The sequence below is a fragment of the Cytobacillus firmus DS1 genome, assembly GCF_000565285.1.
Classification (GTDB): domain Bacteria; phylum Bacillota; class Bacilli; order Bacillales; family Cytobacillaceae; genus Cytobacillus; species Cytobacillus firmus_A.
In genome coordinates, this window is record NZ_APVL01000008.1 from 115344 (window position 1) to 172778 (window position 57435).

A 57435-nucleotide genomic window follows, 5' to 3' on the forward strand; every position below is an offset into this window, starting at 1 on the left:
CGCGGCTCAAGAGATGGCTATGTAGAGAATATTATAGTAAACACAGCCCTGACCCGCAGAAGGATTAGAGATGAACGGCTGCGCTTTGAAATTATGCGTGTTGGTGAAAGATCCAAAACAGATGTCGCCATTGGGTTCATTAAAGATGTGGCTAATAAGGATTTAGTTGATTTAATTAGAAAAGAAATAAAAGCGATCGAAATCGATGGCATTACAATGGCTGATAAAACAGTCGAGGAATTTCTTTTAAAGCAGGGATACAATCCCTTCCCGCTGGTTCGGTATACGGAAAGAGCAGATGTGGCAGCAGCCCATTTGCTTGAAGGGCATGTCATTATATTCGTTGATACTTCACCAAGTGTCATTATTACACCTACAACATATTTTCATCATTTGCAGCATGCAGAAGAATACAGGCAATCGCCAGCAGTCGGCACATTTGTCCGCTGGATACGTTTCTTAGGCCTATTGGCATCGATTGTGCTGCTGCCGCTTTGGTTTTTATTCGTTTTGGAGCCTTCACTGCTGCCTGAAAGAATTGCGTTTGTCGGTCCCAATGAAGAAACGAATGTTCCTGTCATTGTCCAGCTGTTTCTTGCCGATGTCGGAATTGAATTTCTAAGGATTGCTGCCATTCATACGCCAACTCCGCTTTCAACCGCAATGGGTTTGATAGCAGCAGTTCTTATTGGGCAAATTGCTATTGATGTTGGTTTATTTGTACCAGAGGTCATCTTGTATGTAGCGCTTGCAGCAATCGGAACATTTGCAACGCCAAGCTATGAATTGAGTATTGCCAATAAGATTGTAAGACTTGGCCTGCTTGTTGCTGTCGCGATTTTCCATACACCAGGCTTGGTAGCAGGGCTTACACTGACCATTCTTCTGCTTGCAAGCATCAAATCATTGAACACACCATATCTTTGGCCGTTTATTCCATTCAGCCCGGTAGCTTTAACCCAAATCCTGATTCGCCGTTCGATGCCTGGCTCTAAAATACGTCCAAGCATTGTCCAGACTAAAAATCGTTACAAGCAGCCTCCAAAATAAGAAATATGCGTAATGCCGATTGCTAAGATACACGAAATATGGTAAAGTTTTTTTAATTAAATAAAGGATTAAAGGAAACAGAATAGACAGTCTCTTGTAGTGCTGTCTATTTCTTTCATAAATTGACTCAGTCTCGGGGGCAAAGACATCTGGCTAAATGCTCTCCTGAGGAAAAGGAAGAGGGGGAACCATGTTTTTTCACGGCACCATGAAGGTAAATGACAAAGGGCATCTTGAAATTGGCGGTATGGATACAATCGAACTCGCCAATCAATTTGGAACACCTTTATATGTATATGATGTGGCATTAATAAGAGAAAGAGCAAGGGGCTTTAAGAAAACTTTCGAGAAGCTTGGAATAGAAGCCCAAGTTGCATATGCGAGCAAAGCTTTTTCAACAGTGGCAATGGTGCAGCTTGTAGATGAAGAAGGTCTTTCATTGGATGTAGTATCAGGCGGAGAGTTATACACTGCTCTTGCTGCAGATTTTCCATCTGAAAGAATCCACTTTCACGGGAACAATAAGAGCAGAGAAGAATTGGAAATGGCTTTAAAGAATCATGTCGGCTGTATTGTTGTTGATAATTTTTATGAACTGGAATTATTAGAGGAGATTTGTGAATCTCTTGCAGCGAAAACAAAAATTTTACTGAGGGTCACGCCTGGAATTGAAGCTCATACCCATGACTATATCTTAACCGGCCAGGAAGATTCAAAGTTTGGATTTGACCTGCAGAATGGCCAGGCTGAAAAGGCTCTGCAAATAGCTTTGAATTCAAGCTGGATTGAAACGCTTGGACTGCACTGTCATATCGGGTCTCAGATTTTCGATACAACTGGCTTCATTTTGGCTGCCAGGAAGATCTTTGAGAAGATGGCAGAGTGGAAAGAAAAACATGCATATGAACCTAAAGTGCTTAACTTAGGCGGAGGTTTTGGAATCCGCTATACAGAAGAAGATGATCCGATTCATGCATCTCAATATGTTGAAGAAATTATCGGGGAAGTTAAAAAACAGGCTAAACACTTTTCCATGAAAATGCCGGAAATTTGGATTGAGCCGGGGCGTTCCCTTGTGGGAGATGCCGGAACAACTTTATACCAGACAGGGTCGCGCAAAGAGGTTCCGAATGTAAGAAATTACCTGGCTGTGGATGGCGGCATGAGTGACAATATCAGGCCGGCCCTTTATCAGGCTAAGTATGAAGCGGTATTTGCAAACCGGGTATTGGATAAGCCTGAAGAGACAGTATCAATTGCCGGAAAATGCTGTGAATCAGGCGATATGCTTATTTGGGATTTGCCTCTTCCAAAAGCAGGGGATCAAGACCTCCTGGCCGTTTTCTGTACCGGCGCATACGGTTATTCCATGGCAAACAACTATAACCGGATCCCAAGGCCGCCTGTGGTTTTTATTGAAAATGGAGAGGCTAAGCTGGTTGTTAAAAGGGAAACATACGAGGATCTATTACGATTGGACCTGCCGATTAATGAAAAAATAAAAAATTAAGCTGCCCGCTAAGGCAGCTTAATTTTTTAAGAGAAGAAGGCTTTAACCGCGTCTATCACACTAGTGAAAAAGCGCTTTAGGCTTTCTAAAAAACCCTGGCCTTCTTCACTTTCAAGGTATTTGGAAATTTTGTCTTTTGCCTGGTTAAGCTGCTCGCCGACCTGATTCCAATCGATATCAAGCTCTTTCAGCTTGTTGAATAAATCTATTAAGCTTAGAATCTCCTGTTCAGTCAGAGTGATGCCAAGCTCTTTTGCTGCATTTTCAATAATTGTTCTGAGTTCTGCATCGGTTTCAGGTGAATTTTTGGCAATTTCCTCTTTAATTTTGGCAATTAATGCAGCTGCGTTCTCGTTTCCAACCGAATCGCCAAGCTTGGCTGTTTCCACCATTTCTTCATTGGCAGCCTGTTTTACATCTTCAGGGATCGTTTTTTCTGCTGAAATTTCATATGCCTTGATAATGCCTGTTAAAGCAGCTGTTCCAGAGACATTTGCAGGTGCTGTTATATAAATCTTTGCATCTTTTACACCTGCAGTAATCAAAGCATTAATGTACATTTCATCAGTGACCCAGTTAATATTCTTAGTCTCGACTTCAAGGCCGGAGCCTTGTTTTGCTACTGTGACTGCCGAAGAAGATATCGCTCTTGTTCCTATTAGAGCTTTAGAGATATAATTTCCAAGATATTGATGTTCTTCCTCATTTGAAACAGTAATGATGGTCGCATCTTTTGGAGCTTTCATTTCAGCCAGAAGCATATTTTTTTGTTCTTCTGTTAGATTCTCTCCTAATGTGACAATTACATCACCTTCCGCCATATCGGCAAATGCCTGTATCGGCAAAATAAATAATAGCGACATTATTAATAGAACTAGCGGTTTATTCCATTTCATGCGGTTTCCTCCCGGAGCAAAAATAGGGAAGCCATTTATGACAATTCTGAGGCTCGCTTAATGGCTTCCTGTAAATAGACGAATATTTACGCGGAAAAGTTTCAATTCTCCTCTAACAGAAACCTTAGCTCAAAATGCCTATTTCAGCAAGCAGAATGGAATTATGAGAAAGAATAGTGTAAAATGAATGATAGTTTGTAAGTCATAGGATTTATATATAAATGGGGGCAGTAAGGAAATATGAAAAAAAGCAATTGGCTTCTTTTTATAATATTGCTTGTGTTAAGCATCGGATGGGGACTTGTATACTGGTTCTTTATTGTATAGGCTTTGTCGAAGGCGTCAAGGCAATGAATTAGCCGATTTTATTCGAAAATAGCAACATTCAGCATGAATACATATACTGTTATGAAAAGTTTACAAATATTAAAATTTGGGAAAAATAGTTTATGATGTTTTTATTCAAATAATGAGGGATTAATATGCTAATTCGATATAAAAAGTCATTTGAAAAAATTGCAATGGGTCTTTTATCTTTCATGCCTAATGAAAAAGACTTGAAAAGGCTGCAGCAGACGATGAAGCAATATGAATCAGAAGAAAATCGGCAGCTGTTTTTGTGGAAGGAAGGCGAAGATATCATTGGGCTGGTCGGTGTTACATCAAGTGATCAGACAATGGAGATTCAGCATATCTCTGTTAACCCGTCACACCGGCATCAAGGCATTGGCAAAACAATGATAAAAGCATTGGATGAACTATATCCTGGGAAAACTTTAACTGCAACGGATGAAACCGAATCTTTTCTAAGCAAATGTGATGTTAACTAACAAAAGAGGAAGTACCTGGAACAAACCCGGCATCTGCACAGCTGGATCGCTATCGGGGTTCTGCAATATACTTTGTTCCATGGAAAAAGGCAGCGAATAATCATTATTCCTGCCTTTTTTTCTGATTCAGGGCATCAAGTCTTTCTTTAATAACCATGGTTCTATCTCTTCTTTTATGGCGGTGCACAATATCTTTGTCTGGAAAATTGCTGTCAGAACACCAGGGGAATCCCCTGGATGCACAGGCCTGTATGCATTTTTCTGTGAGCAAGGGATCAATAATAGGCAAGTTAACGCTGGAGTACTTTTCGCCTTTTTGAATCAGCATAAGCCTGTCTTTAAGATCCTTTATCAATTGATCTGTATCCAGACCCAATGCTTGTATTTCTCCCGCCCTGCACTCCAAAATGCCGATTCCTTTGCGGAGGGTCCGTTCTGCACCATTAAAATTCTCTCTGCGATGATGATAAAAAGAAACTGCCATTAGAATTAATCCGACCCATGCAGCCTTTTTATTGTTTGGATCCGTATTCTTCCAATACTCTTCCAATATTTCGTGACATTCAAAATAATCACGGTCACCATGAAAATGGACCAGGAACTCGATATATTTATCAGGATACATAATTTCACTCCTTGACAATGCTTAGTTTATTTTACCACAGCACAATCGATTATCAGAAAAATAAAAGCCCGGCGCTTAACCGGGCTCTACAGCTGATAAATCTGAACACATATATGTTGGCGCTCTTGGGTTTCTAATTGGACAGCCTCTTTCGGCAAATGTGCAGAATTTGCTGTGATAAACACAGCGATTTAGCAGAAGCAGGCAGCTCCGACTATAATTAATAGGATGAACAATACGACAATTAAAGCAAACCCGGTTCCGTAATCTCCTAATCCAGCATTAGACATATAAAATACCTCCTGTATCTTTATTTCCATACATCGTATGTAGGCAATTGCCTGATTGATTGGGCGCATGAAAAAATTCTGGTATGAAGCAGGGGCATTGCGGGCATCAGGGTTATTTTTCTATTGGATAACATCCATGAATAATCTATACTAGATATAGCCTTTTGGCATTTAAGGGAATTTATAATAGGAAAATTTGGTGGGTATTTTATGCAATATGATCATTATAACGTCAAAATAGATGCTTTTGAGGGGCCTCTGGATCTTCTTCTTCATCTTATTAACAGGCTTGAAATTGATATCTATGACATTCCTGTATCAGAAATCACCGAGCAATACCTCATTTATATACATACAATGAAGGAGCTTCAGCTTGACGTAGCGAGCGAATATCTTGTAATGGCCGCTACGCTTCTGGCTATTAAAAGTAAAATGCTGCTTCCAAAGCATGAAGAGGAAGAGCTTAAAGATGAATTTGGGTTGGAAATGGAAGAAGACCCCAGAGATGAACTTGTAGAACGGCTGATTGAATACCGTAAATATAAGGAAGCTGCAGAAGAACTTAAGGAGAGGGAACAGGATAGAAGTTTAATGTATACAAAGCCGCCTTCAGACCTTTCGGAATATGTGAATGAATCACAGCAGGATAAAACGGATTTGAATGTAAGTCTTTATGATATGCTTGGCGCTTTGCAAAAGTTATTAAGAAGGAAGAAACTGCAAAGGCCGCTTTCTGCAAAAGTTGCACGACAGGAGATTCCCATTGAAAAGCGGATGTCTGAAATTGTAGAACAGTTAAGGAATATAAAAGGCAGAAAAAAATTCACCGATCTTTTTCCGGTATCGGACAGAGAGCATATAGTAGTAACTTTCCTGGCGGTACTGGAGTTAATCAAGCGAAAAGAAATACAGGTCGAGCAGGACGAAAATTTTTCGGATATTTATGTAGCTTCCATGGAAGGAGGAAAATAGTGTGGACATCGTTAATTGGAAGGGGATAGCTGAAAGCCTCCTGTTTGCAGCTGGTGATGAAGGCTTGTCTCTTAAGCAAATTGCCCATGTTCTGGAGGTGGATGAGAATCAGGCCCGTGAAATCATGGACAGTCTTATGAAAGACTACAATACTGGCAGCCGTGGAATTATGGCTGTTGAATTGGCGGGGACTTTTCAGCTGGTAACGAAAAAAGAGTTTTCCCCATACCTGAAGAAGCTGGTGGAATCTCCTTCTGCCGCCTCCCTTTCTCAGGCGGCGCTCGAGACACTCGCAATTATTGCTTACAGACAGCCCATTACAAGGACAGAGATTGAGGAGATTAGGGGAGTCAAGACAGAGAGACCTCTTCATACATTGTCAGCAAAAGCCCTTATTAAAGAAGTTGGACGGGCAGATGGAACAGGGCGTGCCTACCTGTATGGAACCACTAAAGAATTCCTTGATTATTTTGGCCTTAAAAGCATAGAAGAGCTTCCGCCTCTCCCGGATAAGATTAGTGAAGAAGAGGATTCATTACAGGAAGAGGCTGATTTATTCTTTGAAAAGTTCCAGGAGCTCGATTCTTGAGTTTTCTGACACATTACATAGGAAGTGTGGTAAAATAGATTTAAATTTTTCCCTTTCCTTTTAATACATATTAATCTTGTAAACCATCGGGAAATAGGAGGGTTTTGCTTGCTGATTAAACATTGCAGGGGATATGAGCTTGAAAAAGAAAAGCCAAACACCTCGGAAGATTTTTTTAACAGAAGTGAAATTGTGTTCGAAGAAGATGGACAGGAGAAAACTTTTCATGTTTTATACGTCCGTTTCTTTGATGAATCCATGAATGAGTTCACGCCATATGACCAGGATCCAGTCTTTCAGGCTGCTTCTAGAGAAGTCCGGTTCAAGGATCTTGTTGCTCTTTCATGTTTATTGAAGAACCCGGGTTTTAGGCACCGCAAACGAATTTATCTTAATTCAAAGGCTGATTTTGCATCCTATTTTCAGGATCTGGACTTTTCCAGGCTTCCCTCTATTTTTGAAGCGCTGGAGAAGAATAAATCCTATAACCTGCGATCACCTTTAGATTTCATTGTTCAACCGCAACAATAGCCAGTGTATAATTATGGGGGTGTAATGGATGGGAAATTCAATTGTTAAATCACAAATGGAAGATGTGAAAAATTTCCTCGGTAATAGCGTTTCCGCATTTGAAGATTTCTTAAATAATACAACAATTAAAGATCTTGAAGCAGAAAAACAAGGGAATGCGAATTATTATAAAAGCATCCTCTCACATGTCAGAAAGCTGCTCGTATATTGTGAAGAAGGACTTGATACCAGCACGATCATATTAAAAAGTGACCCTTTTCAAAAAGGTGCTGCCGAAAAAACATTATACCGGATTTACCATCAATGCATTGAAGAGTTTTTCTCTCCGAAAAATGATGCCTGGTTTGAGAATAGCCGTTCAGCATATACAGGAAAAAACTCAATCCAGTTTCATGATGAAGTTCCGGACAGCCTGAAAACAATGTTCAGGCAGCTGGAAGCAGAGTTCCAGCGGATTCGTGAGGAACTTGAATATTACGAAACCGATTACCGGACAAAAATGATTCAATCCAAATAGAAATGGAAGTTGAAGAACAGCAGGCAGCTGTTCTTTTTTTGATGGCGCGTTATATGCAGATTTCCTTTTTCAGTGGAAAACGGACAAACTTTCACTCATACAAATAAAAAGTGAGCCATTATAGGAAGCGAGTGAGGGATTGTATGAGTAAAATGGAAGATTACATTAAGGACGTTACAAAATGGAACAAAGAGCTAAGAGATTTTTTAGACTCGGAGGATGTTGAACAAAACAATGAACTGTGGCAGAGGCTTGATCATTTTACTGAAATTATGGATGGAATAAACGGCCCCCTGGATATAGAAGGTTTGGAAAAGCTGCAGGAACAAGTGGACTCTCTTCATTCCGATATGGAGAATTATTTTTCCAATAGACAGCAGCTTGGAAATATCTATATGAATGAACCGTACATTTCTGCGGGAAAGCATATTTTACCCCCGCTCCCTTATGATTACAGTGCACTTGAACCGCACATCTCGGCGGAAATTATGAGGCTGCATCATGATAAGCATCATCAATCATATGTGGATGGATTGAACAAAGCGGAGGTAATGCTTCAAAATGCCAGAAATAATAATGATTACAGCCTCGTAAAACACTGGTCCCGCGAGCTCGCCTTTCATGGCTCCGGACATTATTTGCATACGATTTTCTGGAATAATATGAGTCCTGAAGGCGGAGGAAGCCCGTCCGGGGCCCTCCTGAAGGAAATAAACAAATACTTTGGGAGCTTTGAGAAATTCAAAAGCCATTTCACTGAAGCAGCCAAGCAGGCAGAAGGAGTGGGCTGGGCAATCCTGGTGTGGTCTCCAAGAGCGCGCAGGCTCGAAATACTTCAATCGGAAAGACATATGCTTTTAACCCAGTGGGATACAATCCCTCTGCTGGCTTTGGATGTATGGGAACATGCTTATTATCTGCAATATAAAAATAACCGCGGAGATTATATTAAAAATTGGTGGAATATTGTCAACTGGAAGGATGTGGAATACAGGTATTTAAAAGCATCTGAATTAAAATGGAAGCCATTCTAAATAGGAGCAGGAAGAAGTAAGAGGGGATTACAAAAGAGTATTCCCCTCATTTTTGATGTACAAGCTATTCCAAACTCTCATTACAAGTCAAACATTATAGTCATATCACTACTTGTCCTGCATAAACTTGTACAAATAAATGAAAAACATGCGGCTCCTCCCTTGTGGGGAGATCATGTATTTCGCTCTATCTGACATCCACAAAGGAGACGGGGTTTTGTGCAATGAAAATGTTTAGCAGGCTGATGGCCATAGCTTTGGTCACCGCGTTGATGATGAATTTTCCTCAGAAGACAGAGGCTTCTGTTTCAGTAAGTGCCCGGAGCGCAATATTAATGGAACAGGATTCTGGCCGTATCCTTTACCAGAAAGAAGCTAATGAAGTGAGGAGAATAGCAAGCATTACAAAAATCATGACAGCAATTCTGGCCATAGAATCCGGAAAAATGGACGATATGGTTAAAGTAAGTGATCGTGCTGTCAGAGCGGAAGGGTCATCGATATACCTAAAAGCAGGAGAAAAAATAAAGCTCGAAGATCTGGTTTACGGGCTTATGCTTCGTTCAGGCAATGACTCTGCAGTCGCAATCGCAGAGCATGTCGGCGGAAGCCTTGAAGGATTTGGCTTTTTAATGAATAAGAAAGCTGAAGAAATCGGTATGAAGAATACCCATTTTGCAAACCCGCATGGACTGGATGATCATGAAGACCATTATTCGACTGCATATGATATGGCTTTGCTGACCAGGTATGCAATGAATAATGATACTTACCAAAAAATTGCAGGAACAAAGGTGCACCGTGCACCAAATCCGAATGAAAGCTGGGACAGGGTGTGGAAAAATAAAAATAGGCTCCTGACTGAATTATATGAGTATTGCACAGGGGGGAAAACAGGATATACAAAAAGGGCAAAGAGAACTCTTGTAACAACAGCATCGAAAGGCAATCTAAATCTGATTGCAGTAACCTTAAACGGGCCGGATGACTGGAATGACCATATTAATATGTATGAAACAGCTTTTAGAGCCTATGATTCTGTGGAAGTCCTTCCTGAGGGAATTATATCGGATATTGATGATGAATTTTATAAAGGCAGGGTTTATATAAAGCATTCATACAACTATCCTGTTACAAAAGAAGAGAAAAACCAATTTAAAATTGATATCAAGCTGCTAAAGCCTGAATCAGAATGGGAAGACGGCAGGACAACACCTGAAGTGGTCGGTCAGGCAACCCTGTATTTTGAAGATCAGCCAATTAAAAAGCTCCCAATCTATTATAAGCATGATGAGGTAAAAGAGGATAAGTCGCTATTAGACTATTTTAAGGGTCTTTTTACCTCAATTGCAGGAGTGAAGACAAATGGTTAATATTATTTGGGTGATGCTTACCGCTATAGGCTTAGTTTTTGCTATGATAAACGGCACCATAAATGAAGTGAACGAAGCTATTTTCAATGGTGCGAAAGAAGCGGTCACGTTATGTATCGGCCTAATTAGCATTCTTGTTTTTTGGCTTGGCATGATGAAAATTGCAGAGGACGCAGGATTGCTGAATAAACTTGCTTCCTTATTCAGACCAATTGTGAAAAAGCTTTTTCCAGAAGTGCCCGGTGATCACCCGGCAATGGGATATATGCTTTCGAACATGATGGCCAATATGTTCGGCCTGGGAAACGCAGCTACCCCTCTCGGCATTAAAGCTATGGAAGAGCTGAAAAGATTGAATGGGGGGAAAAATGAAGCGAGCCGTTCTATGATAACCTTTTTGGCCATCAACACTTCAAGTCTGACTTTAATTCCTACAACCGTGATTGCCATACGGATGAATTATAATTCTGCCTCGCCCACCGATATCGTAGGTCCTACTTTAGTGGCTACTTTCTGCTCTACATTGGCCGCAATAATGATTGACCGTTATTTCTATTACCGAAGAACGCGAAAAGGATGAGGTAAGAATGGAGATTGTGTCAGCTGTTTCCCTTTGGTTAATACCTATTTTAATAGGCTTTATATTAATATATGGAACATTTAAGAAAGTTCCTACCTATGAAAGCTTTACTGAAGGCGGAAAAGAAGGTATAAAAATTGCTGTATCCATTATTCCTTTTCTTGTTGGGATGCTTGTAGCCATATCGGTTTTCAGGGCTTCCGGCGCCCTGGAGTATTTTATGAATCTGATCAGGCCCGGACTTGAAGCGTTTGGAGTGCCTCCTGATATTGTACCCCTGGCTATCATTCGTCCGATCTCTGGGACTGCAGCACTTGGAATGACCAGTGACTTAATTGCTGTCCATGGTCCCGACTCCTTCATAGGCAGGCTTGCCTCAGTACTGCAGGGCAGTACAGATACAACTTTTTATGTCCTGACAGTCTACTTTGGAGCAGTAGGAATCAAAAAAATGGGAGATGCCCTTAAAGTCGGGCTGCTGGCCGATTTGGCAGGCATCATAGCATCCATTGTGGTCGTAACACTTGTTTTTGGCAGTATGTAACCATTAAAGAAATGATCCAGCACAAAAGATGCCCGAGTGAGGGTATCTTTTTTATTTTACTTTCAAATTCCAACTTTCAGTAATTACTGTTTATTTCTTACCTAAGCTGTTTTGATAATGGTTTGCTTTGAAAACTTGACGAATTATGTCATAATTCATTAGGAGTGAAAAAGTATGAAGTATTGTTAATAAAACTTTGAGGTGACATAAATGGAAAGATTGCAGAAAGTTATTGCCCATGCGGGGGTTGCTTCGCGAAGAAAAGCTGAAGAGCTTATGGCTGAAGGACGTGTAAGGGTTAACGGAAAAACAGTAAAGGAACTGGGTGTTAAGGTCTCTCCATCTGACCGTATTGAAGTGGATGGAATACCGTTGGAAAGAGAGGAGCCTGTTTATTTTCTTCTCTATAAACCAAGAGGCGTAATTTCAGCCGTTTCCGATGATAAGGGCAGAAAAGTCGTTACAGATTTCTTTGAGGGAATCAAACAAAGAATATACCCTGTTGGAAGGCTGGATTACGATACATCCGGAATTCTCATTCTTACCAATGACGGGGAGTTTGCAAATCTTTTAATGCACCCCAGCAATGAGATCGAAAAAGTCTATGTTGCCAAGTTGAAAGGCATCCCTTCAAAAGAAAAAATGAAAAGCCTTCAAAGAGGTATCGTGCTTGAAGATGGAAAAACAGCACCTGCCAAAACCAAGCTGTTATCGATGGATAAGAAAAAACAGACAGCTATTGTGGAAATCAGCATTCATGAAGGACGCAACCGCCAGGTCAGGAGGATGTTTGAAGCCATTGGCCATCCTGTTCTGAAACTGAAGAGGGAGAGATATGGGTTCCTTACCCTGCAGGGTTTATCAGCGGGGGATGCAAGAGAACTTACTGCCCATGAAGTTAAGCAGCTCCGGACACTTGCGATGAAGAAGAAATAGTCAGATATTAGAAAAATTCATAGAAGTGTCACAGTTACGCTAATTTGTAAACAATATAGGTATGATGAAAAATGCTATAATAGTAAACAGCTATGAGGCAAAATTATTTTCTATATGTTACATATTAATTTGTTAAGGTACGGTCTTTTAGCCTGAATAGGATGCCTTAGGAGGGGAAGTTTTTTATGAAAAAGCAGCGTCTGGTAATGAGAACAGTCATATTGCTTGTCCTTGGTGCTGCAGTGGCATATACGCTATACGCTAATTTTACGAAAGATAAAATTCAAAAGGTTGCCGTCGGAGAAAAGGCACCTGATTTTGTTCTGACAGACATGGAAGGAAATAAACACAGATTATCCGATTATGAAGGCCAGGGTGTTTTCCTGAATTTCTGGGGTACATGGTGCAAACCTTGTGAGAAAGAGATGCCATATATGAACAACCAATATAAGCAATTTAAAGATGAGGGTGTTCAGGTTTTGGCAGTTAATGTCGGAGAGACAGATTTAGCAGTAAATAAATTTTCTGAGCGTTACGATCTGGCTTTCCCGATTGTGATTGATAAGGATAGCCAAGTCCAATCGGCTTACGGAATTAATCCTCTTCCTGCCACTTTCCTTATTGATAAAGATGGAAAGGTTGTCAAGTATATTACAGGAGAGATGACGGAAGAAACGATCAAGAACTATATGGAACAGATTAAACCATAAGTTACGGGGAGTTTTATATATGAAAGAAGTAAAATGCGACTGCGGCCACGTTAATCCCATAGGTACGATACTATGTGAGTCGTGCGGCAAGGTATTGGAAGAAAAGGAAAAAGACAAGAAACTTCTCGATATGCGGTATGAAGGCAGTGCACGCCGCTCGCAAACCTATAATAAAACGTTAATTGATAAAATTTGGAATTTCTTCTCATCTGTTAAGGTTGGAGTCTGGCTGATCGTAATAACGCTGATAGCATCAGCCGTTGGAACAATACTGCCTCAGGAGATGTATATTCCGCCAATCATGCCAGCTGAAGAATATTACGAAGATCAATATGGCTGGATAGGTAAATTATATTACGATTTAGGATTTCATAACCTTTATAGCTCATGGTGGTATTTGATTTTGATTGCCTCAATTGGCATTTCGCTTGTAATATGCAGTCTTGATAGAGTTGTCCCTTTGTATAGAGCTTTAAAAAAGCAGAAGGTAAGCCGGCATGAAAGCTATTTGCAGCGCCAGAGGGTTTTTGGTGCGTCACAGACCGAAGACACTGATAAGGCATTCACAATGGCAAAAGAAAAATTAAAATCCAAGAAATACAGCATCAGAGAAGAGAATGGAAACATCCTTGCCGAAAAGGGACGCTTCTCAAGATGGGGGCCATACGTTAACCATGTGGGCCTTATCATATTCTTAATCGGCGGAATGCTCCGTTTTGTACCGGGCATGTATGTTGACAAAATTCTTTGGATCCGCGAAGGCGAGACCAAGGTCATTCCGGAAACCAATGGTGAATATTACCTTAAAAATGATGGCTTCATCCTTGAAATGTACGATAAAGAGAAAGATAAAGAAGTGTTTGGAGAAGCGATTGATAAAGCAGGAATGGTAGCTAAAAATTATCAGTCCAATGTCACTCTTTATAAAAAACAGGGCGATACTGTTGCAGGAGAAGAGGCAGATCTCAAGAAAGTTAAGGACTATGAAATTAAGGTAAATAAACCTCTTAAGTTTGAGAACTTTGCATTATACCAAGTAGATTATAAACTTAATGAGCTTAACAAAATGTCATTTGCCCTTACAAATAAAAAAACGGGTGATGAATATGGGGATTTAACAGTCGACCTGAATCATCCTCAGGATGAATATGATCTTGGAAATGGCTATAAAGCGGAAGTTGTCAGCTATTTTCCCGATTTTGAATTTGATGAAAATGGGGAACCGGTTACAAAGTCCAGAATCCCTAATAATCCTGCCTTTGTTTTTAAAATGTTTACACCGGATAAGCCTGATGGAGAAATTAGTTTTGTTGCGATCAGACAGACTATTGAACCGTTTGGCGATAATGAATACAAGATGGCCTTTAAAGGCATAGATACTAAAAATGTATCGGCTTTGACCGTCCGAAAAGATTTAACATTATGGATTATCGCATTGGGCGGCGTGATTTTCATGATAGGTGTTGCACAGGGGTCTTATTGGAACCATCGGAGAGTTTGGCTGCGCCGTGTTAATGGAGAAGTGTGGGTAGCAGGACACACTAACAAAAACTGGCATGGACTTAAAAGGGAAATTGAAGCAGCATTGGATGGAACCGGTATTAAGATGCCGGAAGATCAGCTGCAAAATCAAAGTGAAAAGAAAGGCTAAGGAGGAATCTGAGTGGTTACAATAAGCAGCAATTTACTATACACAGCTTTTATCCTCTATTTAATTGCTACTGTCTTTTTTGCCGGCTCTATAAAGGATAAGAACAGAACGAAAAAAGGGCCAAACAGATGGGCAGCAATTGGATTATGGATCTCGATTTTCGGGTTTGCTGCACAGCTTGGCTACTTTATTACAAGGTGGATTGCAGCCGGGCATGCGCCTGTCAGCAACCTTTTTGAATTTACAACATTCTTTGGAATGTCGCTTGTTGGTGCTTTTATAGTGATTTACTTAATTTATAAAACACCTATTTTAGGAGTTTTTACGCTCCCGGTTGCGGTACTGATGATTGCTTATGCAAGTATGTTTCCGCGGGAAGTTTCACCGCTGATTCCAGCTCTGCAGAGTGATTGGCTTCACATTCATGTTACTACAGCTGCAGTTGGTCAGGCTATTTTGGCTGTAAGCTTCGCTGCTGGATTAATTTATTTAGTAAAATCAGTAGATCAAACTAAGCAAAGCAAACAGAGATTCTGGCTGGAAGCTGTTATGTTTGGCTTGGTTTGTACACTTGGGTTTATTATTATAAGCTCAAGCTTCTCAGCTTCAGGCTACAAAGCTGAATTTAACTGGATTGATAAGAACGGTCAGGAAGATGTCCTGGAATATCATATGCCTGCTTTAACAGGTCCTCACGAGGGAAAGCTGATTACGGAAGGTAAATTTGAACCGCTGGCGGAAATGCCTGCAATTATTAATGCAAAAAAATTAAATACCGTTATATGGTCTTTAGCTTCAGGTGTCATTCTGTATCTTGCTTTAAGGCTGATTCTCCGCAAAAGGATTGGAGCTGCACTTCAGCCGCTAGCCAAAAATATTAATCTTGACTTGGTTGACGAGATCGCTTACCGTTCAGTATTAATCGGATTTCCGGTCTTTACACTCGGAGCTTTGATTTTTGCCATGATATGGGCTCAAATCGCCTGGACTCGTTTCTGGGGATGGGATCCAAAGGAAGTATGGGCTCTTATTACCTTCCTGTTTTATGCAGCTTACCTGCACCTTCGCCTTTCAAAGGGCTGGCATGGCGAAAAGTCTGCATGGCTTGCTGTAATCGGATTTATCATTATCATGTTTAATCTGGTTGCGGTAAACCTGGTCATTGCCGGATTGCACTCCTACGCTGGATCATAACAAGAAAAGCGGAAGCGCCATGCTCATCCCCGACACCCGAGGGGGTAGGCTGCTTGCGCCAGACAGTTCTTAAAATTCAAAGATAATGATTCTGATATTAATCATACAAGCCTTCACTTCACAATAGTGAAGGCTTTAATTAAAGATTTTTTATTGAACGTTAGGGGGATTTGAAAATGGAAAACCAAGTGAAAATATTGCTAGTGGATGATGAAGAAAGAATCCGCCGTTTATTGAAAATGTACCTTGAGCGTGAAAATTTTTTAATTGATGAAGCAGAGAATGGAAACCAGGCTTTGTCAAAAGCCTTGGCAAATGATTACGATGTCATTCTTTTGGATTTAATGATGCCCGGCAAAGACGGCATTGAAGTCTGCAGAGAACTGAGAGAGAAAAAAGCTACTCCTGTGATCATGCTTACAGCTAAAGGGGAAGAAGTTAACCGCGTACAGGGCTTTGAAGTCGGCACTGATGATTATATCGTAAAGCCTTTCAGTCCAAGGGAAGTTGTGCTGCGCGTGAAGGCATTATTGCGCAGATCTTCTAAAACTACTTACCTGCAGACAGAAACAACAGCAAAAGATGTAATCGTATTTCCTCATTTAACGATTGATAATGATGCTCACAAAGTATTGGCAGATGGTAAAGAAGTCAGTTTGACGCCAAAGGAATATGAACTTCTCTATTTCCTGGCCAAGGCGCCGGATAAGGTATTTGACAGGGAGCATCTGCTTAAAGAAGTATGGCATTATGAGTTTTTTGGAGATTTGAGAACAGTTGATACTCATGTAAAGCGCTTGCGTGAAAAACTGAATAAAGTTTCTGAACAGGCAGCCAGAATGATTGTCACCGTTTGGGGAGTGGGCTACAAGTTCGAGGTTATTAATGAATGATGCTCTTTAGGAGTGTTGCCGGAAAGCTTTGGGGCACAATTCTTTTATTAGTTTCCTTTGTACTGCTGATCTTAACAGTCATGCTGCTGGAGTTTTTTGAGAATTACCACATAAATGAAACAGAAAAAGGATTATCGAATACTGCCCATAAAATAACGCGAATTTTAAAAGAACATAATCGTGAAGTCGGTTTGGAGATTTCCTGGGAGCTTGTCGATGATGTTACAAAAGTAGTTATTATTAACTCGCCAACAGAGTACTACTATTCTCCAAACCATACCGATTCATTAAAGCTGCCCATTTCCTACCTCACTGAGGAAGATGATTTAAAAGAAGTTCTCACGGAAGATAAGACTGTAAAAAAAGTAACATCCGTTAATCCAGAGTATACAGACGTATCCGCAGATGACGACAGCAAAATTCTTATCATTGGAGTCCCGCTTGAAGGTGAAGGCAGCAATGGAGCTGTTTTTATTTATCAGTCCATCGAGGTTATGCATGAAACATTGCGTTCAACGACCAAGTTCATTTTGCTGGCTGCTGGAGTTGCCATCATTTTAACAACCATCTTTGCTTTTTTCTTATCGACTAGAATCAATGCTCCGCTAAGAAAAATGAAAGAAGCGGCCTTTGAGGTAGCAAGAGGTAAATTTGATACAAAAGTTCCGATTCTGACTAATGATGAGGTTGGCGAATTAGCCATGGCTTTTAATCAAATGGGCAGACAGCTGAAATTTAATATGAATGCTTTAAGCCAGGAAAAAGAACAGCTGGCAAGCATATTAAGCGGGATGGCCGATGGTGTAATCACCTTCAACCGGGATGGAACGATCCTGATCACTAATCCTCCTGCAGAGAGGTTTTTGCAAAGCTGGTTTTATGAGCTGGATGACATTGAGAATAATACAGAGGAAGTCCCTTCCAAAGTAATGGAGCTCTTCCAGCTTGCAGTTAATACCGAGAAAGAACAGATTGGCGAAATTTCTATACAGGGACGTTCCTGGGTGATAATCGTCAGCCCTCTTTATAATAATAAATATATTAGGGGAGCGGTTGCAGTTATCAGGGATATGACTGAGGAACGTAAGCTTGATAAACTCCGCAACGATTTTATAGCGAATGTTTCTCATGAATTAAGGACGCCAATTTCAATGATGCAAGGGTATAGTGAAGCAATCGTCGATGATATTGCCGGGACGGATGAAGAGAAAAAAGAGATGGCAAGTGTCATTTATGATGAATCCCTGAGAATGGGCCGGCTTGTGAATGAATTGCTGGATCTTGCCAGAATGGAAGCCGGGCATATTCAGCTGACAATGGAAGAAACTGATGTAAACTCCTTTCTGCAAAGAATCACCAGGAAATTTCAGGGGCTCGCTAAAGAGAAGGAAATTATTCTGGAACATGATTTGCAAAGCATAGGTTTATCGATTCAACTTGATCCGGACAGAATAGAACAGGTTATGACCAATCTGATTGATAATGCCATCCGGCATACCCCTCATAACGGGGAGGTTAAAGTTATCGAACGGAGTGATGAACGGGGACTGTTTATCGAAGTGAAAGATTCTGGCTCGGGAATCCCCGAAGAAGACCTGCCGTTCGTATTTGAACGTTTTTACAAAGCCGACAAAGCAAGAACACGGGGTCGATCCGGAACTGGTCTTGGACTAGCAATTGCAAAAAATATTATTGAAGCTCATAAAGGACATATTACTGTTCAAAGCAAGACCGCTCATGGTACGACATTTTCAATATTTATCCCTCGAAATGATGAATAAATACGGGAATTGTGGCGATTGTTCTTGATACACGGGAAACAATTAATTATATGCTGGGGAAGGAGATGCAAGAAATTTCCTTCCCTTTATTTTTGAATTATAATGAAAAGGTATTGGCTGTATAAAAAGGCAAGGGAGTAATCCTTCACCCAAACAGGCTCTTGCGCTTTGCGGCAAAATAATAATATAGTTAAACTGTAACTTTTTTTAGAGAGAGAACGACTATTTTATTGAACGGGGAGGGGAATTCATGGACTCCGTTTTTGATGAACTTTATAAAAAATACCATCAGGACGTTTTTCAATTTCTTTTTTATATGGTCAAAAACAAGGAACTGGCTGAGGATTTAGTCCAGGAAGTCTATATAAGAGTATTAAAGTCATATGAAAGATTTGAAGGGAAAAGCAGCGAAAAAACGTGGCTCTTTTCAATTGCGCGGAATGTTGCCATTGATTCCTTTCGCAAGCAAAAGGGCTGGAAACAAAAGATTATGGAGAAATTTGACTGGTCAACTCAGCAGGTGAAGGATGATCTCCCCTTGCCTGAAGAAATTGCTGTTCAACGGGAAGAAATTCAGATGATCTATCGCTGTCTGGATTTATGCACCATTGACCAGAGGCTTGTCATTATTATGAGATATATACATGAACTCACCATTATAGAAACAGCTGATTCACTTGGCTGGACTGAAAGTAAGGTGAAGACAACACAGCATCGCGCGTTAAAGGTGCTGAAAAATCATATGGAACATTTTAAGGCAAAGGAGGGAATGGATAATGAAGGAATCAAAGTGGAGCGATGAGCAGCTTCAGGCATTGCTGAGCCAGATGCCTGAAATTAAGGATAATCGTGACCCGAGAGAAATTTATCAAACCATAGAAATCAAGATGGGCAAACAAAAGAAAAGAACATGGATCCTGCCTGCAGCAGCAGCTGCTGCTGCATTGCTCCTGCTCTTCATTCTTGCCCCAAACCTTATGAATTGGCAGGAGTCTGCTGATAAGCACGTCGAAATTCAATCAGATCAGACACAATCATCTGAACAAATAACAAGTGACAATAACAGCATATCTGAAGCGAAAGACGGAGAGGCAGACCCGGAACCTCTTGCAAAAGAAGAAGATCCACAAGAGGATCATGCGCAGCTTTCCGGTGACCCGGAAAAAGAATCCAACGATGATATAAGCATGAAGTCTGTTTCATCCGAAGCAAGCCCTACTGCCGTTTATGAAGAAGACTTGGCAGGAAAAGAAGTCCTGACCTATGCAATTCCGGATAAGGAGGCTCAAAATATTGTACCTGTCAGCGTTCTGGTTGATGATGACCCGGGCAGGACGAAATTTGCTCTGTTTGAAGACACGATGAGCAAACTTACTGAAGATGCATGGGGTTTGGAAGATTATTATCCTTTAAAAGCAAATTTAACTCATGACCAGGAAAATAACATCCTGACAGTTGATGTCCCGGTGGATCACCCATATAGTAATTCCTCTTCCTCAGAGTTACTTTTAGAGAAGGTTTTGGCGAATATAATGAACAATTTAGATTTAGAAAAGATTGACCTCAGAACGGAAGGGGAAGTCGGCATTGAGTTCGGCCATTATGGATATATAGACGAATTTATCCCGGAAAATAGCACTGGTAACTTAATTTATTATTTCTTATATCCCAATGGTGCTGATTCAACACCATTCCTGGTCCCATTAAGAGAACAGTTCAATTCCGTAAAGGATGCTCTGGCAGCCATGAAGAAAAATCAAACTGAAAATAATTTACAGGCATCCATACCGGATGATATTGATTTTGAAATAGAAGAAATAAAGGATAGCAAACTCATAATCCGTTTTAATAATGAATCAGAAATAATTGATAATGCATCAACGCTTCATGCGATCGAAGCAATCCTTCTTACTGCAAAAGACTTCGATTTCGATACGGTCAAATTGGAAAATGCAGATGTTGATAAAATTGGCAAGTTTGATCTTACTGAGGAATTAAAGGTACCGGTAGCAGCTAACAAACGAGATTTGCCAAATTAGAAAGGCGGCCCAATGTGGCCGTCTTTTCCATTTTAGGATAAAGTTCCTCCATATCTGCATAAAAACCATACTGCTGGAAGAATACTAATCACTGTGCTTTTAAGAGCTTTATTGTTAATTGTTCTAAAAGAGTACAAGCTGTCATAGTGTGAAAGAGGGTGCGGAAAAAAAGGCACTCGTACGGATATTTCAGCTGACATCATAGGAGGAAAAGAATGAAGGATTACATAAGGCGTTTCTTTATCGCAGGAATAATGGCTCTTTGTGTGAGTCTGCTATTTCTGGGAGGGAAGCATTCTAAAGCTGCTGAGCCAAAAATTTCTGAGTTGACAGAGCATTGGGTGTGGCCGGCAGATGGTGTAATTACGGACACGTATGGGACAAGAAATGGTCAGCATAAGGGCATTGATATTGCTGGAGAGTCCGGCTCTCCGGTTTATGCTGCTGACGCTGGAATTGTGTCCAGGTCGTATTACTCGGAAACGTACGGAAATGTGATATTTATTAAGCATAAAAACCAAACTGAAACAGTATACGCCCATTTGAATAAACGATTATCTGCTGAAGGTGAGAAAGTTGCGCTCGGACAGAAAATCGGAATGATGGGAAGCACGGGTGACTCTTCAGGAGTCCATCTTCATTTTGAAATACATACACAGGCATGGACCTCTGATAAAATAAATGCAGTTGATCCCACTGTGGCATTTGGCATGGGAGAAGTTGGACAAGCTGTAAATGCAGCGGTAAGAAATGAAAACGCACGTGAAGTTTCAGCCCGTCCGTCTAATTTTGATTCGGGTCAAATAACAAATGATTCAGGGGAAACCTACCATATAGTTAAAACCGGGGAAACATTATGGACCATCGCTGCACATTATAATCTGCAGCCCGGAGCTATTGCCGGTTTAAATAATATTAATCCTGATTATATTTTTACAGGTCAAAAGCTGTTGATAGAACCCGTCAAAATTAGCGAATACACTGTTAAACAGGGAGATACTTTAACTTCTATAGCGAAAATGCATGATACAACAGCAGAAGCTATTATAGAGTTAAACAAAGCAAATTCAGATGTTATAAAAATTGGACAAATTCTAATCATTCGCAAAAAATAGAATAGAAATGATTGCAGTGCTTTACTCCCTTAAAGTATAATGGGTAAAAAACTGGGGGAGTTAGAGAAATGCTTACAGACTATCATAATCATCTTGAAAATGGCACGTTAAGCCTGGACTATTTAAAAAAATTCACAGATGCTGCAGCCCAAAAAGGGATTGAATCTTTCGGAATTTCGGAGCATGCATACCATTTCTATCAGACAGCAGACATTTTGCAAAATCCATGGGTAAACGAAAGGCGCTTTTATGATATGAAAGACTATGTGAATGTTTTTCATGAAGCGTGGAGTAATAATATAGATGTGAAAATGTCAATCGAAATGGACTACACGCCGGGCAAGCATGATGAAATGGCGAAGTTCATTAACAGTTACTCATTTGATTATGTGATTGGATCCATTCATTGGGTTGGGGATTTCGGCATAGATCTTGCTGAATTTAGAAAAGAATGGGATAAACGGGATCTTTATGATGTGTATCGTAAGTATTTTGATCAAGTGGTCACATTGGCTGAATCAAATTTATTCGATATAGTAGGTCATTTAGATCTCGTGAAAATCTTTAAATATGTGCCCCAGGACGAAGAGTTTTTGCTGGAACAGTACGATCGTGCAGCAAATGCACTGGCAGAATCCAAGACATGTGTTGAGATCAGCACAGCCGGTCTGCGAAAGCCAGTGGGTGAATTATATCCGGACAAACGGCTCCTGCAGAAATGCTATGAGAAAAATATACCGGTTGTTCTTTCATCCGATGCGCATTTTCCTGAACATGTAGGTGCCGATTTTGATAAGGCAATTGCACTTGCAAAAGAAGTAGGATATCAGTCCATCATGACTTTTTCCAAAGGAGAAAGAAGGGAATATCCGCTTGGATAATAACAAAAGGGACGGCAGATTGCCGCCCTTTTATTGTATGATCCAAAAAAAAAAATTGAGTAGGTATGGACATGGATATATGTATCAGTTAAACAAATTCCTTCACAGAATAACTTTTTTTCAGTATAATTAATCTGTAATAATAAATACGGTCTATCTTCGGGGCAGGGTGAAATTCCCGACCGGCGGTGATGGGTCAGTTTTGACTCTAAGCCCGCGAGCCTGAGAGAAGCGTTTTGATCAAAAAACACTTTGCATTTAATTGGGCAGGATTTGGTGCGATTCCAAAGCCGACAGTACAGTCTGGATGGGAGAAGATGGAGGTTCTGCAGACGTTCAAAAAATGCAGGTTTTGAACGTTATTAAGCGTGCCTTTGTAATTATCCCTCAAGTTATTTTTAGCTTGGGGGTTATTTATTGCGAAGAATTGCTTAGCCGAACCTTTCTTCTATAGGAGAGATAGTCCTAAAAAGGAGAGAGGAACTTGAAAAAACTTAATATCAAATCAATGGTTGCCATCGGAATGCTAAGCAGCATCTCTTACGTATTAATGCTGCTCAATTTTCCAATCCCGCCGTTTCCGCAATTTTTGATGATTGACTTCAGCGATATTCCTGCATTAATCGCAGCGTTAATCTTTGGCCCGGCGGCAGGAATTTTAGTGGAGCTTATTAAAAATATTCTTGATTACTTTATGACAGGGAGTGCAACAGGTGTACCTGTTGGACATATTGCAAACTTTGCGGCAGGCATTTTGTTCGTCTTGCCTACTTATTATGTTTACAGCAAGCTGAAGACAAAAAAAGGCATGACGTTTGGGCTCGTAATCGGCACCATGGTTATGGCTGTCATCATGAGTGTGCTTAATTACCTTGTCATACTGCCGGCATATACATTCTTCCTGAATTTCCCGGCAATGTCAGCGCCTGAAATGAGAACCATGATTGTGACAGGGATTTTGCCATTCAATATTTTAAAAGGTTTTATTATTTCAATTGTTTTCATGCTCATTTTTACACGCATGAGAACCTGGGTAGAGAAGCAGGCTGTAATGAAAAGTGCAGCATAATATATAAAGTAAAGCAGCGGCAAATGTTCCGCTGCTTTTTCAATTTGATTTGAATTGAAAAATATCATAAAAAACTCCCTTTCAAGTTGAAAGGGAGCAGTAGCTTAACAAAGATTAGAGTATGGCTGAAGAATTATTCGTATTTAAGCGGATCGCCATCAAAAGCGTCATCAGCAACTTTGATTGAATCGGTTGGACAGCCTTCGAATGCATCCATCATATCGTCAATTAATACATCTGGAATCTCAACGATCCCCTGGTTATCATCAAGGGTAACAAATGCGATGCCTTCATCATCATAATCATAAATGTCCGGTGCAGCTGCGCCGCAAGCTCCACATGCAATGCATGTTTCTTTGTCAACAATTGTATACTTTGCCATGAAAAAAACCTCCCAAGAATTAAACAATTAATCTTCCATCAAGATGATGGTAACTCATTCCTCACATTCTATTGTAAAACTGTATGTTCAACTTTTCAATAGAAAATGTATTGAGAATGCTTATCAGATAAGGGTTTAGGCATAATTTACCCTGTTAGAAATAATTAAAACGGCCTGCTGATTTCTTTCATGATAAAATAGATGTAAGAAAATGAAGGTAATGAAAAAAGAAAAAATCTTAAGCCATAAGGTGAACATAATGCATAGATCTTATTTGAAGACTGTAATAATGTACTGTGTTAATGAGCTGCAGGGACAAAGAACTATATATTCCATTTTACATTTGCTGAATGGAAAAAAGTCTTCCCAGACCATCCAAGATGCTCATTTATTTCAATTAACCCCGCTTTTTCGTTCATTTGGAAATTTAAGCAGGGGAGTTCTGGAGCATCTTGCAGAAGAAATCATAAACAGCAGCTGGATGACTGCAATTGATGAAAAGCATTATATTTTGACTGCAGAAGGGAAGAGAGAACTGGAAAGATCTCTTTTAGAATGTCCAATACCTTCTTCATTAAACGGATGGCTGTATCATAGTACAGGTGAATTGTTTTGGGAGAGGATTACTCTTTTAATTCAGGTAATATCACATTTAAATTATAACAATGTAAAATACCTTCCTATTCAAAGAAAAAGAGATGTTCATGAATGGCTGAAAGACTTTCTGAGAACATCCGGGTTTGCCCGCAATGAAGTTGGGGTTATGCTGTACAGGGAACTTGGCCAGTGCCTCGAAAAGCTAAGTGAAATAAATCCTGCTGTGCTGACATTGAGGCTGACAGGCTATAACCGTATTGGCCTCACAGCTGTTCAGGCTTCAGAACAGCTCGGAATCAGTCAAGATTATTACCACCACCAGTTCCTTGGAGCTATTCATCATATACTGGCAAGCGTAAGAGAGAATTCTGCCGAATATCCGCTTATCAATAAGATCGTGAGCGGTGCAGGAAATGCAGTTCAGTTAACATTGTCTGCCCAAAAGACTTACACACTGTTAAAACAGGGACTGGATTTGGATGATATAGCTAAAATTAGAAGATTGAAAAAAAGTACTATTGAGGATCATGTTGTGGAAGTAGCGTTAAACGACGGAGGCTTTAATATTACTCGGTATGTCTCGGAGGAGAAACAGAAACTGATTCTTCATGCAGCCAGCAGTGCTGATTCATTGCAATTAAAACAAATACGTCAAATAGTGCCTGAATCCGATTATTTTGAAATCAGATTAGTAATGGCAAAGCTTGGAGAGAGACAATGACACTGGAAGCATTATTGCAAAGCAAATTTGGATATCCTGCATTCAGACCGGGACAAAAGGAAATCATTGAATCCGTGCTCGCAGGCAGAAATACTGTTGCCATGCTGCCTACAGGTACAGGTAAATCCCTTTGTTATCAGCTGCCGGGATATATGATTGAAGGCCAGGTGATTATTATTTCTCCTTTGCTGTCCTTAATGCAGGATCAGGCTGAACAGCTTATGATGAATGGGGAGAAAAAGGTAATAGCATTCAATTCTTTTTTAACCCGATCAGAAAAAAGACAGGCATTAATTAACCTGAATCAGTATAAGTTTATCTTTATTTCACCCGAAATGCTTTATTATGAATCAGTACTATCTCAGTTGAAGAAATTGCGCATCGCTTTGTTTGTTGTTGATGAGGCTCATTGCATCTCCCAATGGGGATATGATTTCAGGCCTGATTATCTAAAGCTTGGCGAAGTGAGACAAAAGATAGGGAACCCGGTTACACTCGCTTTAACTGCCACAGCTACCCGTGAGGTTAAAGCTGATATAAAAAAGTCACTCGGCATACTGGACTGCAGCGAATTTATTTACTCCGTTGATCGTCCTAATATAGCACTGACTGTAGAAATGACAGATAATTTCCGTGTGAAAACAGAGAGGCTTGTGGAGCTTGCTGAGAGCCTTGAGGGTCCGGGCATTATATATTTTTCCAGCAAAAAAATGGCTGAGCAATCAGCGGATCTGCTGAGGGAAAAAGGAGCTAAAAGAGTGATGGCTTATCATGGAGGAATGGACCAGGAAAGCCGCATCCTTGTGCAGCAGCAGTTTATCCACGGGCAGCTCGATCTTATTTGCGCTACAAGCGCCTTTGGCATGGGAATTAATAAAGATAATATCAGGTATGTGATACACTTTCATATGCCTCTTCAGATTGAATCTTATTTGCAGGAAATTGGACGGGCGGGGAGAGATGGAAAACAAAGTATAGCTATTATGCTTTATGCACCAGGTGATGAGCAGCTTCCCATCCAAATTGCAGAAAATGAATTTCCTGACAAGTCTCAAATTGATTGGATCAGCGACTGGATGGAAGAAAACCCGAATTCAATCCTGAATGTAGGTGCTTATGAAGAGCAAATTAAGCAGCGTTCCGGTTTAACAGATATTCAGTGGAGAATATTTAATGATTTTTTTGAACGGAAAATCAAATCTGGTATGGGTTATAAAAGGATTCTGCAGGAAATGAATGGGTACTGTGAAGACAGAATCAAATTGAAAAGAAATAGCATTGAGGAAGTATACAAGTGGATACACAAGAAAAATTGCCGGAGAGAGAATATACTTTCCTGCTTTGATGAGGAAAAAAATTCCTCAGTTCAATTCTGCTGTGATAGATGCGGTTTGCAATTTGAAAATTTTATAAGAAACACAAAATCAGATAATCAGGATAGAACGCTTTATGATTGGAGAAATCATTTAGAATATCTCCTGATTCCAGGTGAGTGAACCAAAATGAAGAAAAGATACGAGGACATCATTAAGGAATTGACTGACAAGGAACTATTATTCCATCTTTATCTAACTCAGGTGCTTATTTTAGCTATTGCATTCATCCTATGTATTATATTGTTTAACAGCTTTAAGGAATTCCAGGCTCTTTTTGTACTTGATGATATTAATATTCTTGTCTTTGGAGCAGCGGCAGGATTGGCTGTTGTCCTGATTGATTTTGTCTTGATGAAGGTCCTCCCTGAGGAATTGTATGATGACGGAGGGTTAAATAAGAAAATCTTTCAAAACCGCCATATTCTTCATATTGCTTTTATTGCAGCAGTTGTGGCTATAAGCGAAGAACTTCTGTTCAGGGGTGTCATTCAGACCCATTTTGGACTTGCGATCTCAAGTTTTATTTTTGCGCTTGTTCATTATCGATATCTTTTTAATTGGTTTTTGTTTGTAAATATTATTACATTAAGCTTTTTTATAGGTTATATTTATCATATAACCAATAATTTGCTTGTACCGATTGTTATGCATTTCCTGATTGATTTTCTTCTGGGTATTCTTATTCGAAAACAGTACCTGAAAAAATCTAAAGAGGAAAATGCAATGAACAATAGTTAACACCAGCGTCAAATTAACTTCTTATGATTTTTTTTACAGGAAGGGATGAAACATGAATAAAGAGGACCCTTATAGAGATCAAGCTGAAAGACTCCGCAAGAGGATTGACAGAAAACAGGAAACGGGAGACAGCGGGCAAAAATCCGCTTTGCCGCCGCGGAGCCGAATACATCAGGAAAAAAGAAAAAAAAATAAATGGAGAGTTAAATACCCTGTTATTCGCCTGCTGGCTTTATTTTTTATCCTGCTCCCGATTACCATTTTCAGTATTTATCAATATGTAAACAGTGATAAAAGCATCAATACCGGGTTAAATGCAGAATCCGAAGAAATTGGTTCTGAAACGGTCGTTTTTGCCACAAATGATAAAGATGAAGTGACGACCATAGAAGTAAGAGAAGAGCAGGAAACTGAAAAAGCTGAAAAGACACAAGAGAAAGAAGCTGTCAGCGACCAGCAGGAAAAACAGGATCTCCAAAAGTCTGATGCAGAAGATAAAGGTTCTGAACCCGCTTCCGATAAACCGGCCAACCAAACAGCTTCTGAAAGTACTGACTCTTCGAGAACAACCGAAACACAGGAAGAATTAAAAAAGGAAGGCAAAGTTGTCTACCATACGGTTAAACCAAAGGAAACAATCTTTCGAATTGCCATGACCTATTATCAATCCCAGTCAGGAATTGAAATAATAAAGCAAGCCAACAATTTGCCGTCAAATGAAATACAAACGGGCCAGGTATTAAAAATCCCGCTTGAGCAATAAAAGAGTATAAGGCCTTCTGCGCCTTTTCTCCCAGTCATAGAATAATGTACAGGCTCATACATTATTATGAAAGGGAGGGAGCGTTTTTGGAATCGCCGATTAGAATGCTTGACGAACGTACAGACCAGGCAACAAGGAAAATGCTTGAGAAAGTAGTAGAGAGAAAACAAAAGTTTGATCGATTCAAGTCCTGGCATTTAATTGCCATGTGGACGACCGTTTTTATATCTTTCTTTTTCTTATTTTATCTTTATAAGAGTGTTATGCAGCCATACTCTTACTCGTTTGCATCCATGTTTTCGGCTTTTGTCAATCAGTCTGCTAATTTCTATTTACTCGTTTTTACGGTTGGCCTTTATGGGCTTATGAATCTTCTGAGAGAAAAAAGAGAGAAAGCTGAAAAAGAATTTCATGCTCTAAGGTGCGAAATAATTGATAAGAGCAAAGATCTCTGGAAAAAGGAAGATGAATGGAAAAATCGCCATACTGTTTTCGAAATGATGAAAAAAAATTATGATATAAATCTTTATCATGAGAACAAATGAAACATCAGCAAATGGAAAAAGAAGCAGCCTGCCTGCTTCTTTTTGTTAAGTATTTAGAAGAATTTCTTCTTATCCCGTTCTTCCTTTAGGATCTCAACTGCTTCTCTGAAGCGCTGGGAATGAATGATCTCTCTTTCTCTTAAAAACCGGAGGCCGTCATTTAGATCCGGGTCATCACTTAAATTTATAATCCACTGATAGGTTGCCCTTGCTTTCTCTTCTGCGGCGATGTCTTCGTATAAATCTGCTATTGGGTCGCCTTTTGCCTGGATATAAGAAGCTGTCCAAGGCACACCTGCAGCATTATGATAAAACAGTGCATTATCATGGTTAGCATAATGGGCATCCAGGCCGGCAGCCTTCATTTGATCAGGCGTAGCATCCTTCGTTAATTTGTAAATCATTGTAGCGATCATTTCCAGATGGGCAAACTCCTCAGTTCCAATATCTGTTAGAAGTCCGATGACCTTATCCGGAATAGTATAGCGCTGATTCAAATATCTTAGGGCAGCAGCAAGTTCACCGTCCGCTCCCCCATATTGTTCAATTAGATACTTTGCCAGTTTGGGATTGCATGTGCTTACCCTCACCGGATATTGCAGCTTCTTTTCATAAACCCACATTTTTTCTCAGCCCCCTTCGGAAGTCCGCTAATCTATTGAGCGCCTTCATGCAAGAAGGCGCCTGTGAGCCAAAATTTATACTTGCCAAGGCCACGGGGCATCATCCCAATTCCATGGCTGACCGGAATAGCTGTGTCCAAATTGCATTAATGGACCATACTTGCTCTCGATGGCATTTCTCAGTTTTTTTCGTTCTTTTGCATAGTGATTGAATTGCTTAATGGCTTCAGTATCATTGTTATGGGTGTCAAGGTATAGAGTCAGATCAACAAGGACAAAATCCACAGCCTGAAGCTGTTCAAGAAGCTGATAGTAATCTGCCGGCAATTGTTTCATGGCTATTGTCCCTCCCTGGCTTTTTCATAGGGACTGTACCACGGATCATAGAAAGCTTTCCAAAGCGTTCCTGCTCTTAAAGCCTCCATTGGAGTAAATTGTTCAAGTCCTGGCGGCTGAAATCCCATATATAGATTTGGAGGAGTGGAATAGGTTTTGACCTTTATCGGGGTGCATGGGTCAAAAGGGCTTACATATGGGTGCCAGGTTTTACGGAGTGTATTCATCATAATCCCTCCTTTTTATGCGTCATTGAAACTTATGAGACGCATGGTGTTTTTATGATTGTTTACTCCAATAAAAAGAGGGAAAAGTTGAGGCAATAGCGAAATTAAATGTTAGGTCTAATTAATATTACTCTTGAGGTGATGGCAATGTTTGTGAAAAGTATTATGATCCCCAAACATAACTGTAAAACAATCGGACAGGATGCGGTTTTGAAAGAAGCTTTGGCTTTGCTTGAGAACAACCAGATCGATGGACTTCCCGTGTTGGATGGCGATCAATATGCCGGTATAATTACCAGATTTGGAATATACGAGAACTTCTTTTTGTCAGGGAAATCTAAGGAAGATTTTCTAGAAGGAACACTAGTAAAGGATATTGCCACACACCAGGAGCAATATTTAGAGGGAAATGAAATTTTTGAAAAAACACTGCTGGATTTAAAGGATTTTCCTTTACTTGCTGTCTTGGGCGATAACCGCAAATTTCTGGGCATCGTTACTCGCTTTGATGTTCTGGCTCAATTCCAATCTGCTTTCGGAACTAATAAACCCGGTGTCAGGATTGCATTTACCTCTGTTGAAGCGGAAGGGCGAATTGCCCGTCTGGCAGAAATCGCACATTATTTCCATGAACAAATCATATCTCTTGTTACTTTTGATGAAACAGACAAGCTGGTCCGCCGCATCGTAATGAAAGTGGAGAAAAATGATAATATGGATAAGTTCATCAGCCGGCTTGAGAAATCCGGTTTCCGTGTTCTGGATATTTCAGAAGATTAATGTATATAGTCAACAAAATAAATCCTTCTCATACACTCTGTATGGGAGGGGTTTTTAGTGTTTGTTATTTTGCTGAAGCTGGTGACAGGCTTTATTGGCGGCATTTTATTTATTAAATTTTTTCCGGTGTCTATTCCAATGGGCATTTCAGAAATGATTGTTATTTTTGTGCTCGAGCCGGCAGGATTTGTCGTGGGGATGACTTTTTTTCTTATCTCCTTTATAGCCAACGCAGAAATCATTAGGACGATCATCGAGTGGACTGCCGAAATTATTAAAAATATCAAGTCATCGAAAAATAGCAATGCTTTGTTTGGGACTGTGCTGATATTGTTGCTTATGGGATGCTTTTTTACTTTGTCAGTCCTTTCGCCATGGGAGGCATTTGCCCTTTTCTGTTTTTCGGCAATCTATGGTATTATTTCTTTAGATTTCAAGAAAATCAATTTTGCTGAAGACTGATTTAAGGCGATTGATGGCAGGAGGATTTATGATATACTTAATAGCTTTAGCCTTAATTGGCGGTATGGGTTTACTAATGTTTATGCTTAGGGAGGCATTTGCAGATAGAATTATATATAAAGAGCTTTCGTTTCCTGAATTTCCGGAAAGCTTTGGTGAAGTAAAGCTTTTTTTTATTTCGGATATTCATAGGAGGACAGTATCAGAAACCATAATCGGGGAGATAAAAGGGAAGAAGCCTGATCTGGTGATTATCGGCGGCGATCTCTTGGAAAAAGGAGTCCCTTTTGATAGAGTAAAGAAAAACCTGCTTGGTTTGAAGGAATGCGGGCCTGTCTATTTCGTGTGGGGGAACAATGATTATGAAGCGGATTATCATCAGCTCGATGCCCTTCTTCTCGAATGTGGGGTTAAAATTCTTGATAACACAGCTCTTTCCTTTGAATCAGATGAAGGAGAGCGTTTTATTTTGCTGGGAACAGATGATCTCAGCAAAGAGAGGGATCGGCTCGACCTTGCACTTGAGGATGCAGGTTCAGGGGGATTTCGGGTTCTCGTCAGCCATGATCCAAGAATCACTAACAGTATAGAAAAAGAACAAAATATACACCTTGTCTTAAGCGGGCACACGCATGGCGGGCAAATACATATTTTCGGTTATAGCCCATATGAAAAAGGGCGGATAAAAGAGCTGCCGCAAACAACAATTCTGATCAGCAACGGCTATGGAACGACTGGTGTGCCTTTAAGGCTGGGGGCGAAGTCTGAAACTCACTTCATCACCTTAAAAAAAGCTGATATCGAGGCTGCACAATAAAAACACATCCAGATTTTACAATTCTTACAGCCGTTTTTATACTTTTTAAGTAGAGATAAATTCTGAAATTAGTCGCTGTCCAGCTGGCTCGCGGGCATGGCGATTTGCGAATTAGCATTGAAGGGAGGGCTTTAGCATGGCGACTGAAGAAGGTAAATATAATATCAAGGCTGTTTCTAAGATGCTCGGCATTCAGCCAGGAACCTTAAGAGCATGGGAAAGGCGGTATCAAATCGTTGCCCCAAAGAGAAATGAATCCGGCCATAGACTATACACCGAAGAGCATATCAAAATATTAAAATGGCTGATCAGGAAAGTGGATCAGGGCTTTTCCATCAGCCAGGCTGTTTCCCTTCTGGAGAACAAGGAATTAAATGCCGAGCCGCTTCAGATGGATAAGGAAGGAGACCGGTCGGGTGCCCTCGCCAATGAGCTGCTTGAAGCTCTTCTTCATTTTAATGAATCGAAAGCGCATGATTTGATTAATCAGGCTTTTAGTTTTTACACAATAGATAAAGTCCTAATTGATATATTAGGCTCTCTTTTAGTGAAAATCGGACACCAATGGGAAGAAGGGAAAATAACCAGTGCTCATGAGCATTTTGCCTCGTCCATATTAAGATCAAGAATAGGGATGATTTTGCATTCCTTTCCTCATAACGGGGTTCTGCCAAAGGTGGTCGCAGTTTGCGGACCTGGAGAAGCTCACGAATTAGGGCTTTTAATTTTTACGTTATTTCTGCGCAGAAGAGGATTTGAGGTTGTTTACCTTGGGACAAGCATTGCAGATGAAGATATTGACACTGTAATTGGAGTGGTTAAACCCAAGTTTTTATTCCTATCCTGTACATTGAAGTCCAACGTGCCGGAAACCCTTAAACTTTCAGAGAGACTTACCGAGTCTTATGGAAATCTGCATGTAGGCATTGGGGGATTCGGAATTGATTCCCTTGGCAGCGAAGAAAAAATGAAGTATGAACAGTTTATACCCGGCAGTTCTCCGCAAGAATGGGAAGAATGGATTAAAGAACGGCTCTTATAACAAAAGATCTGGCGGTTAATTGCCGGGTCTTTTCTTTTGGCTGTTTTCGTAAAGTTTGTTGCTTTTTCATGGCTTAGTTTAATTTGCTGAGTTGATCTTCGCTGTGGGCACTTGATCCTCGAAAATGCTGACGCATTTCCTTCGTGCGGTGTTCATTCGAGGAAGCTTATCCAATGTCCTGCGGGAGGAGAGGGAAGTGTGAGACCCCGCAGGCGAAGCCGAGGACGCTCGCATTCCTCCCCGCGGGTTCGCTGCGTGCCTGCAGCGGAAATCAACGGGCAGAATTCATAAACAAAAAACAACTATCTTTGAAAAAAGAGCCTTTCTTTTTTTAGTCACAGAAAAAAGACGACTCACAAACTAAGCAATATTTCATACACTAAACCAAAGAGTTGGTTCAGGTCAGGGGGCTTATAATGCGCTTAGAACGTTTGAATTATAATAAAATCAAAATCTTTCTCACTTTAGATGACTTGAATGATAGGGGACTGACTAAGGAAGATGTCCTGAAGGATTCATTAAAATGGCATCAGCTTTTTCATGAAATGCTGGAAGAGGCAAGTGAAGAATTTGGTGTAGACATTCATGGCTCAGTTGCAGTGGAGATATTCTCCATGCAGGCACAAGGAATGGTGATGATTGTTACGATGGAGGAGCAGATGGATGAAGAGCTCCTTGAGGATGGTTTTATTGAAATGCAGGTAACTGTTGATGGCAGTGAAGATATATTATTCGAATTCCGGGATTTTGAAGATGTAATTCAAATGGCAAAAAGTCTGAACAGCGTGCAGATGGAGGAAGGCAGCCTATACTGTTATAAGGAAAAGTATTTTTTTCATGCAAGAGATTTAGATGGAGAAAATATTCATCGGGTAATTGCCATATTAGCTGAGTACGGTGATTCAGCTTTTACAAGCATTCACGTTATTCAGGAATATGGGAAAGTGCTTATCGAGAACAGCGCTGTAAAAAAGCTGATGGAATATTTCTCGTAAAGTGGAAGAGGGGATTCAACCTCTTTTTTTTATGAAGGTCGCTCTTTTGCCAGATATCAAATAAATTAGCATACATGGATAATAATAGTGAAACACCGAATCTGGATTAATAGCTCATGAATTATATAAGTATTGGGTAAACCAAATATAGTTAAACAGCTGCAATAATATTATTTATAAGGCATTGTTCTTTTAAAAAACAGCAAAAGAAAATAGGATGTTTCTTTTGTACTCCAGCGGGAAAAGAAGTACTGGGAGAATACAGAAAATTCCCTTTAATACCAGCGCTGATAGCGTTTTCATGAAAATATCAAAAAATGCGGAAAAGTGCATTATTCTTCTTGCATAAATTAGGCAAAGGTGTATACTATTCCATGGAAGCGGACAACTAATGAAAGTGATTTTTCTAGGAGGTTTACAAATGGTAGCCGAGAAAGGTACTGATTCAAATAAAGCTGAAAAATTGGACGTTTTAAGGTCGACTCAAACGGTCATACATAAGGCTTTAGGGAAGCTGGGATATTCTGATGAGGTGTATGAGCTTCTAAAAGAGCCAATTCGCATGATGACAGTGAAAATTCCTGTACGGATGGATGACGGAACAGTAAAAGTCTTTACTGGCTACCGGGCCCAGCATAATGATGCTGTTGGTCCTACTAAAGGCGGTATTCGTTTTCACCCGAATGTAACTGAAAAGGAAGTAAAGGCACTGTCGATTTGGATGAGCTTAAAATGCGGAATTGTTGATCTTCCATATGGCGGAGGTAAAGGCGGAATCGTTTGTGACCCTCGCGATATGTCCTTCGGTGAGTTAGAACGGCTAAGCCGCGGATATGTTCGGGCAATCAGTCAAATTGTGGGACCTACTAAGGATATTCCTGCGCCAGATGTATTTACCAATTCTCAGATAATGGCATGGATGATGGATGAATACAGCCGGATTGATGAATTTAATTCCCCAGGCTTTATTACCGGTAAACCACTTGTACTTGGAGGTTCACATGGACGGGAGTCAGCAACAGCTAAAGGGGTTACAATATGCATTCGGGAAGCTGCCAAGAAAAAAGGCATTAATCTTGAAGGTGCAAGAGTTGTTGTTCAGGGATTCGGAAACGCTGGAAGTTTCCTCTCAAAGTTTATGCATGATGCCGGTGCGAGGGTTGTTGGTATTTCAGATGCTTATGGCGGTTTATATGATCCAAACGGCCTTGATATAGATTACCTCTTAGATCGCCGTGACAGCTTCGGCACTGTGACAAAATTGTTTAATGATACAATTTCAAATAAAGAGCTTCTTGAACTTGATTGCGATATTCTGGTCCCGGCAGCCATAGAAAACCAGATAACTGAAGAAAATGCACATAATATAAGAGCAGGCATTGTGGTGGAGGCGGCTAACGGCCCAACTACTTTGGAAGCAACACGGATCCTGTCTGAACGGGGAATCCTGCTTGTTCCTGATGTACTGGCTTCTGCCGGCGGTGTAACAGTATCCTATTTCGAATGGGTTCAAAATAACCAGGGTTATTACTGGACTGAAGAAGAAGTAGAAGAAAAGCTTGAGAAAGTCATGGTTAAATCATTCGATAATATCTATCAGACATCCCAGACCCGCCGTGTCGATATGCGTCTGGCTGCCTATATGGTAGGTGTCAGAAAAATGGCGGAAGCTTCAAGATTCCGCGGATGGATTTAACTGTAATCTTAAAAGTAGAACATTTGAATAATCATAAGAAATCTCCTATCATAAACTGATGGGAGATTTTTTATAAACAACAGTATTGATATTTGTTTTTGGCATTTAAGGAGTGAGAATCTTGAATATAGACGCTATTATTGTTGGGGGAGGACCCTGCGGACTGGCAGCTGCCATTGCTCTTCAGGAAGCTGGTAAAACCCCCCTTGTTATCGAAAAGGGCAATATCGTAAACGCAATATACCACTACCCAACACACCAGACTTTCTTCAGCACTAGTGAAAAGCTCGAAATTGGCGGGGTTCCCTTCATAACGGAAAATTACAAGCCTAAGAGAAACCAGGCGCTAACGTATTACCGGGAAGTGGTGAAAAGAAAGAGTATTAAGATTAATGCATACGAAAAAGTTCTAAATGTAAAAAAAAATCAATCTAATTCATTTGAAGTACAAACTGATAAGGGGCATTATACCGCGGGTAACGTCATAATTGCTACCGGTTATTATGACAATCCCAATTACATGGGAATACCTGGCGAGGATCTTCCAAAGGTATTTCACTATTTCAAAGAAGCTCACCCATTTTTTGATAAAGACGTAGCGGTTATCGGCGGGAAAAACTCAAGCGTTGATGCTGCGATCGAACTGGTAAAAGCAGGAGCCAGAGTTACGGTGATCTATCGTGGAACAGAATATTCACCAAGCATAAAGCCATGGATTCTGCCTGAGTTTGAGGCTTTAGTGAGAAATGGCGTCATTAAAATGGAATTCAATGCACATGTGAAAGAAATCAGTGAAAATAAGCTATTATATACTGTGGATGGTAAAACTTTTACAATTAAGAACGATTTTGTGTTTGCCATGACTGGTTACCATCCTGACCATGGATTTTTAAGAAGTATGGGCATTCAAATTAATGACGAAACAGGGCGTCCGCAATTTAATCCTGAAACGATGGAAACAAATGTCCCTGGAATATTTATTGCAGGTGTGATAGCTGCCGGGAATAATGCCAACGAAATTTTTATTGAAAATGGGAGATTTCATGGCGGTCAAATAGCTAAAGCAATAATTGATAAAGAAAGCGGAAGCAGAAAAGGCTGATCACTTAAGATCAGCCTTTTAATTATATTTGAAAAATCTCTTCGATATTTTGCCGGGTTTCCAGTCCAATTAACAGTTTAATTCTGGCTTTTTGCCCATTAAGTCCATTTGAAAAAATAACACCCATGTCCTTGAGATGTTTTCCGCCTCCGTCATAACCATATACATCTTGTGCAATTCCATTGAAACAGCGGGAAACCAATACAATCGGAATGTTTTTTTCTGTAAGGGCTTTAATGCCCTCAATTGTAGCAGGAGGGAGATTACCTTGTCCAAGTGCTTCAATTACAACTCCATCGAAATCTAAATCTCCTATTGCATGAAGCAAAGCGGAATCCATTCCGGCAAAAGCTTTAATAAGTGTGACTTTTTTTACAATCGTATCCAAAGGATAGTATTCTCTATTTGTCGGCGTGTTATGGAATAATACACCTCTCTTTGTGACTATTCCGATTGGCCCATACTGAGGACTCTGGAAAGTTGAAACATTACTGGTATGTGTTTTTGTAACATTTTCTGCTGTATGGATTTCATCATTTAATACGACAAGGACCCCTTTGTCTTTTGCTTCTTCACAAGCAGCCACACGAATAGATGAAATTAGGTTGTAAAGTCCGTCTGAACCGATTTCATTACTCGATCTCATTGCACCTGTAACAACGATGGGAAGGGATGTTTTTACACTCAAATCCAAAAAGTAGGCTGTCTCTTCTAACGTATCTGTTCCATGGGTAATTACTACACCGCTTATCTCTTCCTTTGCAAGGCTGTTTTCAATGATTTCCTTTAATTTAAGCATTTCCTTTGGTGTTATATGCGGTGAAGGGAGGTGGAAAGGCTCTTCAACCAGTAATTCTGCAAGCGACAGAAGTTCCTTTGTTTTATCAGTTAATGGATTATTATCTGTTGGCTTTACGGCACCTGTTGCTGCATCCTCGCTCATTGAAATGGTGCCGCCTGTGTGTATAACAAGTATCTTTTTTTTCTCCATGTTAATCCCCCAATGTTTGCTTTAAAATATGAAGCGAAATATTTCTTTTCCAATATTTGAATAATCATTTTAATTCTTTCTATATCATGATACGATTAAGAAAACAGATTGAAAAGAGGACAGCTCATGCTGGGAATATTATCCGCTGGCATCGCGCCGGGACTGGCACTATTAAGTTATTTTTATTTAAAAGATCAATATGAGTCAGAACCCATATCGATGGTTTTTAAAACTTTTTTGTTTGGTGCTTTGCTCGTGTTCCCCATCATGTTCATCCAATATGTTTTAGAAGCTGAAGGGGTGCTGCAGTCCAGTTTAGCGGATGCATTTCTGTCATCAAGCATGCTGGAGGAATTCTTTAAATGGTTTATATTATTCTATACTATTTATCAGCATATAACCTTTGATGAACCATATGATGGAATTGTGTATGGTGCCTCGGTATCACTCGGCTTTGCTACTGCAGAAAATATCTTCTATCTCATCGGGCTAGGTGTGGAACACGCCCTTGGGAGGGCCTTGCTCCCGGTTTCCAGTCATGCTCTCTTTGGTGTTATCATGGGCTATTATATAGGAAAAGGAAAATTCTCGGCAACATCTACAAGAAAATGGATAGCCTTTTCACTTCTTATACCTTTTCTCCTTCACGGCATTTACGACTATATCCTTATTTCCCTAAAACATTGGATTTTTATCATGTTTCCATTTATGATCTTCCTTTGGTGGCTGGGCTTAAGAAAAGTTAAAAAAGCAAGGGCTCATAGCGTAAGGCATATGAATAATCAATTTGATATACAGAAAACTCTCCATTCCTGATGGAGGGTTTTTTTATTTGCCGGCAACCATAATAAATGATTCAAGTTATTGAATAAAAAGCCAGGGACTACAAAAAATAGGGTCAATGATAAAAGTTTGACTTTTGGAGGTTATAATCCATGAAAAAGAAATTTATGGCAGGAAAGGTTTTACTCATAATCTCCCTTTGTGTTCTGGGAATTCCATTGAGCGGGAATATGGAAAAAGCCAATGCCTTTTCAAATCAGGTGATTCAGCACGGGGCTGTAGGTGACGATGTAATAGAACTTCAATCCCGTCTGCAGTATTTAGGCTTTTACAACGGGAAGATCGATGGAGTCTTTGGGTGGGGAACCTATTGGGCACTTAGGAACTTCCAATATGAATTTGGACTTCCCATTGACGGGCTTGCAGGCCAGGAAACAAAAAACAAGCTCGCGAAAGCGTCTAAATATAATGAACAGTATGTGAAAGAACAAATCAATAAGGGCAATAAATTTACCCATTATGGCGGGGTGGAAACTGACAAGCAGACTAAGCCTCAGCAAGGGTCAACGGGGGGAACGGCACAGCAGCAGGAAGCTCCCAAACAGCCCACAGCTTCAAATGTGCCTAATGGATTCTCGGAAAATGATATTCAGCTGATGGCCAATGCAGTCTATGGAGAATCAAGAGGGGAACCGTATACAGGCCAGGTGGCAGTCGCTGCAGTTATCTTAAACCGTGTAAACAGTGCTTCATTCCCAAACACTGTTTCTGGTGTCATTTTTGAGCCTCGTGCTTTTACTGCCGTTGCCGATGGACAGATATGGCTAACGCCGAATGATACGGCAAAAAAGGCAGTGCTGGATGCGATTAATGGATGGGACCCGACAGGAGAGGCGCTGTATTACTTTAATCCGGATACTGCTACAAGCGGATGGATTTGGACACGGCCGCAAATCAAGCGGATTGGAAAACATATATTCTGTAAATAGAGGGGTGAATAATCATGCTTAGAGGAATTCTTATTGGAGTACTTGCGCTGGGTATTGCCGGTACAGCGTTTTGGGGTTATCAGGAACACCGGGAGAAAAATGCAATCCTCATTAATGCTGAAAATAACTATCAAAGAGCATTTCATGATTTAACTTATCAAGTCGACCTATTGCATGACAAAATCGGAACAACCTTAGCGATGAATTCGAGAGCTTCACTATCACCTGAATTGGCAGAAGTATGGAGATTGACTTCAGAAGCCCACTCGGACGTGGGCCAGCTGCCTCTAACACTTCTTCCTTTCAATAAAACCGAAGAGTTTCTATCCAATATCGGAGATTTCAGTTATCGGACAGCAGTAAGAGATTTAGAGAAGGAACCATTATCGGAAAAGGAATACCAAACTCTCAAACAGCTTTATAAGCAATCTGCGGATGTTCAGCAGGATTTGCGTAAAGTACAGCATATGGTTCTTGAGAAGAACTTAAGATGGATGGATGTGGAAATGGCTCTCGCGTCCAATAAAGAACCTGCAGATAATACAATCATAGATGGCTTTAAGACAGTGGAAAAAACAGTTGAAGGCTACGGAGAGACAGACTTTGGGCCTGCATTTGTAAATATGCAGAAAAAGGATGAAAACTACAAATATCTGAAGGGCAAAGAAATAACAGAAAAAGAAGCTGCACGTATTGGTCAGCATTATGCAGGTTTGGGGAAGAATGTGAATATCAGAGTAACGGAAAACGGCAAGGGGTCTGATTACGGGTTTTTCAGTGTGAGTATCCAAAACAAGAAAACAAATGAAGAAGCAAACATGGATATTACCAAAAAAGGCGGCTATCCAATCTGGTTTATCCTGGATCGGAAAGTGGCGAAACAAAAAGTAAGCCTTAATGAGGCAAGCAATAATGCAGTAAAATTTTTAAAGGACAATGGCTTTAAAGACCTTGATTTATTCGAGAGTGCCCAATATGACAATTTAGGTGTATTCACCTTCGTGTCGAATCAGGATGGTGTAAGAATTTATCCGGACTCCATTCGTGTGAAAATTGCCCTTGACAATGGCAGGATGACTGCTTTTTCTGCCGAAGATTATTTAAAATCTCATCACCAGCGTGAAATTACAGAACCTGCGATTACTGCAGAAGAGGCAAGATCCAAGTTGAATCCGCAGCTGAAAGTCATGGAAGACAGGCGTGCAATAATCATTAACGATTTGAATCAGGAAGTTTCCTGTTATGAATTTATGGGCACATTGGGTGAAGATACTTACAGGATTTATATAAATGCAGAAACAGGACAGGAAGAAAAAGTTGAAAAGCTTAAGAATGCAGAACCAGTATTTGAAGATGTAGTGTAGAGAAAGCCGGACAGGCTTTCTTTTTTTTAGATCTTTCTGCCTAAATAAAATAAAAATGTTATTGCAGGATTTTTATATAGCGTTCATAATTAAATGACAAGATTATCCTTTTATTATAGGGAAGTGTGGAAGTGTGATAAATATTGGTGAAGCATTGATGCTCGAATTGACGTACACTGAAAAACCTGAGAAGTATAAATGCAAGCTTGCTGAAAGAGAAGGAAATAATTTATATATTGATTATCCAATAAATCAGGAAACCAATAAAACTGCTTTCCTTGTCGATGGTACTCAGCTGAAGGCTACCTTTTTGGCTGATGATGGAACAGTATACCTTTTCGAAAGCGAGGTTCTTGGAAGGGTTAAGCAAAATATCCCGATGATGATTTTATCGTATCCCGGGGATGAACATTTAGTAAAAATTCAAAGGAGACAGTTTGTCCGGGTTGAAACACCGGTGGATGTTGCAATACATGCGGAAAATGATGAGTTTTCTCCTTTTGTGTCCGTTACGGATGATATAAGTGCAGGCGGGGCTGCAATCATCGCTAAGATGGACAATTCCTTAAAAGCAAATATGCAAATACTTACTTATTTCGTATTAGCCATGCAAAACGGTGTAAATTATTATTTGAAGCTTAAAAGTAAAGTAATAAGAGTCTCAGAACCCAGAAATGGTAAATCCCTTATTTCTGTTCAGTTCATGGAGGTAAGCCCGCAGGACAGGCAATTGCTTCTGCGCTTTTGTTTCGATAGGCAATTGGCCATGAAGAAAAAAGGCCTGGAAATATGAAAAATGGAATAATTTTTATATCTCTCTATCATAATAGATGATGAAGTCTATTGGCTGAATTTTATATTTCCAGTTGGAGAGATGGCAATGATGAAAACGGTGGAGAGGATTATTCTTAAGTTAATAATTGTGCAATTTGTTTTCCTGCTGATCACTCAATTTTTCTTTCATCATATGGATGCTTTTCCGGAATTAAAGCAGCTGACACAGTATGAAGGTGTTACAGATCAGAATTTTACTGAGCTGCTTGAAACCTTCAGGAAAAATAATTAGCAGGCAGGAGCCTGCTTATTTTTTGTGGTGAAATTTTCAAGGGGCTATTTTTAAATTTTGCAAGACTTAAAAAACAGCTAATTTATGCACTGATACAGACTTATTATGTTAAAATAAAGCGGAATGAACCTGGGGAAAATGCGGCCAGGGTTACACAGGAGGAACTATGAGTAAACGTATATCAATTGCAATTGACGGGCCAGCTGCTGCAGGGAAAAGTACAGTAGCAAAGATCGTGGCAGAAAAATTATCATACATATATATTGATACTGGTGCCATGTATCGCGCCTTGACTTATAAAGCGATTCAGAAAAATGCAAGCCTTGAAGATGAAGTTTCTCTTATGGAAATTTTAAACAATACAGTTATTGAACTGCAGCCAGTCGAAAAAGGACAATTAATTTATCTGGATGGGCAGGATGTGACAAACGAAATCAGAACTTCCGAAGTGACAAATTCTGTTTCTGTTGTTTCCATGCATAAGCTGGTTAGGGAAGAAATGGTTTCGCGCCAGCAAAGCTTTGCTTTAAGTGGAGGAGTGGTAATGGATGGCCGGGATATCGGAACCCACGTACTGCCCCATGCAGAAGTGAAAGTTTTCCTTCTGGCCTCTGTGGATGAAAGGGCTTTAAGGCGGCATAACGAAAATATCCAAAAGGGATATTCATCTGACCTGGAGAAGCTGAAGGAGGAAATCTCCCATAGGGACAAGCTTGACTCAGAACGTGAAATAGCTCCATTAAGAAAAGCGGCAGATGCTAAGGAGATTGATACAACATCTTTGTCAATTGGGCAGGTAGTGGATAAGATAATGGATCTGGCTATTGAAAGGATTGGTTCTAAGTGAATCTCTACGCTTTTGCCAAAGCGGCAGTCTATGGAGTCCTAAAACCCATTTACAGATTTGAAGTAATCGGAAAGGAAAATTTTCCTGCTGAAGGCGGAGTTCTCTTATGCTCCAATCATATAGATAATCTCGATCCGCCCGTAGTCGGCATTAATGCTCCAAGGCCAGTATATTTTATGGCCAAAGAAGAGCTTTTTAATGTTCCGGTCCTCGGGAAAATTGTTCCTCACCTAAACGCTTTTCCTGTCAAAAGAGGAATGAGTGACAGGGAAGCATTAAGAAAAGGGCTTGGAATTTTAAAAGAAGGAAATGTTTTAGGGCTGTTTCCGGAGGGTACTAGGAGTAAAACGGGACAGCTGGGAAAAGGGCTTGCCGGAGCAGGTTTTTTTGCTCTCAGGTCGGAAGCGCATGTCGTTCCCTGCGCCATTATTGGTCCTTATAAAGCTTTTTCAAAGTTAAAAGTTGTTTACGGGAAACCAATTGATATGAAAGAGCTAAGAGAAAGAAAGGCTTCGGCGGAGGAAACCACCGATAAGATTATGTCTGAGATCCGTAAATTAATTGAAGAATACTCATAGACCTTCTTGCTTGACAAAAAACTTCTTTTGTAAGAAGTTAGTAAAAAGGCATTTTTTTAAAAGGCGAAAATATTCGAAAAATAAGGCTGTCCTTACTGAACAATTTCATAATCAAAAACAGTTGAAAAATAGCCTGCAAATAATTAGCCATTCGAGTATTTCTGCTGCTGACACAGGGTTCTTGCCTGGATGGCAGGCAGTTGAATACAGATTAAAAATTTGAAAGCAGCCATTGGATTAAGGAGGAATACATATGTCAGAGGAAATGAATGAAGTAGAAGTTAAAAATTTTGAGGTGGGTGACAAGGTAAAAGGCCAAGTTACCAAGGTTGAAGAAAAGCAAGTTATTGTTGACCTTGCTGACAGCAAACTGGATGGAATTATCCCAATCAGCGAGCTTTCAAGCCTGCATATTGAAAAAGCTGGCGATGCGGTATCAGAAGGAGATGAACTCGAGCTTGAGGTTTTAAAAGTCGAGGAAGATGCTCTTATTCTTTCAAAACGTAAAGTTGATGCCGGTAAATCATGGGAAACCCTCGAAAAGAAATTCAATGAGGGTGAAGTTTTTGAAGCAGAAATAAAAGATGTAGTTAAAGGCGGTTTAGTAGTAGACCTGGGTGTTCGCGGATTTGTTCCTGCTTCCCTGGTTGAGGCTCATTTTGTTGAAGATTTTACTGATTATAAAGGCAAATCAATGACATTTAAAATTGTTGAGCTTGATAAAGATAAAAATCGCCTTATCCTTTCCCATCGTGCTGTAATTGAAGAAGAAAAAGGCAAGCAGAAACATCAAGTGCTGGAGTCCCTTCAGGCAGGTCAGGTTCTGGATGGAACAGTCCAAAGAATTACTGACTTTGGAGCATTTGTTGATATCGGCGGAATCGATGGACTTGTTCATATATCCCAGCTATCCTATGAGCATGTGGAAAAGCCGTCAGATGTTGTCGAGGAAGGTCAAAAGGTGAAAGTGAAAGTATTAAGCGTTGACCGCGACAATGAACGCATTTCACTATCCATTAAGGAGACTCTGCCTGGACCATGGGATAATATCAGCGAGAAGGCTCCTAAAGGCAGCACTCTTGATGGAACAGTAAGAAGACTTGTTTCCTACGGAGCATTCGTTGAAGTTTTCCCGGGTGTTGAAGGACTTGTCCATATTTCTCAAATTGCGCATAAGCATATCGGAACACCTCATGAAGTTCTAAGCGAAGGACAGGAAGTAAAAGTGAAGGTTCTTGATGTGAACGAACAGGATCAGCGCCTGTCATTGAGCATCAAAGATCTTCTTGAAAAAGAGCAGGAAGAAGTGACTGACTATGAACTTCCTGAAGAAACTAAAGGCTTCTCGCTTGGTGATATGATTGGCGACCAGCTAAAGAATTTAAAAAAGTAATGGTGATAAATTGTGTCAAGATCAAAACGTAAATGGGATCATATCCAGCATGCTTTAGCAACAGGCCAAAGCAGCAATACCGGTTTAGCGGATATTGTTTTTCTTCATCAAAGCCTTCCTGATGCGTTTCTTGATCAGGCAGATTTAGGCACTTCAATTGGCGAACTTTCATTAAGTTCGCCAATTTTTATAAATGCCATGACAGGAGGCGGGGGAGAAAGAACGGTTCAAATTAACCGGGATCTCGCCTTGGCTGCCAAATCAACAGGCCTTGCTATGGCAGTAGGGTCCCAGATGTCTGCACTCAAGGACCCGAGTGAAGCTGAATCCTACAGGATTGTCAGGAGAGAGAACCCCCGAGGAATTATTTTGGGCAACTTAGGAAGCGAAGCTACAATCGATCAGGCAAAAGCAGCAGTTGATATGATTGAAGCAGATGCTCTGCAAATTCACTTAAATGCTGTCCAGGAATTGACCATGCCGGAAGGGGACCGGGATTTTCGCGGGGCATTAAAAAGAATCGAAAATATCGTCTCCCATTCCGGAGTACCAGTAGTAGTAAAGGAAGTCGGGTTTGGCATAAATAAAGAAACTGCTTCAATGCTTGCTTCAGCCGGCGTTACAGCAATTGATATCGGCGGATTTGGCGGAACAAATTTCTCCCGCATTGAAAATGCAAGAAGAGATAGACTTTTATCGTTTTTCGATGAGTGGGGAATCCCGACTGCTGTCTCCATTGCAGAAGCAGCATCTTTGGAAGCAGGCGTTGCTGTCATTGCTTCCGGGGGCATCCGGACAAGCCATGAAATAGCAAAGGCGATTGCTCTTGGTGCAGGGGCTGCTGGAATGGCTGGATTCTTTTTAAAGGTTCTAATGAAAGAAGGACTTGAGGCACTTATTGAAGAGATTAACCATATTCATTCTGAATTGAAGATGATTATGACTGCCTTGGGGGCAGAAAGCATTGCGGGACTCCAGCAGTCTCCGATTATCATTTCTGGAAGAACCCACCATTGGCTGAATGAACGCGGCATTGATACAAAAGCATATTCCAGACGGACCATCCAAAAATAGCTCTCGTCATTTGACGAGAGCTATTTTTTCATTCAGGCTGCAGTGCATAGCAAGGCGCAGCAGCTTTTCTTAACTGTATTTCGAATCATTCAGAGATCTGGCTTCTTCGGGACTCTGCAGCTTGGAAGCTCCAGGATAATGAAGTGCCTGGTCGCGATCGGATTCCACTTTTCCGCTGTTCTTCAGCTTTTTTTCCTGTCTGTCTTTGCCCATAATTAACACCTCCATATTAATAAGATGAAGTGAGCGGAAGAGAATTATGCAAAAAAGGAAACTGGGATTCCATAGACGCACCTTTTGAACTTACAGGGTTAATTTACATACGATGTAGCCATAATGGAAATGATAGGAGGTAGAGAATGGAAGGATTAATTTTCTATTGGATTTCCTGGATGGTTTGGATTATGGCGACTTTTTTTATGGCTCGAACTAATAAATACAGGTTTTTATTGTCTGCCTGGATCTTGCTATTCATTATGCTGTCACCCTGGACACTTAATATCTTCAATTTTGAAACTGGTATTGCTGGCCTTTTTCTGCTTGTATCCCTTTATATTTTTGCCGGGAGACTAAAAAAACTGAGCAAACTATATTTCCTTTTTTGCACATTCATCCTGATGATGGCCTATGTCACATTTCACCTTTTTGAACTGTTTGATCCTGTTTGGGTGATACTCTCCCGTAAATGGATGCTCTCAGTCCTTCTGGTTTATCTGGCTGTACTCCTGCAAAAAAACAGAATGCTCAGACTGCCGCTAATATTGCTCGGGGGCATCCAGGGAGAAGTTCTGTATGCAATTATCCTTAAACCATTTTCCTTTCCGTATACGATTGGATCATTGGCATTTCTGGATATCATGGCCATTTCAATTTCCATATCTGCTTTATGGATTGCAGTGCATTGGGCGGTCAAATATATAGAAGCCAACTTTAAACATTTTGAAAGGGAGAAACAAAAATTATCATGAGTGAATATACGTACCCGATCCTTTTTGGTCTGGCAGCTGGAACCTTGACCCGTATTTATATGCTTCGGACCGATTATCGTCAATATCCTACATATTTGCATGGGAAAATTATTCATGTTGCTTTAGGGTTCATTGCTGCAGGCCTTGGAACGGTGGCTATTCCTTCAATTATGGAGGAAGACTTCACAGCCATCACCTTTCTGACTCTGGCTGCATCCCAGTTTAGAGAAGTCAGAAATATGGAGAGAAACACACTTACTGAACTGGACAGCTACGAAATGGTTCCGAGAGGCAAAACATATATAGAAGGTGTAGCAATAGCCTTTGAAAGCAGGAATTATCTTGTAATATTCACATCATTGCTTAGTACGTTAGGCTATCTGCTGTTTAATATATGGGGAGGTCTTGCGGCAGCTGTTCTTTCCATTCTGATTTCCACGAAATTAATGTCGGGTGGAAGGCTGAAGGATATTGTTGATGTTGAGTTTGTGGAGCCGCGTTTTGATGGAGCAGGCTTGTATGTGGACAATATTTATATCATGAATATAGGTTTGCCCAATAGACAAGAGGAAGTACTGCGATATGGGATGGGATTTATTTTAAAACCTAAAAATTTCAATGCCCGCTCCACTATTGCCAATCTTGGGCAGAGGCAGGCTATATTACATGATGTTTCAACTGCATTGGGTGTTTACCGGGATTCCGGGACTCCAGCGCTTGTTCCGCTGGCGAAAAGGGATTTGGATGATGGTCGTGTAGGGGTATTTGTATTACCACAGGAAAAGGATATTAATAAAGCCCTAAAAGTCATCGAAGCGGTTCCGACACTCGAAAATGCGATTAGGATGCCCACTGAACGGCAAACGAATGGGAAAGGAAGTTAGCTTATGGTGCTTGAAAAATACATACTGGCTGCAATAACAACAAATCCATCCAAGATACCTTCCGGAACTGCCGTTTTCCATTGTGAAAATAAAAAAGAAATGGAAATCATCGCAGCCAATCTTGAAGCAATTCTAGACGGAATTGCCCATGCCTTAACAGAAGAGCTATATGTAATTGTTAAGCATTAAGGGAGGTTTCCAAGTTTTTCATTGCCGTGAAGGTTTCTCTTTGTTAAAATATCTAAGTTAGACCCTTCTATCTTTGAGAAGGGTTTATTTTATAAATGTAAAGCGTTTGGGATGGTTTTAACATTAATGTAGTGTTATTGTGGACAGCCATCTGTATGCTTACTTTAAGTAAAAGTCATTTATGGATCATAGACGCAAGTTTAACAATTTAAGAATAAAGAATTGAAAGGGTGATGTTCATGGCAAAACCAGTTTTGGCTATTGTCGGGCGTCCTAACGTTGGAAAATCAACAATATTTAACAGAATTGTAGGAGAACGGATATCAATTGTCGAAGATATTCCGGGAGTAACCAGGGACAGAATTTATAGTTCTGCAGAATGGCTGACTCATGATTTTAATATTATTGATACAGGCGGAATTGATATTGGGGACGAGCCATTTTTAGAGCAAATTCGCCTTCAGGCAGAAATTGCGATAGATGAAGCAGATGTCATTATTTTTCTTGTAAACGGAAGAGAGGGCGTCACAAGCGCAGATGAGGAAGTTGCAAAAATATTATATAAAGCCAAAAAGCCTGTAGTTCTGGGTGTGAATAAAATCGATAACCCTGAGATGCGGGATTTGATTTATGACTTTTATGCACTTGGCTTTGGTGAGCCGTTTCCGATTTCAGGTTCACATGGTCTTGGTCTTGGAGACTTGCTTGATGAAGCTGCCAAGCATTTCCCGAAACATGGCCAAAGTGAATATGGAGAAGATGTCATTAAGTTTTCATTAATTGGCCGCCCGAATGTGGGGAAATCCTCTCTTGTAAACGCAATGCTTGGCGAAGAACGGGTCATTGTAAGTAATATCGCAGGCACCACAAGAGATGCAATCGACTCAAAGGTCAAAGTGGATGGGCAGGAATATGTCATCATCGATACTGCGGGTATGCGAAAAAAAGGGAAAGTTTATGAAACAACAGAAAAATACAGTGTACTAAGAGCTTTGAGGGCAATTGAACGTTCCGATGTTGTCCTGGTGGTAATTGATGGGGAAGAAGGAATCATTGAACAGGACAAGCGCATTGCCGGTTATGCTCATGAAGCAGGCAGAGCTGTTGTTATCGTTGTCAATAAGTGGGATGCTGTTGAAAAAGATGAGAAAACAATGAAGGCGTTTGAACAAAATATTCGTGAGCATTTTCAATTCCTGGATTATGCACCTGTTGTTTTCCTTTCTGCCAAAACGAAAAAACGTATTCATACACTTATCCCAATGATTAACACAGCCAGTGAAAATCATTCTTTGCGTGTTGAAACAAGCGTCCTGAATGATGTTGTCATGGATGCTGTTGCAATGAATCCGACGCCAACAGATAAAGGAAGACGCCTCAGAATTTATTACACCACACAGGTTGCCGTGAAGCCGCCGACATTTGTGGTATTTGTCAATGATCCAGAACTGCTTCATTTTTCATATGAACGGTTCCTGGAAAACCGAATCAGGGACGCTTTTGGGTTTGAAGGCACACCTATTAAGATATTTGCAAGGGAAAGAAAATAATGCGGTTAACTCCGGCCGGATAGCTTTATAATGTATCTGGCAGGCAGAAATCGGATGAATTCTTGATGCATCCAAATACATTAAAAGGCAGTGATCAAATGGAGCGGAAAAAAGAAAGCGTAGCTGTAGCTGGTGCCGGCAGCTGGGGTACTGCCCTGGCGATGGTGCTTGCTGATAATGGGCATGATGTCAGACTTTGGGGCCATAATCCTGATCAGATAGAGGAAGTTAATAAGCATCATACTAATCAAAAATATTTATCAGGGATTCAGCTGCCTGCAGAAATAAAAGGTTACACATCGCTTGAGGAGGCTTTAAACGGGTCAGACACTTTGATTTTGGCAGTCCCGACAAAGGCCATTCGTGAAGTAATGGGGAAGATCAAAGGAATTAGAAAAGAGCCTCTAACCATTGTACACGTAAGTAAAGGAATTGAGCCAGATTCACTTCTCAGGATTTCTGAAATGATTGAAGAGGAAATGCCTGGAGACCTTCTGCACAGTGTAGTTGTGCTATCTGGTCCAAGCCATGCAGAAGAAGTTAGTCTCAGACATCCGACAACTGTTACGGTATCATCAAAAAATATGGACGCTGCCGAAAAAATTCAGGATTTGTTTATCAATAACAATTTCAGAGTATATACCAACCCTGATATCATTGGAGTGGAAATTGGCGGTGCTTTAAAAAATATCATTGCCCTTGCTGCCGGAATTACAGATGGCTTAGGTTATGGAGACAATGCAAAGGCAGCCCTTATAACTAGAGGTCTTGCTGAAATTGCCCGTCTTGGGATGAAGATGGGGGCAAGCCCGCTTACTTTCTCAGGATTAGCAGGAATCGGGGATTTGATCGTTACATGTACTTCTGTCCATTCACGCAATTGGAGGGCAGGAAACCTTCTTGGCAAGGGCCATAATCTGCAGGAAGTCCTGGATAATATGGGCATGGTCGTAGAGGGTGTCAGAACAACAAAAGCAGCGCACCAGCTGGCGCAAAAATATGATGTGAAAATGCCAATTACTACTGTTCTGTATGATGTCCTTTTTAATAATGTTAATGCGAAGGATGCTGTTGATCTTCTGATGGCAAGAGGAAAAACACATGAGATGGAAGACCTTGCGAACGTTTTGGAAGATCAAAGCGGGAATAAAAAGAGCTGATATCTATATAAATTTAAAAATATAGGCATTAGATGATGCGAGACAGCAGGTTCCTGCATACAATGCAACGAAGCAAACTAGTGTAATGAACAGGGTGCTGGGTTATTTAGTCAAATGGCTGAGGTAAAGAATTGCCCCTTCTTTGCCTCAGTTTTTTTTGTCTTCATTTTTTTCGTGATGAAAAGCTTTTAGATTTATCCCTTTAATATGGTATAATACATTTCGGAAAAGGGAGTTGATTTGTATGTCGCCGGCTTTAATGAAAATGTGGATTTCCCTTGCTTCTATGGGATTCATGTTTTTATCTATAATATTGATTTATCTTAGCCGCTACAAGCTGAAAGCTGGAGTTTTTAAAGTTATAACAGCTATTGTTGCCTACTTTTTAATGATAATAAGCGGAATTATTATAGTGATTGTCGTGTTCAGCGGTCCGACAAGCAGCTAGCACTTTTACATAAAGGGTTGATTACATGAAAAAAGCTTTTAACATGTTTTTGCTTTTGCTAAGCGGTGCTTTGATTCTGACAGGCTGTATGTATCCTGAAGAAAAATTATCTCAAAACCAGATTGCCTATAAGGATCAGATTCAGTCTGTCCAGTCTGCAGTGGACCAATATAAGGAAGCAAATGGAGGTCTCCTGCCAATTAAAACCAAGGGCCAGACAACCCCTATTTATCAAAAGTATCCAATTGACTTTAAGAAAATTGCTCCGGAATACATGGCAGAACCGCCTGGAAATGCCTTTGAATCCGGCGGAGTTTTTCAATATGTGATTGTTGACGCAGAAACAGATCCGAAAGTGAAAATTTTTGACTTGAGAATTGCTGAAACAATCAGGGATATTAACCTGAGGGTTAAGGCACATGGATTCCCGCCATATAAAGAGCAAATTGCTGAAAATGTTTTTACAATGGATTTTAAAAAATTAGGATTTAAGGAAGAGCCAAAAGCCCTCAGTCCGTATAGCGGCCAGAGCCTTCCATATGTCGTTACCGGCAATGCTGAGGTATATGTAGATTATCGTGCTGATTTGTATCAGGCAATGAAAAATAAGGAGAACAAACCTGAACCTGGAAAGGATATTAGAAATATTCTTGTGGAAGATTCTGATTTTGTTCCCGCCTATTCGCTGCCTTATACAATTGATCCCGGCACAAATGATCCAATCTTTTTGGTGAAATAGTCATAACCCTTCTCCTGCAAAATATATTGTAGGAGAAGGGTTATTTTTTTATATACTTTTATAACCACTCTTCAACTAATGACTAAAAGCATAAAGGCAAAGAAATAAAGGAGCAGGGGAGTTTGTAAATAAAAACGGAAATTTGGAATGGCCTGCTGTCCATTTCAGACTGTCATAGGGTTGGGGATTTCAAGCTGGACTGACAGGTGCAGTGCACTTTCCATATAGGGGGGTAAAAAAGAAAAAAACTGTCATAACAATGTAGGACAACATCATACACATATAATGTCCAAACATAATAGATAGGATAATATTATCCCATTAACTCAAGATTTCAGGAGGGGATCACTTGGAAAAGGTTGATATTTTTAAAGATATTGCCGAAAGAACAGGCGGCGATATATATTTTGGAGTAGTTGGCGCAGTTCGCACCGGCAAATCTACATTTATAAAAAAGTTTATGGAATTGGTTGTACTGCCAAATATGGAGAACGAAGCAGAACGTGCCCGCACACAGGATGAGCTTCCTCAAAGTGCTGCCGGCAAGACAATTATGACCACAGAACCGAAATTTGTTCCTAACCAGGCTGCTACCGTTCATGTAGCAGAAGGGCTGGATGTAAATATCAGGCTTGTGGACTGTGTGGGATATACAGTACCGGGAGCGAAGGGCTATGAAGACGAAAACGGCCCGAGAATGATCAATACACCTTGGTATGAAGAGCCGATTCCTTTCCACGAAGCTGCTGAGATAGGAACAAGAAAGGTGATTCAGGAGCATTCGACAATCGGAGTTGTCATAACAACTGATGGTACGATTGGAGAAATTCCGCGTGCTAACTATATTGAGGCTGAAGAAAGAGTTATTGATGAATTAAAAGAAGTCGGCAAGCCGTTTATCATGATCATTAATAGCGTCCAGCCTCACCACCCAAATACGGATGCGCTTAGAAATGATCTCGCTGAAAAATATGATATACCTGTCCTGGCCATGAGCGTAGAGGGCATGAGGGAATCGGATGTATTAAATGTTATGCGTGAAGCTCTTTACGAGTTCCCGGTGCTGGAAGTCAATGTGAATTTACCGAGCTGGGTGATGGTGCTGCATGAAGATCACTGGCTTCGTGAAAGCTATCAGGAAGCAGTTAAAGAAACGGTTAAGGATATAAAGAGACTGAGAGATGTTGACCGTGTAGTCCATCAATTCAGCGACTTTGAATTCATTGACCGTGCAGGCCTTGCTGGAATTGAAATGGGGCAGGGCGTAGCGGAAATTGACTTATATGCGCCAGACGATCTTTACGATGAGGTCCTTAAAGAGATAGTCGGTGTTGAAATCCGAGGTAAAGACCACTTGCTCGAGCTGATGCAGGAATTTGCCCATGCTAAAGCAGAGTATGACCAAATTTCCGATGCACTGAGAATGGTGAAGCAAACCGGCTACGGCATTGCTGCTCCTTCGCTTGCTGATATGAGCCTGGATGAACCGGAAATCACACGCCATGGATCCCGCTTTGGTGTAAGACTAAAAGCCGTTGCTCCATCTATTCATATGATTAAAGTAGATGTGGAATCTGAATTCTCTCCTATCATCGGAACAGAAAAGCAAAGCGAAGAACTCGTCCGCTATCTGATGCAGGACTTTGAAGATGATCCACTTTCAATCTGGAACTCCGACATCTTTGGACGCAGTCTCAGCTCCATTGTAAGAGAAGGAATTCAGGCAAAATTGTCCCTGATGCCTGAAAATGCAAGATATAAACTCAAAGAGACTTTAGAAAGAATCATCAACGAAGGCTCTGGCGGATTAATTGCGATAATCCTTTAATGAAGGCTCCTTTTGGAGTCTATTTTTTTTCGGCGAAATGAGTCAGAATCCGAGCCAACTTCGGACACAAAAGGGGAAAATCCAGTGCTCTGAGTCCGAACCCAGAGCACCTTATTGCAAATGGAAACCCTGCAATTTAGAAAAGAATGTTTCATCCTGAGCGCCAAGGGTAATAAAACCAGGTCAGCGTATTACAAATATGTTGCAAATAAGAAAAGATTCCCATTAAATAATGAAATATTCTTGATAACAGCATTTGATTGTGATAATCTTTTAACAGAATTACCGTTATGGCGGCCAAACCCTTATTGTAAAAGGGTTTATAATGATTTTTTGATTGAAAAATTTCAATTTATCATTTATTATAAGGCTTGTTAAACAAAAACACGCCATAACGTATAGAATTCAGTAATTTTGTTTACAAATGTATGTAAGGAATCTTATTTTACTGGGTTTTATCCATATTTGGGAGGAGGTGAAAGGCATGAACAAAACAGAACTAATTAACGCAGTTGCTGAGGCTGGCGAACTTTCTAAAAAAGACGCGACTAAAGCAGTTGATGCTGTTTTCGATACAATCCTTGATGCTTTGAAAAATGGTGATAAGGTACAACTAATCGGTTTCGGAAACTTTGAAGTTCGCGAACGTGCTGCCCGCAAAGGACGCAACCCGCAAACTGGTGAAGAAATCGAAATCGCTGCAAGTAAAGTTCCTGCTTTCAAACCAGGCAAAGCGCTTAAAGATGCAGTTAAATAATCTACATACAAGTGCTTAAAGCTTATGCTTGAGCTAAAAACCGCGAAATATTCGCGGTTTTTTCTTTTTGCATTAAAGTCCTAGAGAAACAGAAGATTCACTCTATTTCAGGTATTTAATTTTACTCATTGAAAGAAGTTTCAGTTTTGCCTGAATGAGGGGGTTATGCTAATATGAACATATTATTACCACAGTGTAAATACATAGGAGGCATAATTATGGCAGAGGTAAATCGTGCCCAGATAGAAGATGCGGTGCGTTTAATATTGGAAGCAATCGGTGAAGACCCGAATCGTGAGGGACTTCTTGATACACCAAAGCGAGTCGCAAAAATGTATGAAGAAGTTTTTATGGGGCTTAACCAGGATCCTAAAGAATACTTTGAAACAGTATTTGGCGAAGACCATGAAGAACTTGTATTAGTTAAAGATATACCATTCTACTCTATGTGTGAACATCATCTTGTGCCTTTCTTTGGTGTTGCCCATGTAGCTTACATCCCGCGAAATGGCAGAGTAACAGGTTTAAGCAAACTCGCCAGAGCTGTAGAGGCAGTTGCAAAACGTCCTCAGCTTCAGGAACGCATTACATCTACTGTAGCAAATTCCATCCTGGAAAAGCTTGAACCGCATGGTGTAATGGTTGTTGTCGAAGCAGAACATATGTGTATGACAATGCGCGGAGTTAAAAAGCCTGGTTCAAAAACGGTGACATCAGCAGTTAGAGGCGTGTTTGCAGAAGATGCAAGAGCACGTGCTGAAGTCCTTTCTCTGATAAAACAATAAATATGGACTCTGTTCATGAATGGGTTCAGGCAATAAAAAGGTCAAAGGCTGAAAGATAAAACTTTTAGCCTTTTTTTGTAAATAATTATCAATCACAACATTTAGCAAAGGAAGGTATTAATGGAAAAGAAAAATCCATCAGGAAATGAATATATTGTAATAAAGGCTAAAGAAGACGGTGTTAATGTCATAGGGTTAACAAGAGGCTCTGATACAAGATTCCACCATTCAGAAAAACTTGACCAGGGAGAAGTAATGATTGCGCAATTTACGGAGCATACTTCTGCGATTAAGATCAGGGGGAATGCAAGGATTATGACAAGCTATGGAGAACTCGAAAGTGAGGCTAAGAAATAGCTTTCCCCCGGAAAATAAGAGCAGAATATTTTCATAAGATAATGTCCTGACATGTTCCTGTCATTTATGATATAATTGTCTCTGCTTGATTAATTCTCTTGAATACAAGATACCGGGTAAAAGGTTTTTTTGCCCGTTTTATATTTAATAGGAAACAATGAATTGGCTAAAAATAGATAAGAATGTGTAAGGTGTTTTGTATCCGTTCTCTTTGTCGCAGTATTCACATGGAGAAATAGCGGCTGAAAATGAAAATTAAGGGGAAACAAGGGTGATGGCATGCATGATGTGAAGATTAAATTAGCAGATGTGAAAGAACAGATTGAAAAAAAAGTTAACCACCCTTATCTGCTCAGGTATATTGATTCACCTGTTATTGATGAAGACAAGCTTCTGCTTTTTATCTCTTTACTAGATGATGTGGAGATATCTGACTCGAAAGCAGAAAAATATGCAGTAACTGCAATGCTTATCCAAATCGCCCTTGATACCCATGAACTTGTTAAGAACGATGAAACTGAAGACAAAGGTCTTAAACATAGACAGCTTACTGTCCTTGCAGGTGTTTATTACAGCGGATTATATTACAAGATTCTCGCAGCTTTTGATGATATCAAAATGATCAGAGCCTTCGCAGATGGGATCAAAGATGTAAATGAGCATAAAATTTCACTATATCAGAAATCTCCTGAAGCGATCGACACTCTGATGAATTCGGTCAGGAAAATAGAGGCGTCACTTTTTGAAAAGCTGGCTGACGCATTCAGCAAAGCAGCATGGAAAGACGTTATATCCAATCTTTTATTCATCAAGCGTCTGATTATGGAGAAGCAGCAGTTCATGAAGGAAGGCACCTCAGTTGTTTTTGAAGCTCTTAAAAAACTGACTTTCCCGAAAGTGAAAGAGATGTCTGCTGAGCAGCGGAAATATCTGATTCTCATTTGCGACAGGTATATTGATTTCTCAAAGAATATTGTCGATCAATCACTGCTGGAATTTCCTATGGCAAATGAATTATTAGAGCAGCGTATTCACTGCATTTTCAATAATAATCAGTCTGTGGCTAAAACTTTTGTGGAAGAAGGATAAAATATGCAGCAATCAAAAGAAGAACGTGTCCATAGCGTATTTGAAAAGATTTATGGCAACTACGATAAAATGAATTCGGTTATCAGCTTTCAGCAGCATTTAAGATGGCGCAAAGATACAATGAAAAAGATGAATGTTCAAAAAGGTGCAAAAGCTCTTGATGTATGCTGCGGTACAGCCGATTGGTCCATTGCACTCGCTGAAGCGGTAGGTGAAAGCGGTAAAGTGACAGGCTTGGATTTCAGCAAGAATATGCTGAAAATCGGCGAGGAAAAAATCAAGGATCGGAAACTGAAGCAAGTGGAGCTTGTGCATGGTAATGCAATGGAGCTTCCTTTTGCTGACAATTCCTTCGATTATGTAACAATCGGTTTTGGTCTGCGCAATGTTCCGGATTATCTGCAGGTGTTAAAAGAAATGCACCGTGTTGTAAAGCCAGGCGGTTTAGCAGTATGTCTGGAGACTTCTCAGCCAACACTGTTCGGATATAAGCAGGCATATTATTTCTACTTCCGTTTTATTATGCCTATGTTCGGAAAGCTTTTTGCCAAAAGCTTTAATGAATATTCCTGGCTGCAGGAATCAGCGAGAGACTTTCCCGGGATGAAAGAACTTGCTGGAATGTTCGAGGAAGCAGGCTTTAATAATGTTACATTCAAGCCCTATAGCGGCGGAGTGGCTGCCGTACACATTGGAACGAAATAAAAATAATAACTTGTTCTGTATGTTTCTCATGGAAGATAGAGAATAGATCAGACGGGATCGATAAGCTGGGTGAGTAAGC

At 40.3% G+C, this 57435-nt stretch carries 65 protein-coding genes and 1 riboswitch (1 of these 66 cut by a window edge); of the genes, 56 read left to right on the top strand and 9 right to left on the bottom strand.

The window, feature by feature from the left end; genetic code table 11:
• Both PBF_RS12245 and lysA read left to right on the top strand, forming a co-directional pair.
• A protein-coding gene (locus tag PBF_RS12245) for a spore germination protein (protein WP_035330079.1) crosses the window boundary here: on the top strand, positions 1 to 1050 show its 3' portion. It extends 435 nt beyond the left edge of the window; the window shows 1050 of its 1485 coding nt (coding positions 436-1485); its start codon lies beyond the left edge, outside the window; its stop codon occupies positions 1048 to 1050.
• Between the two features lie 190 nt (positions 1051 to 1240).
• Positions 1241 to 2560 (top strand): diaminopimelate decarboxylase, encoded by a 1320-nt coding sequence (gene lysA, locus PBF_RS12250; RefSeq protein ID WP_035330080.1) that lies wholly within the window; start codon positions 1241 to 1243, stop codon positions 2558 to 2560.
• 26 nt (positions 2561 to 2586) lie between these two features.
• Here lysA and PBF_RS12255 read toward each other — a convergent pair whose 3' ends face one another.
• Entirely contained in the window at positions 2587 to 3456 is an 870-nt protein-coding gene (locus PBF_RS12255) for a DUF1002 domain-containing protein (RefSeq protein ID WP_035330081.1), read from the bottom strand.
• A 482-nt stretch (positions 3457 to 3938) separates the two neighbouring features.
• Here PBF_RS12255 and PBF_RS12260 point away from each other — a divergent pair, with 482 nt between their 5' ends.
• Positions 3939 to 4286, top strand: a complete 348-nt coding sequence (locus PBF_RS12260; protein WP_035330083.1) for a GNAT family N-acetyltransferase — start codon at positions 3939 to 3941, stop codon at positions 4284 to 4286.
• A 103-nt stretch (positions 4287 to 4389) separates the two neighbouring features.
• Here PBF_RS12260 and PBF_RS12265 read toward each other — a convergent pair whose 3' ends face one another.
• On the bottom strand, positions 4390 to 4911 hold the full coding sequence (locus PBF_RS12265) for a DUF309 domain-containing protein (protein ID WP_035330084.1): 522 nt from the start codon (positions 4909 to 4911) through the stop codon (positions 4390 to 4392).
• A gap of 191 nt (positions 4912 to 5102) precedes the next feature.
• Complete coding sequence (locus PBF_RS25460; RefSeq protein ID WP_081757275.1) at positions 5103 to 5201, bottom strand: YjcZ family sporulation protein; 99 nt, start codon at positions 5199 to 5201, stop codon at positions 5103 to 5105.
• A gap of 210 nt (positions 5202 to 5411) precedes the next feature.
• Here PBF_RS25460 and PBF_RS12270 point away from each other — a divergent pair, with 210 nt between their 5' ends.
• The 19 genes from PBF_RS12270 to PBF_RS12360 all read left to right on the top strand — a co-directional run bounded on the left by PBF_RS12270 (position 5412) and on the right by PBF_RS12360 (position 23610).
• Entirely contained in the window at positions 5412 to 6173 is a 762-nt protein-coding gene (locus PBF_RS12270; protein WP_035330085.1) for a segregation/condensation protein A, read from the top strand.
• Position 6174: 1 nt separating this feature from the next.
• Positions 6175 to 6762, top strand: coding sequence for an SMC-Scp complex subunit ScpB (gene scpB / locus PBF_RS12275; RefSeq protein ID WP_035330086.1), 588 nt, complete (start codon positions 6175 to 6177; stop codon positions 6760 to 6762).
• Between the two features lie 108 nt (positions 6763 to 6870).
• On the top strand, positions 6871 to 7293 hold the full coding sequence (locus PBF_RS12280; RefSeq protein ID WP_035330087.1) for a hypothetical protein: 423 nt from the start codon (positions 6871 to 6873) through the stop codon (positions 7291 to 7293).
• Between the two features lie 28 nt (positions 7294 to 7321).
• A complete protein-coding gene (locus PBF_RS12285; RefSeq protein ID WP_035330089.1) occupies positions 7322 to 7810 on the top strand; it encodes a YpuI family protein in 489 nt (162 codons plus the stop codon).
• Positions 7811 to 7953: 143 nt separating this feature from the next.
• Positions 7954 to 8844 carry a superoxide dismutase gene (locus PBF_RS12290; protein ID WP_035330090.1) on the top strand — a complete coding sequence of 297 codons (891 nt, stop codon included), beginning with the start codon at positions 7954 to 7956 and terminating at the stop codon, positions 8842 to 8844.
• 224 nt (positions 8845 to 9068) lie between these two features.
• Complete coding sequence (locus PBF_RS12295) at positions 9069 to 10217, top strand: D-alanyl-D-alanine carboxypeptidase family protein (RefSeq protein ID WP_035330091.1); 1149 nt, start codon at positions 9069 to 9071, stop codon at positions 10215 to 10217.
• Positions 10210 to 10797 (top strand): nucleoside recognition domain-containing protein, encoded by a 588-nt coding sequence (locus PBF_RS12300; protein ID WP_035330092.1) that lies wholly within the window; start codon positions 10210 to 10212, stop codon positions 10795 to 10797. Before PBF_RS12295 ends, PBF_RS12300 begins: the two co-directional genes overlap by 8 nt.
• A 7-nt stretch (positions 10798 to 10804) precedes the next feature.
• Entirely contained in the window at positions 10805 to 11341 is a 537-nt protein-coding gene (locus PBF_RS12305) for a spore maturation protein (protein ID WP_035330093.1), read from the top strand.
• A 210-nt stretch (positions 11342 to 11551) separates the two neighbouring features.
• On the top strand, positions 11552 to 12277 hold the full coding sequence (rluB, locus tag PBF_RS12310) for a 23S rRNA pseudouridine(2605) synthase RluB (RefSeq protein ID WP_035330095.1): 726 nt from the start codon (positions 11552 to 11554) through the stop codon (positions 12275 to 12277).
• Between the two features lie 185 nt (positions 12278 to 12462).
• Complete coding sequence (resA, locus tag PBF_RS12315; protein WP_035330097.1) at positions 12463 to 12987, top strand: thiol-disulfide oxidoreductase ResA; 525 nt, start codon at positions 12463 to 12465, stop codon at positions 12985 to 12987.
• A gap of 19 nt (positions 12988 to 13006) precedes the next feature.
• Positions 13007 to 14638: a cytochrome c biogenesis protein ResB gene (gene resB, locus PBF_RS12320; protein ID WP_035330098.1), complete on the top strand. Its 1632-nt coding sequence runs from the start codon at positions 13007 to 13009 to the stop codon at positions 14636 to 14638.
• A gap of 12 nt (positions 14639 to 14650) precedes the next feature.
• Positions 14651 to 15832, top strand: a complete 1182-nt coding sequence (ccsB, locus tag PBF_RS12325) for a c-type cytochrome biogenesis protein CcsB (RefSeq protein WP_035330099.1) — start codon at positions 14651 to 14653, stop codon at positions 15830 to 15832.
• 176 nt (positions 15833 to 16008) lie between these two features.
• Positions 16009 to 16725, top strand: a complete 717-nt coding sequence (locus PBF_RS12330; protein ID WP_035330100.1) for a response regulator transcription factor — start codon at positions 16009 to 16011, stop codon at positions 16723 to 16725.
• Positions 16722 to 18506: an ATP-binding protein gene (locus tag PBF_RS12335; protein WP_035330101.1), complete on the top strand. Its 1785-nt coding sequence runs from the start codon at positions 16722 to 16724 to the stop codon at positions 18504 to 18506. Before PBF_RS12330 ends, PBF_RS12335 begins: the two co-directional genes overlap by 4 nt.
• A 250-nt stretch (positions 18507 to 18756) precedes the next feature.
• Positions 18757 to 19308 carry an RNA polymerase sigma factor SigX gene (gene sigX, locus PBF_RS12340; RefSeq protein ID WP_035330102.1) on the top strand — a complete coding sequence of 184 codons (552 nt, stop codon included), beginning with the start codon at positions 18757 to 18759 and terminating at the stop codon, positions 19306 to 19308.
• The gene (locus PBF_RS12345; protein WP_035330103.1) at positions 19283 to 20545 is read left to right on the top strand and encodes a hypothetical protein; all 1263 of its coding nucleotides are present in this window, start codon (positions 19283 to 19285) and stop codon (positions 20543 to 20545) included. Before sigX ends, PBF_RS12345 begins: the two co-directional genes overlap by 26 nt.
• 215 nt (positions 20546 to 20760) lie before the next feature.
• On the top strand, positions 20761 to 21660 hold the full coding sequence (locus tag PBF_RS12350) for a peptidoglycan DD-metalloendopeptidase family protein (protein WP_035330104.1): 900 nt from the start codon (positions 20761 to 20763) through the stop codon (positions 21658 to 21660).
• Positions 21661 to 21728: 68 nt separating this feature from the next.
• Positions 21729 to 22541 carry a histidinol-phosphatase gene (locus PBF_RS12355; protein ID WP_035330105.1) on the top strand — a complete coding sequence of 271 codons (813 nt, stop codon included), beginning with the start codon at positions 21729 to 21731 and terminating at the stop codon, positions 22539 to 22541.
• A gap of 151 nt (positions 22542 to 22692) precedes the next feature.
• Positions 22693 to 22864: riboswitch (FMN riboswitch) on the top strand.
• Between the two features lie 161 nt (positions 22865 to 23025).
• Positions 23026 to 23610, top strand: a complete 585-nt coding sequence (locus tag PBF_RS12360; RefSeq protein ID WP_035330106.1) for an ECF transporter S component — start codon at positions 23026 to 23028, stop codon at positions 23608 to 23610.
• Between the two features lie 133 nt (positions 23611 to 23743).
• Here PBF_RS12360 and PBF_RS12365 read toward each other — a convergent pair whose 3' ends face one another.
• Positions 23744 to 23992 (bottom strand): ferredoxin, encoded by a 249-nt coding sequence (locus PBF_RS12365; protein WP_026584182.1) that lies wholly within the window; start codon positions 23990 to 23992, stop codon positions 23744 to 23746.
• Positions 23993 to 24281: 289 nt separating this feature from the next.
• Between PBF_RS12365 and PBF_RS12370 the strand changes: the two genes are divergently transcribed.
• The 5 genes from PBF_RS12370 (at position 24282) to PBF_RS12390 (ending at position 28732) form a co-directional block, all read left to right on the top strand.
• Positions 24282 to 25310, top strand: coding sequence for a helix-turn-helix domain-containing protein (locus PBF_RS12370; protein WP_235192250.1), 1029 nt, complete (start codon positions 24282 to 24284; stop codon positions 25308 to 25310).
• On the top strand, positions 25307 to 26806 hold the full coding sequence (locus tag PBF_RS12375; protein WP_035330107.1) for a RecQ family ATP-dependent DNA helicase: 1500 nt from the start codon (positions 25307 to 25309) through the stop codon (positions 26804 to 26806). Before PBF_RS12370 ends, PBF_RS12375 begins: the two co-directional genes overlap by 4 nt.
• A 6-nt stretch (positions 26807 to 26812) precedes the next feature.
• Positions 26813 to 27424, top strand: a complete 612-nt coding sequence (locus PBF_RS12380; protein ID WP_035330108.1) for a CPBP family intramembrane glutamic endopeptidase — start codon at positions 26813 to 26815, stop codon at positions 27422 to 27424.
• Between the two features lie 52 nt (positions 27425 to 27476).
• Positions 27477 to 28187, top strand: coding sequence for a LysM peptidoglycan-binding domain-containing protein (locus tag PBF_RS12385; RefSeq protein WP_035330109.1), 711 nt, complete (start codon positions 27477 to 27479; stop codon positions 28185 to 28187).
• 86 nt (positions 28188 to 28273) lie between these two features.
• Complete coding sequence (locus tag PBF_RS12390) at positions 28274 to 28732, top strand: YpbF family protein (protein WP_035330110.1); 459 nt, start codon at positions 28274 to 28276, stop codon at positions 28730 to 28732.
• Between the two features lie 53 nt (positions 28733 to 28785).
• Here the strand turns inward: PBF_RS12390 and PBF_RS12395 are convergent, their stop codons facing one another.
• From PBF_RS12395 to PBF_RS12405, 3 genes are all read right to left on the bottom strand, one after another.
• Complete coding sequence (locus PBF_RS12395; protein WP_035330111.1) at positions 28786 to 29355, bottom strand: manganese catalase family protein; 570 nt, start codon at positions 29353 to 29355, stop codon at positions 28786 to 28788.
• A gap of 75 nt (positions 29356 to 29430) precedes the next feature.
• Positions 29431 to 29691, bottom strand: a complete 261-nt coding sequence (locus tag PBF_RS12400; RefSeq protein WP_035330112.1) for a spore coat protein CotJB — start codon at positions 29689 to 29691, stop codon at positions 29431 to 29433.
• 2 nt (positions 29692 to 29693) lie between these two features.
• Complete coding sequence (locus PBF_RS12405; RefSeq protein WP_019380371.1) at positions 29694 to 29918, bottom strand: spore coat associated protein CotJA; 225 nt, start codon at positions 29916 to 29918, stop codon at positions 29694 to 29696.
• A gap of 147 nt (positions 29919 to 30065) precedes the next feature.
• Here PBF_RS12405 and PBF_RS12410 point away from each other — a divergent pair, with 147 nt between their 5' ends.
• The 7 genes from PBF_RS12410 to PBF_RS12440 all read left to right on the top strand — a co-directional run bounded on the left by PBF_RS12410 (position 30066) and on the right by PBF_RS12440 (position 36812).
• Positions 30066 to 30698: a CBS domain-containing protein gene (locus PBF_RS12410; protein WP_035330113.1), complete on the top strand. Its 633-nt coding sequence runs from the start codon at positions 30066 to 30068 to the stop codon at positions 30696 to 30698.
• A 57-nt stretch (positions 30699 to 30755) separates the two neighbouring features.
• Positions 30756 to 31160 carry a hypothetical protein gene (locus PBF_RS12415; RefSeq protein ID WP_035330114.1) on the top strand — a complete coding sequence of 135 codons (405 nt, stop codon included), beginning with the start codon at positions 30756 to 30758 and terminating at the stop codon, positions 31158 to 31160.
• 28 nt (positions 31161 to 31188) lie between these two features.
• Entirely contained in the window at positions 31189 to 31977 is a 789-nt protein-coding gene (locus tag PBF_RS12420) for a metallophosphoesterase (RefSeq protein WP_035330115.1), read from the top strand.
• A gap of 136 nt (positions 31978 to 32113) precedes the next feature.
• On the top strand, positions 32114 to 33019 hold the full coding sequence (locus tag PBF_RS12425; protein ID WP_035330116.1) for a MerR family transcriptional regulator: 906 nt from the start codon (positions 32114 to 32116) through the stop codon (positions 33017 to 33019).
• A gap of 416 nt (positions 33020 to 33435) precedes the next feature.
• Positions 33436 to 34014 carry a genetic competence negative regulator gene (locus tag PBF_RS12430; protein WP_035330117.1) on the top strand — a complete coding sequence of 193 codons (579 nt, stop codon included), beginning with the start codon at positions 33436 to 33438 and terminating at the stop codon, positions 34012 to 34014.
• A gap of 421 nt (positions 34015 to 34435) precedes the next feature.
• Positions 34436 to 35710 (top strand): Glu/Leu/Phe/Val family dehydrogenase, encoded by a 1275-nt coding sequence (locus PBF_RS12435; protein WP_035330118.1) that lies wholly within the window; start codon positions 34436 to 34438, stop codon positions 35708 to 35710.
• A 121-nt stretch (positions 35711 to 35831) separates the two neighbouring features.
• The gene (locus tag PBF_RS12440) at positions 35832 to 36812 is read left to right on the top strand and encodes a YpdA family putative bacillithiol disulfide reductase (RefSeq protein ID WP_035330119.1); all 981 of its coding nucleotides are present in this window, start codon (positions 35832 to 35834) and stop codon (positions 36810 to 36812) included.
• 22 nt (positions 36813 to 36834) lie between these two features.
• Here the strand turns inward: PBF_RS12440 and PBF_RS12445 are convergent, their stop codons facing one another.
• The gene (locus tag PBF_RS12445; RefSeq protein ID WP_035330120.1) at positions 36835 to 37803 is read right to left on the bottom strand and encodes an asparaginase; all 969 of its coding nucleotides are present in this window, start codon (positions 37801 to 37803) and stop codon (positions 36835 to 36837) included.
• Positions 37804 to 37929: 126 nt separating this feature from the next.
• Between PBF_RS12445 and prsW the strand changes: the two genes are divergently transcribed.
• From prsW to fni, 9 genes are all read left to right on the top strand, one after another.
• A complete protein-coding gene (prsW, locus tag PBF_RS12450; RefSeq protein ID WP_035330121.1) occupies positions 37930 to 38619 on the top strand; it encodes a glutamic-type intramembrane protease PrsW in 690 nt (229 codons plus the stop codon).
• Between the two features lie 119 nt (positions 38620 to 38738).
• Positions 38739 to 39575, top strand: a complete 837-nt coding sequence (sleB, locus tag PBF_RS12455) for a spore cortex-lytic enzyme (RefSeq protein ID WP_035330122.1) — start codon at positions 38739 to 38741, stop codon at positions 39573 to 39575.
• Between the two features lie 14 nt (positions 39576 to 39589).
• A complete protein-coding gene (gene ypeB / locus PBF_RS12460) occupies positions 39590 to 40939 on the top strand; it encodes a germination protein YpeB (protein ID WP_035330123.1) in 1350 nt (449 codons plus the stop codon).
• Positions 40940 to 41072: 133 nt separating this feature from the next.
• A complete protein-coding gene (locus PBF_RS12465) occupies positions 41073 to 41732 on the top strand; it encodes a flagellar brake protein (protein WP_035330124.1) in 660 nt (219 codons plus the stop codon).
• An 87-nt stretch (positions 41733 to 41819) separates the two neighbouring features.
• Positions 41820 to 42005 carry a YpfB family protein gene (locus PBF_RS12470; protein ID WP_386852051.1) on the top strand — a complete coding sequence of 62 codons (186 nt, stop codon included), beginning with the start codon at positions 41820 to 41822 and terminating at the stop codon, positions 42003 to 42005.
• A 166-nt stretch (positions 42006 to 42171) separates the two neighbouring features.
• The gene (gene cmk, locus PBF_RS12475) at positions 42172 to 42852 is read left to right on the top strand and encodes a (d)CMP kinase (protein ID WP_035330125.1); all 681 of its coding nucleotides are present in this window, start codon (positions 42172 to 42174) and stop codon (positions 42850 to 42852) included.
• On the top strand, positions 42849 to 43430 hold the full coding sequence (locus tag PBF_RS12480; RefSeq protein WP_035330126.1) for a lysophospholipid acyltransferase family protein: 582 nt from the start codon (positions 42849 to 42851) through the stop codon (positions 43428 to 43430). The genes cmk and PBF_RS12480 overlap by 4 nt, the downstream gene beginning before the upstream one ends.
• Before the next feature lie 253 nt (positions 43431 to 43683).
• Positions 43684 to 44823, top strand: coding sequence for a 30S ribosomal protein S1 (gene rpsA / locus PBF_RS12485; RefSeq protein WP_035330127.1), 1140 nt, complete (start codon positions 43684 to 43686; stop codon positions 44821 to 44823).
• Positions 44824 to 44835: 12 nt separating this feature from the next.
• The gene (gene fni, locus PBF_RS12490) at positions 44836 to 45897 is read left to right on the top strand and encodes a type 2 isopentenyl-diphosphate Delta-isomerase (RefSeq protein WP_035330128.1); all 1062 of its coding nucleotides are present in this window, start codon (positions 44836 to 44838) and stop codon (positions 45895 to 45897) included.
• Between the two features lie 69 nt (positions 45898 to 45966).
• Here the strand turns inward: fni and PBF_RS25180 are convergent, their stop codons facing one another.
• Positions 45967 to 46110: a YpzI family protein gene (locus PBF_RS25180; protein WP_064503414.1), complete on the bottom strand. Its 144-nt coding sequence runs from the start codon at positions 46108 to 46110 to the stop codon at positions 45967 to 45969.
• Positions 46111 to 46256: 146 nt separating this feature from the next.
• Between PBF_RS25180 and PBF_RS12495 the strand changes: the two genes are divergently transcribed.
• The 13 genes from PBF_RS12495 to menG all read left to right on the top strand — a co-directional run bounded on the left by PBF_RS12495 (position 46257) and on the right by menG (position 57356).
• Positions 46257 to 46865 carry a YphA family membrane protein gene (locus tag PBF_RS12495; protein ID WP_035330130.1) on the top strand — a complete coding sequence of 203 codons (609 nt, stop codon included), beginning with the start codon at positions 46257 to 46259 and terminating at the stop codon, positions 46863 to 46865.
• A complete protein-coding gene (locus tag PBF_RS12500; protein ID WP_035330131.1) occupies positions 46862 to 47749 on the top strand; it encodes a YIEGIA family protein in 888 nt (295 codons plus the stop codon). The genes PBF_RS12495 and PBF_RS12500 overlap by 4 nt, the downstream gene beginning before the upstream one ends.
• A gap of 3 nt (positions 47750 to 47752) precedes the next feature.
• Entirely contained in the window at positions 47753 to 47938 is a 186-nt protein-coding gene (locus PBF_RS12505) for a capping complex subunit for YIEGIA (RefSeq protein WP_035330132.1), read from the top strand.
• 239 nt (positions 47939 to 48177) lie between these two features.
• Entirely contained in the window at positions 48178 to 49488 is a 1311-nt protein-coding gene (gene der / locus PBF_RS12510) for a ribosome biogenesis GTPase Der (RefSeq protein WP_035330133.1), read from the top strand.
• Positions 49489 to 49586: 98 nt separating this feature from the next.
• On the top strand, positions 49587 to 50648 hold the full coding sequence (locus PBF_RS12515) for an NAD(P)H-dependent glycerol-3-phosphate dehydrogenase (RefSeq protein ID WP_200870045.1): 1062 nt from the start codon (positions 49587 to 49589) through the stop codon (positions 50646 to 50648).
• A 244-nt stretch (positions 50649 to 50892) separates the two neighbouring features.
• Positions 50893 to 51096: a DUF2768 domain-containing protein gene (locus PBF_RS12520; protein WP_035330135.1), complete on the top strand. Its 204-nt coding sequence runs from the start codon at positions 50893 to 50895 to the stop codon at positions 51094 to 51096.
• A gap of 25 nt (positions 51097 to 51121) precedes the next feature.
• Complete coding sequence (locus tag PBF_RS12525; protein WP_035330136.1) at positions 51122 to 51835, top strand: hypothetical protein; 714 nt, start codon at positions 51122 to 51124, stop codon at positions 51833 to 51835.
• Between the two features lie 349 nt (positions 51836 to 52184).
• A complete protein-coding gene (spoIVA, locus tag PBF_RS12530; RefSeq protein ID WP_035330137.1) occupies positions 52185 to 53663 on the top strand; it encodes a stage IV sporulation protein A in 1479 nt (492 codons plus the stop codon).
• Positions 53664 to 54147: 484 nt separating this feature from the next.
• Positions 54148 to 54420 (top strand): non-specific DNA-binding protein Hbs, encoded by a 273-nt coding sequence (hbs, locus tag PBF_RS12535; RefSeq protein WP_009332755.1) that lies wholly within the window; start codon positions 54148 to 54150, stop codon positions 54418 to 54420.
• Positions 54421 to 54638: 218 nt separating this feature from the next.
• Complete coding sequence (gene folE / locus PBF_RS12540) at positions 54639 to 55205, top strand: GTP cyclohydrolase I FolE (RefSeq protein ID WP_035330138.1); 567 nt, start codon at positions 54639 to 54641, stop codon at positions 55203 to 55205.
• A 120-nt stretch (positions 55206 to 55325) separates the two neighbouring features.
• Entirely contained in the window at positions 55326 to 55562 is a 237-nt protein-coding gene (gene mtrB / locus PBF_RS12545; RefSeq protein WP_035330139.1) for a trp RNA-binding attenuation protein MtrB, read from the top strand.
• 279 nt (positions 55563 to 55841) lie between these two features.
• A complete protein-coding gene (locus PBF_RS12550; protein ID WP_035330140.1) occupies positions 55842 to 56651 on the top strand; it encodes a heptaprenyl diphosphate synthase component 1 in 810 nt (269 codons plus the stop codon).
• 3 nt (positions 56652 to 56654) lie between these two features.
• Entirely contained in the window at positions 56655 to 57356 is a 702-nt protein-coding gene (gene menG / locus PBF_RS12555) for a demethylmenaquinone methyltransferase (protein ID WP_035330141.1), read from the top strand.
• The last annotated feature ends 79 nt before the right edge of the window (positions 57357 to 57435 follow it).

Coding starts and splice junctions, on each gene's coding strand:
- PBF_RS12515 (WP_200870045.1), top strand. CDS start 49,587: ATGGAGCGGAAAAAAGAAAGCGTAGCTGTAGCTGGTGCCGGCAGCTGG.
- PBF_RS12345 (WP_035330103.1), top strand. CDS start 19,283: ATGAAGGAATCAAAGTGGAGCGATGAGCAGCTTCAGGCATTGCTGAGC.
- ypeB (WP_035330123.1), top strand. CDS start 39,590: ATGCTTAGAGGAATTCTTATTGGAGTACTTGCGCTGGGTATTGCCGGT.
- PBF_RS25180 (WP_064503414.1), bottom strand. CDS start 46,110: ATGGGCAAAGACAGACAGGAAAAAAAGCTGAAGAACAGCGGAAAAGTG.
- prsW (WP_035330121.1), top strand. CDS start 37,930: ATGCTGGGAATATTATCCGCTGGCATCGCGCCGGGACTGGCACTATTA.
- rpsA (WP_035330127.1), top strand. CDS start 43,684: ATGTCAGAGGAAATGAATGAAGTAGAAGTTAAAAATTTTGAGGTGGGT.
- PBF_RS12395 (WP_035330111.1), bottom strand. CDS start 29,355: ATGTGGGTTTATGAAAAGAAGCTGCAATATCCGGTGAGGGTAAGCACA.
- PBF_RS12365 (WP_026584182.1), bottom strand. CDS start 23,992: ATGGCAAAGTATACAATTGTTGACAAAGAAACATGCATTGCATGTGGA.
- cmk (WP_035330125.1), top strand. CDS start 42,172: ATGAGTAAACGTATATCAATTGCAATTGACGGGCCAGCTGCTGCAGGG.
- PBF_RS12525 (WP_035330136.1), top strand. CDS start 51,122: ATGAAAAAAGCTTTTAACATGTTTTTGCTTTTGCTAAGCGGTGCTTTG.
- PBF_RS12420 (WP_035330115.1), top strand. CDS start 31,189: ATGATATACTTAATAGCTTTAGCCTTAATTGGCGGTATGGGTTTACTA.
- PBF_RS12270 (WP_035330085.1), top strand. CDS start 5,412: ATGCAATATGATCATTATAACGTCAAAATAGATGCTTTTGAGGGGCCT.
- PBF_RS12495 (WP_035330130.1), top strand. CDS start 46,257: ATGGAAGGATTAATTTTCTATTGGATTTCCTGGATGGTTTGGATTATG.
- mtrB (WP_035330139.1), top strand. CDS start 55,326: ATGGAAAAGAAAAATCCATCAGGAAATGAATATATTGTAATAAAGGCT.
- PBF_RS12380 (WP_035330108.1), top strand. CDS start 26,813: ATGAAGAAAAGATACGAGGACATCATTAAGGAATTGACTGACAAGGAA.
- PBF_RS12290 (WP_035330090.1), top strand. CDS start 7,954: ATGAGTAAAATGGAAGATTACATTAAGGACGTTACAAAATGGAACAAA.
- PBF_RS12400 (WP_035330112.1), bottom strand. CDS start 29,691: ATGAAACAATTGCCGGCAGATTACTATCAGCTTCTTGAACAGCTTCAG.
- sleB (WP_035330122.1), top strand. CDS start 38,739: ATGAAAAAGAAATTTATGGCAGGAAAGGTTTTACTCATAATCTCCCTT.
- PBF_RS12260 (WP_035330083.1), top strand. CDS start 3,939: ATGCTAATTCGATATAAAAAGTCATTTGAAAAAATTGCAATGGGTCTT.
- menG (WP_035330141.1), top strand. CDS start 56,655: ATGCAGCAATCAAAAGAAGAACGTGTCCATAGCGTATTTGAAAAGATT.
- resB (WP_035330098.1), top strand. CDS start 13,007: ATGAAAGAAGTAAAATGCGACTGCGGCCACGTTAATCCCATAGGTACG.
- PBF_RS12405 (WP_019380371.1), bottom strand. CDS start 29,918: ATGAATACACTCCGTAAAACCTGGCACCCATATGTAAGCCCTTTTGAC.
- PBF_RS12265 (WP_035330084.1), bottom strand. CDS start 4,911: ATGTATCCTGATAAATATATCGAGTTCCTGGTCCATTTTCATGGTGAC.
- PBF_RS12430 (WP_035330117.1), top strand. CDS start 33,436: ATGCGCTTAGAACGTTTGAATTATAATAAAATCAAAATCTTTCTCACT.
- PBF_RS12300 (WP_035330092.1), top strand. CDS start 10,210: ATGGTTAATATTATTTGGGTGATGCTTACCGCTATAGGCTTAGTTTTT.
- PBF_RS12355 (WP_035330105.1), top strand. CDS start 21,729: ATGCTTACAGACTATCATAATCATCTTGAAAATGGCACGTTAAGCCTG.
- PBF_RS12505 (WP_035330132.1), top strand. CDS start 47,753: ATGGTGCTTGAAAAATACATACTGGCTGCAATAACAACAAATCCATCC.
- PBF_RS12375 (WP_035330107.1), top strand. CDS start 25,307: ATGACACTGGAAGCATTATTGCAAAGCAAATTTGGATATCCTGCATTC.
- der (WP_035330133.1), top strand. CDS start 48,178: ATGGCAAAACCAGTTTTGGCTATTGTCGGGCGTCCTAACGTTGGAAAA.
- sigX (WP_035330102.1), top strand. CDS start 18,757: ATGGACTCCGTTTTTGATGAACTTTATAAAAAATACCATCAGGACGTT.
- rluB (WP_035330095.1), top strand. CDS start 11,552: ATGGAAAGATTGCAGAAAGTTATTGCCCATGCGGGGGTTGCTTCGCGA.
- PBF_RS12255 (WP_035330081.1), bottom strand. CDS start 3,456: ATGAAATGGAATAAACCGCTAGTTCTATTAATAATGTCGCTATTATTT.
- PBF_RS12520 (WP_035330135.1), top strand. CDS start 50,893: ATGTCGCCGGCTTTAATGAAAATGTGGATTTCCCTTGCTTCTATGGGA.
- PBF_RS12435 (WP_035330118.1), top strand. CDS start 34,436: ATGGTAGCCGAGAAAGGTACTGATTCAAATAAAGCTGAAAAATTGGAC.
- PBF_RS12370 (WP_235192250.1), top strand. CDS start 24,282: ATGTACTGTGTTAATGAGCTGCAGGGACAAAGAACTATATATTCCATT.
- PBF_RS12305 (WP_035330093.1), top strand. CDS start 10,805: ATGGAGATTGTGTCAGCTGTTTCCCTTTGGTTAATACCTATTTTAATA.
- PBF_RS12500 (WP_035330131.1), top strand. CDS start 46,862: ATGAGTGAATATACGTACCCGATCCTTTTTGGTCTGGCAGCTGGAACC.
- PBF_RS12410 (WP_035330113.1), top strand. CDS start 30,066: ATGTTTGTGAAAAGTATTATGATCCCCAAACATAACTGTAAAACAATC.
- PBF_RS25460 (WP_081757275.1), bottom strand. CDS start 5,201: ATGTCTAATGCTGGATTAGGAGATTACGGAACCGGGTTTGCTTTAATT.
- PBF_RS12550 (WP_035330140.1), top strand. CDS start 55,842: ATGCATGATGTGAAGATTAAATTAGCAGATGTGAAAGAACAGATTGAA.
- PBF_RS12350 (WP_035330104.1), top strand. CDS start 20,761: ATGAAGGATTACATAAGGCGTTTCTTTATCGCAGGAATAATGGCTCTT.
- PBF_RS12330 (WP_035330100.1), top strand. CDS start 16,009: ATGGAAAACCAAGTGAAAATATTGCTAGTGGATGATGAAGAAAGAATC.
- PBF_RS12445 (WP_035330120.1), bottom strand. CDS start 37,803: ATGGAGAAAAAAAAGATACTTGTTATACACACAGGCGGCACCATTTCA.
- PBF_RS12385 (WP_035330109.1), top strand. CDS start 27,477: ATGAATAAAGAGGACCCTTATAGAGATCAAGCTGAAAGACTCCGCAAG.
- lysA (WP_035330080.1), top strand. CDS start 1,241: ATGTTTTTTCACGGCACCATGAAGGTAAATGACAAAGGGCATCTTGAA.
- hbs (WP_009332755.1), top strand. CDS start 54,148: ATGAACAAAACAGAACTAATTAACGCAGTTGCTGAGGCTGGCGAACTT.
- PBF_RS12335 (WP_035330101.1), top strand. CDS start 16,722: ATGATGCTCTTTAGGAGTGTTGCCGGAAAGCTTTGGGGCACAATTCTT.
- PBF_RS12425 (WP_035330116.1), top strand. CDS start 32,114: ATGGCGACTGAAGAAGGTAAATATAATATCAAGGCTGTTTCTAAGATG.
- PBF_RS12470 (WP_386852051.1), top strand. CDS start 41,820: ATGATGAAAACGGTGGAGAGGATTATTCTTAAGTTAATAATTGTGCAA.
- PBF_RS12295 (WP_035330091.1), top strand. CDS start 9,069: ATGAAAATGTTTAGCAGGCTGATGGCCATAGCTTTGGTCACCGCGTTG.
- PBF_RS12285 (WP_035330089.1), top strand. CDS start 7,322: ATGGGAAATTCAATTGTTAAATCACAAATGGAAGATGTGAAAAATTTC.
- folE (WP_035330138.1), top strand. CDS start 54,639: ATGGCAGAGGTAAATCGTGCCCAGATAGAAGATGCGGTGCGTTTAATA.
- resA (WP_035330097.1), top strand. CDS start 12,463: ATGAAAAAGCAGCGTCTGGTAATGAGAACAGTCATATTGCTTGTCCTT.